This window comes from uncultured Capnocytophaga sp. (genome assembly GCF_937936315.1).
In the GTDB taxonomy this organism is placed as follows: domain Bacteria; phylum Bacteroidota; class Bacteroidia; order Flavobacteriales; family Flavobacteriaceae; genus Capnocytophaga.
In genome coordinates this window covers 1-57671 of record NZ_CALGWU010000060.1, presented here as the reverse complement: position 1 = coordinate 57671, position 57671 = coordinate 1, and the positions used below count along the sequence as shown (strand labels likewise).

The following is a 57671-nucleotide window of genomic DNA, read 5'->3' as shown; positions in this document are numbered from 1 at the left end:
TAACCACCCACCCATTTTTTATTACCTGTTGTGCCATCATATACTTCGAAAGCATCTTGTCGGTTGTTAGGGAGTCCGTTATTAGGTAGTTTAATTACTGTATTTTTGTTGTAAGCGGCATTAATGGCTAAATCCCATCTCAAATCTGGTTTTCTAATAATTTGGAAATTAGTTTCAATTTCTACCCCTCTATTTCTGAAAGATCCATTATTAGTATTAATAGCAGAAGCTCCAGATGAGTGAGGGAGGGTCATTGATTGAATTTTATCACTAGTTAAACGGTCATACACAGTAAAATTTGTATTGATACGGTTGTTGATAAAGCCTAGATCTAAGCCGACTTCAAAGGTACGAGTTTTTTCCCAACGGAGTCCTTTATTAGGGAAAGTACCGATAGCATAACCTATTGCTCCATTGTATTTATTGGTACCATAAGAGCCTTGTAAGGTATAATCACCAATAAAATCACTAGGTACATTACCATTCAAACCGAAACTGGTTCTTAGTTTTGCAAATGAAAGAATTTCTTTTACATTATCAGGAATAAAGTCTTCACGAGTGATAATCCATCCCAAAGAAGCTGCTGGGAAGTTACCCCAACGATTATTAATCAATCGAGAGTATCCATCACGGCGAATTGTAAAAGAGAATAGATATTTATCGGCATAGTCATAGTTCAATCTACCAAAGTATGATTTGATTCTATTATTATAGTGGTAAGAATCTATACTACGTTTACCTTCTTTGTTAGAAGTTAAGGACAAGTCTTGGAATTCATCAGTAGGAGCTTCGGAACCAGAAGCGCTAAGGCCACGAGTATAGCTATCGTAATACTCATAACCAGCCATAGCATCAAAGTGATGAGCGTTTATATCAAACTTATAGTTCAAGATACTGTTATAAGTTTGTCGGATGGTTCTATCAAAGCTAGCTGAAGTACTTCTACTTCTGCTCCAGTTATTAGCGGTTTTACCTGGTGAGAGTTGGTGGTCTTTATTAAAACCTTCATAAAATTCTTCATCAAACATTAACTGCCCGCTGACAGTTAGTGAGAGCCCTTTATATAAATCAGCTCTTAAGCTTTGACCAAAGTTAATTTTGTTAGTATTGTTATCGCGAAGATATACGCCTTCGTAGAAACGAGGGTTACCATCACCACCGCCGCGACCCATAACTATTTGTCCATTAACTTTTTCTTTTTGGGTAGGAGGGGCAGAGAGCATACGTCCGAAATAAGCCTCATCACCTATTGCATTAGCATTTTTATACCAAGTAGCATAAGCAATTGAGAAGTTACTAGTAGAGGTAAGCCAAGGTTTTAATTTATATTCGGCGTTCAAAGTACCAGTAAGGCGTTTATACCAGCTCATAATAGGTAGTCCTTCTTGGTGATAATATCCTAAACCTGCATAATATCTACCTTTATCGTTACCACCTGTCATTGATACAGAATAGTCTTTAGTAAGTGCGAATGGGCGGAAGGCAGCCTTTTGGAAATCAAAAGCGTAGAAAATAAGCTCTTTTCCAGTGATTGGGTCGGTCATTGTTTGCCATCCTTCTGAAAGAAGTTTTTGTTTTTGAGAAGGCGAAAGGCTTTCAGAGAACATAGTAGACCAATAAGCATTAGCATTTTCGTTAGGGTTTAGCACAGTATCATCGGTCATACTTACAAAATGTTTGTTACCAGTACCATAAGGTTGAGCTCCGTTTAGGGTAGCTTCACTAGTAAATCCTTTCCAAGCGCCAGAACTATTTTGCCATACTCTTGCGCTATTACGTATAGCATTACGTTGCCAATAAAGGTAATCGCGAGCGCTAAGAAAGTCAACTTGATTGTTCATATAGGCGAAGCTGTGTTTCAACTTTACATTAAGGGAAGAAGTTCCAGCTTTACCTTTTTTGGTAGTAACTAATACAACCCCATTACTTGCTCTTGCACCATAAATAGCTGTAGCACCAGCATCTTTCAAGATGTCCATTGATTCAATATCATCAGGGTTGATATCATTTAATCCTCCTCTGATTTGTCCATCGATAATGATGAGAGGTGATCCAGATCCATTAAGGTTAGTACCTCCACGAAGTACTAAGGTAGGTGCAGCTCCAGGACTACCAGAAGTTTGTGATACTCTAAGTCCAGCTACAGCTCCAGAAAGTGCTTGTGCTGGGTTAGCAAAAGAACCTGTAGAAAGAGCTTCAGCCTTTACGGTAGCTACCGAGTTAGTAACTTTAGCTTTCTTTTGAGTAGTACCATAAGCCATTACAACAACTTCATCTAACTGGTTAGCTTCTTCAGTTAAAGTCACATTGATAGGGCGTGCTCCTGAAACCTTACGCATTACAGTAGTATACCCCATAAAACTGAATTCAAGCGTTTCACCATCTTTAACATTGATGGAATAACTACCTTTTTCATCAGTTTGAGTGCCACGAGTAGTACCCTTTACTATTACCGATGCAAATGACAGCGGTGCGCCATCAGCAGTTACTGTACCGGTAATTTTTCTTTCTTGTTGTGCCCAACCTATAGAGGTGAACAAGATTAAGAAGAATGAACAAAATAAAAATTTTTGCCTCATAATTAAGTATATTTAATTTCCAATTAGTTACAATTTAAGTAGAATTATTTATTGCATTTATTAAAGAAGTCGATGCTTTCTAATTCTTTTTTTATGATTGCTTCTTCTTCATCGGTGATGTTTTGGAAAGGTGTACGGTTGATACCTAAGTCTAAGCCAAGCAGCTTCATTATGCGTTTGCCACATACTATATTACCGCGGTATTTGGCGATTACATTTATCACGTCTTGGGCATAATTTTGCAGTTCAGCAGCTTTAGCGATATTTCCTTTGTGGTATTCGTCTATAATACCGACTAAGACTTTGCCTATATAGCTACCAGTACCACTAATACCACCACGAGCGCCTCCCATTACAAGCGCATTGAGAATTGTCTCGTCTAAGCCGTAGAGCATATCGTATTTGCCGTTATTGTAGAGCATACATTGGTTGTACTCATAAAGCGGTTCGTAAGTATATTTGATACCCGCTAAGTTAGGAATACGACCATCGGCTGCTTTAAGGAAAGGTAACATGGGCAAATACACTCCGTTGAGTACCGGAATATGATAGAAATAGAAAGGCAAATTAGGCGCTCCGCAAGCTATCTCTTCGCAGTATTTCACTAATTCCTCTACCCTACCCGCTTTAGGGAAAGGTGAAGCCATAGCTCCAATACCAAAAGCTCCAATTTCTTGGGCGTGTTGTGCCATTTTATAGCTATCTTTGATGCAGGTAGCCCCGCAGTGTACAATCACTTTGAAGTCTTTAGGAGCTACTGATACCCATTTCTCGGCTATTTTCATACGTTCTTCAACTGTCATCATATAGCCTTCGCCTGATGAACCGTTGATAAATACTCCTATCAATCCATTTCTTTGCAAGAGTTTAGCATACTGATCGATAGGTTCTAAATTTACCTCACCTTTCTTGTCGAAAGGTGTAAAGGGCGCTACTATTAGCCCATTGATTTTTTCAAATGTCATATATTATAAATTTGTTAATTTGCTGATTTATTGATTTGGCGATTTACTAATTATTTGCCACACAATTCTCTTTTTGGTTTTAAGAAAGCTAACATTAGTACGATTGCTATAAGTACTATAATGGATAGTTTGCTAAAGTCAAGTCCTAAATTGCCTGTATCTTTAGAGCTTCCAAGCATTAGGGTAACAGCATAGCCTGCAAACACACCTACCATATTCATAATACCATAAGTAGTGGCACGCTGCCTTTGTGGAATAATCTGACAGAGGATAGGCATATTATTCGTGTCGAACATTCCGTAGCCTATACCAAAGAGCAAAGTAGCTCCTATCATAGCAAAGTACGAATGTCCAAAACCTAATAGTATTAATGATGGCACAGTAAGGAAAAGCCCAATGGTACTAGTATAAATACGCCCACGTATATTACGTTGTACCCATCTATCAGATAAAGGACCTCCAATCAATACCCCTATAAACGAAGCTATTGCAATAGAAATAGTAGCCATAGGCCCTGCAATAGCCATCTCTACCCCTAAGTTATCGGCAAAAAGAGTAGGTAACCAGTTTTTAGTAGCCCACCCTGGGAAACTTGGTGCCATAAAGTAAAAAAGCAATATCCAGAAAGAAAAAGTACCAAAAATAAGAGTAAGTGATTGCCATACCGAACTTTTGTTTTCTGTACCCGCTTCCTCCTCTTTTACTATATTGGTTACTAATGGTTTTCTTTCTATGTCGAATAACACAAAAACCAAGAATATTGCATATACAATACCAATAATACCAAACCAGTGAAAGACGGTATGCCAAGTGTAGTTAGCTGCTATAGTAGCACCAAAACCACCCAAAGCTTGCCCTGCATAAAGTCCTGACATGTGGATACCTACTGCCAACGAACGCGTTTTTGAGGTGTGATAGTCGGCTATCATAGAGAGGGCTGTAGCTAAGTAGAGCGCTTCGCTTACCCCCATTAGGGCACGTAGCCAATACACTTGATCAAAAGTAGTGGCGTATCCCATACCATAGGTTACCGCCGACCACACAAAGAGGCTGCCTACTATCATCCACTTGCGGTTGAGACGGTCGGCAAGGATACCTGCTACGGGGCTCATCAGTCCATAGATAAGAAGGAAGATTCCCATTAGGCGTCCGAAGTTTTCGCCGACTGCTAATTCTTTGATATCCATTTTCATCGACTCCTGCATCGTTGAGAGCATTTGTCGGTCTAAATAATTGAGTAGTGCCACTACCCATAATAGGGCAACTACTATCCAAGGGTATATTTTACTATTTTTCATAATATCTCCCCTACCCCTTCCCAAGGAAAGGAACTAGTGGGGCTTTTTAGTTAGACAATATTTTAAGTTTATAGGTTTTAGGACTGCGCACGCCAGGTTTAAGTTCTCCTTGAATGAGATAAAACTCATTGGGAGTACCTACTAAAGTAGCACCTGCACGAGCAAAATCAGGTTGTATATTGAGTACCGACCATTGTTTTGTGTGGGTGTCAAACAAATAGCATTCTTGGTTAAACTTGTAGTACGCTATAGGTTGGGTCATATAATGCGACATATAGTCGTAGTTTTTCTGCTTGCGTTGCTCATCTGTAAGGGAAGTATCTTTACCCAAGTGGTAAAGGTCTGTAATAGTATTGATGAATAGGCTGTGGTTCACACCTCCAAAACAAGCAATATAACGATTGTCAATAGCCAAAGCTGTAGCTCCTGTAAGTGAAAAGATTTCTTTATTAGGGTTTTCTTGTAGAGTTACTTCGTGCCACTGTTGTTGTTTGAGGCTAAAAGCTAGTACTTTTTCACCCATAGTAGGCGTTTTAGTAGCATCGCCTCCGAAAAATCCTCCTAAGACATACAAAAGGGTATCGTTATCTTTTTTGATGGCAGCTAATATGGGTTGAACCCTTGCATCACCAGGGAAATCGGGTAACTGTTTCCATTCTTTGCCAGTAGTGACATCTATATAAAATACTTTATTAGAGGCTTTTCCTGCAGCGCTTCCCCCAGCTATAAACACCTTGCTACCTACACTAGTTCCTGCAAAGTTGTCTAGAGGTTCGAGCAGAGCAGGAAAATCAGTAAGGGTAATAAGACCTTTTTCTTTTGAGTATTGCACTTTATAGCAATTAGCTAAAGAATTTGTAGCTGTTTGTCCTCCTATCCACAGATAGCCATCGGGAATGGCTACTGATACCCCATAAGCAGCAGCTTGGGGGAGTTTACCTATGGATTGCCATTGATTTTGTGTTTTATTAAAAAGAAGAATTTCGTCATAAAACACTTTTTTTCCACCTTCAAAACCTAGTTTATCAGGGAAGTTGCACCCTCCAGCTACTAATAGATTATCATCTATAAGAGCAGCATAAGCGGCAGAGACGCCTTTTTGAAGGTCGCCTTCTAAGCCTTGAGTAGTAAGTGCTGTAATATTCATTTTCATAGGTTGTTCTTTTTGGGTTTCTGTACAAGATATTAAGGCAAGGAGGAAAATTAATGACAACCTCCCCCTTACCCCCCCCAAGGGGGGAATGCAGTGAAGCAAAAGCGACTGAGTAGACTTTATCAAAGACCGTAGCACGGCAGGCATTAAAAACTTTGACAAAGTTTTGTATATTATATGTTCTTTATCATTATTCATTAACCATTGATCATTTCAATTGTTTTCCATACTTGATATAAGCCACGAGGTACGTGGAAACAGCCTTTCCATTTACCACCTTTCAGGTCGAGAAGTACTTCGCCTTGGCGGTTGAGGTAGCCCCACCATTCAGGATATTTAGGATCTTTGAAATGCTCCCAAGTGTAATTGTGTACTTTTTCAAACCACGCCAAACACTCTTTATTACCTGTAAGTTGGTATCCTTTTATGAGAGAGATGAGCGTTTCGATATGTACCCACCACAATTTTTGATCCCATTCTAATTGCTGAGGCGGGCAACCTTTTCTATCCATAAAGTAGTAAATACCCCCATATTGTTTATCCCAACCATAGTTGAGCATTGTTAGGGTAGTTTGTACTGCTTTTTCAATCAATTCGGGGCGGTTGAGGCGTTTGCCTAAATCCATTATAAACCACATTGCCTCAATAGCGTGCCCCGGGTTGAGGTGTCGCCCTTCAAAAGTATCAGAAAGTGTTCCATCGGTATTTACATTCTCTACTACTATACCGCCCAATTCAGGTCGCAAAAACACTTCCATCACTTCGTGGATACAAGCCTCCATTGCCTCCTCAATAAAGGAAGGTTCTAAAAGAGGTTCTATTTCTAGAGCTAAATTACATAAAATCATCGGGAGGGCAAAGTTCTTGAGGGAGCGCGTACCAGGGTGCGCTTTACTCCATTTGCCTTTGGGATTTTCTTGTTTGGAGAGGATGATATCAAAGGTTTTTTTGGCAATATCAGCGTATTCTTTATTGCTAGTAGCGATGCTTAGTTGCCCGAAAGCCATAGTGGCAAAGGTATAAGAGAAGATATTGTAGGGGTCTACCAAAGGGTTACCTTGTTGATCTAAAGAGAAGTACCAATTCAAGTTACCGTCATGGCCGTATTTTTTGAGGAATTCAGCACCTTGTATAGCGCAATCTAACCATTCTTGTCGTTTTTCAACACGGTTGTAGAGCATTGCAAATAACCATACTTCACGGGCTTGTAGCCAAATAAATTTATCGGTATCGAATATATTTCCTTCTCTATCGAGGCAAGTAAAGTAGCCGCCATATTTTTTATCTTGTGATTTTTCTAACCAAAACGGAATTACATTTTGTAAGAGTTCATCGCGGTATTGTTTTTCTAATTGTTTAAAATCCATAGTTTAATTTTGAATTATTCTTTTTAATTTAATAGCTTTATCCTCAATTTTAAATTTACATCTAAAATACCTCGCAAAAGTATAATAACTGTTTTAAAAAAACAAATTATTTATTAAATATTTTATTAAAAATTCAACCTTAACTCTAAAAACGAACACAAGAGACTAAAAATCAATCATATAAAAATTTATGTATTTTTTTATTTTCTTCGATTATTATTATATTTTTATTTTTATCTTGAAAAAAACTATATATTCATTGAAAATATTAAAATAAAAAAAGTTATCGTAAGCATCTAATAATACTATTCGTTTCTTATAAAAATGTGTCATGATTTTTTTTAATAAATAGAAGAGGATAGGGCTAGGAGTTAGGAGTCAGGGGATAGGGGTTGTCCCACTCACTTACTCGGTAATTGCCGTGCCCATACCCAGCTATGAGCACTCGCTGGCTTACCCAAAGGGGACAAGCCGCAAAAGTGAGTATTTATAGGAAAAATTGTTTTAATGTGATTTTTTTTAGGTTAAACTCATTGGCTAATTTGTCGATTACCCCCAACTCACTTACTCGGTAAATTTGCTAATTCTTACGGTTCATCAATACCTGAGGGGTTTAAACCTTTGCCACCACCAGCAGTATAGCCACGACTTTCACCTGTTTCCCAAGGAGATACCCAGAAAGCGTAGAGATCGCCATTGGTAAGGTAGAATTTAAAGCGTACGGGCTTGCCTTTGAGCGCTGTGAGGGTAGCGTTGTTTTTCCATTGTACTCGTGCTTTGGTACTATCACTTTTTTGCAATACTATACAATCCTTTTTAGTGAAACCTGCAATAGGAGAGCCGTTTTCGTCTAACACTTCTACTAATAGTTTGCCTTTCTTAACCGCAGCATTTACAAAGAGGTAATCACCATCAAAACTTACTTTCTCAGTAATAGCAAAAGCCTTTTTTTTATCAGCTTTGAGCGATACAAAACCATCACGACGCAAGGTAGCCAAACCAGTACTCATACCAGCATCCCACCAAATACCATTCTTAGAACGACCACTACTGTAGAAATAAAGAGAATCACCTACTATAATAGGCACTCCATTCACCGACTGCATATTGCCGTAATTCCAAGCCCCTTCGGTAGGATTCACTGGCATAAACGACTGGTGAGTAGGGCGTGCAAAGTGAAAACCATCACGACTGTAGCCTAATTGCACCTCATTTCGTTTAGGCATCATTGCTTTTTTGGCAACACCATTCTCAGGTCCTTGCCACTGACTGTAAAAGCCCAATATAATACTCTCATAGGCAATAGCATCAAAATTATAGATACCAGGGTCTACTTCGGGGTAATCAGGGTGACGTTTTTCTTTGTCATCGGGGGTGAACCAAAAGACATTATACTTATCATTTATTTGCCGACTCTTCATATGGGCAAGGCTTACAGCATCTTCTGGATTGGAATGCTCTAAGTAGGCGCGCGAACGGTTAGATACAGCCGGCACTGAATAGCGCATGCTGATAACCCAACGATGGGTAAAAGGATTATAAAACACAGAAGCTCTATCTGTTATACTGCCTGAGTGTGCTACGCCTTTATCCGTCCAATGAATACCATCAGATGAGTATTTTAGCACAAACTGATATTGCGCTTTATCGCTTTTATACTCATTATTATTCATTACTTTATATTCTACATTGAAGAATTTCCAGCGCTTAGCAGGGTCTTTTTCATTGCGGTCAAGCCATACAGTAGCAGCATCACGATTGTTCACATCCACGTAGTTAGTACCGGGCACTATATCTAACGAGGGTTTCGTCCAATGCTTACCGTCTACCGATTCGGCATAGCAGGTAGCCAAACCGTGTTTAGCTTCATTTGCTTGAGAAGCACCTGCTAAGTACCACATCTTAAACTTATTATCTTGTTCGTCATACCACACCCCATCGCTAAAAGGAGCTGCATAGGGATAACCTTCTTTGGTATTTTCCCAAGGTTTATCAGCTTTTAGCACAGGATTTTGCGCATAGAAATTGGGGGTATGATAAACTTTCTGCAAATGATTTTCGCTGAGCAAAAAGTCATCAACGAATAGTTGTCTACCGGTATTGATAGGTATCACTGCTGGCTTGTGTTGTAGGTAGGGTACCGGCATTTCTTTTCTCTCAGTAGGCTCTTCATAACGGGGTGGCCACTGTGCGGGTAGCGTTATACCGTTATGAAGTACCTGACCGAAAGCGGTATTTGCCAATACCATATTGAAAATTAAATATACTTTCTTCATTTAAATTGCTAATTTACCTTATTGGTTCATCAACCCCACTTGGGTTTAGCCCTTTACCACCGCCAGCAGTATAGCCTCGGCTTTCGCCTGTTTCCCAAGGCGATACCCAGAAAGCGTATAAGTCGCCATTAGTAAGGTAGAACCTAAAGCGCACCGGCTTGCCTTTAAGGGTGGCAAGGGTAGCGTTGCCTTTCCATTGTACGCGTACTTTAGTACTATCAGTTTTTTGTAGCCCAATACAGTCTTTTTTGCTAAAACCACTGATAGGGGTACCGTTTTCATCTAATACTTCTACTAACAATTTTCCTTTAGGAAGAGCCGCATTTACAAATAAATAGTCGCCGTCAAAACTTACTTTTTCGGTAGTGGCAAAAGCCTCTTTTTTGTCTGCTTTCAGCGATACAAACCCATCGCGGCGCAAGGTAGCCAAGCCTGTTGAAGTATGACTATCCCAAAACACATCACTAAGCCTACGTCCACTGGCGTAGAAGTAAAGCGAATCACCTACAATGATAGGCACCCCATTTACTGACTGCATATTACCCCAGTTCCACGCTCCTTTAGTTTCATTTACGTTCATAAAGGGTTGGTGAGTAGGGCGTGCAAAGTGAAAACCATCACGGCTATAGCCTAATGAGATCACATTGCGTTTTTGTATTTTATCTTGCTCACATACTTTGTTTTCAGGTCCAGCCCACGCACTATAGAATCCGAGTATGATGCTCTCGTAAGCAATCGCATCGAAGTTATAAATACCAGGTTCTACTTCAGGGTATTTTTCGTGGCGTAGCTCTTTGTCGTCAGGAGCAAACCAGTAGTGCATGTGCTTATCGCGGTCGTCTTTGCGTATGCGGTGGGTTACCGATACCAGCTCCTCAGGGTCAGAGTGCTCTACATAAGCACGTGAACGGCTTGACACGGGGGTGCCATAGCGCATACTAATGACCCATTTTTTAGTAAAAGGGTTGTAGAATGCCGATGAGCGGTCGTATATATCACCCGATTGTGCTACCCCTTTGCTCCAATGTACACCATCAGGAGAGTACTTGAGTACTATTTGCCAACGGCGATCGGACGGGCGACGTTCTACATTGAAAAGTTTCCAGCGTTTGGCAGGGTCTTTTTCATTGCGGTCGAGCCAAACTGTAGCCGCATCGCGGTTAGAGGTTTCTACAATATTAGTATTGCTATAAACTCCCATTGCGGGCTTTATCCAATGCTTACCGTCGGTTGATTCGGCATAACCAGTGTAGAAAGTTTGAGGGTCTTGCTTGTGGAGCGATCCAGCCCCAGTAAGGTACCACATTTTGTATTTGCCATCACGCTCGTCATACCACACCCCATCGCTGAAAGGAGAGGCATAGACGGCTCCTTGGGTAGTTTTCTCCCATTCTTTATCAGGTTCTAATACAGGATTGCCCGTATAATAAGTAGGGGTGTGATAAACCTTTTGCAAATGGTTCTCGCTAAGCAAAAAGTTATCTACAAATAGCTGTCTACCCGTATTGATAGGAATGACAGCAGGTTTTTGCTGCAAATAAGGCACGGGCATTTCTTTTCTCTCAGTAGGCTCTTCATAACGGGGAGGCCATTCAGCAGGTAGCTGAATACCGTTATGAAGTACCTGACCGAAAGACTTTACACATAAAGTAATTGAAAGTAAAAATATTATTCTTTTCATTATATTAATTTGCTAATTACCAGCCGGGGTTATTACGTTGGATATAAGGGTTGCCTTCTACTTCGTCTACAGGTAGTGGTAACCACTCATTTTTGTTTTCTTGAAAGCGGAGGTAAGGTGAGGTGTTATACTGTTTAAAATTAGGGTCACTGGCTTCTAATTCACGAAAGCGTTGTACTACCTTGCCCCAGCGCAAGAGGTCAAAAAAGCGATGTCCTTCTTGGGTAAGTTCTAAGATGCGTTCATTTTCTATCACATTCATATTTACAGCTGCTACGGCAGGCATACCTACGCGGGCACGTACTTGGTTTACAGCGTCTAACGCACTCAAAGAGCCTTGTGTACCCCCATTTACAACCGCTTCAGCATACATTAGTAATACATCGGCATAGCGAATTTCTATTTGGTTTAAGCCATTAGCCCTACCATTCCACATATAGAAGTTATTTCCAGGGTTACGAGTGCTAAGAGTCCAGTCAATACCCTTGCGGCAAGCCGCTTTATATTTTTTGGCTTGTGCTTTGGCTACCCCAAAACCTTTAGTTCCGTAGTATTCTCCAAAAGTCTTATTATCGAAAATACGCACTTCATCACCTGTACGGGCATTGATTTCAGGCTTGGTATCATCAAAAATCAAAGTGCCAAACATACGTGGGTCGGTATGTCCTGAAGCATCTTTAGAATTGATAAAGGTATTGTATACCCAATCGTGAATGACACTACTGCTGGCATTTTTATTGGTAGGAGGCAAATAGCCACGAGGGTCACGCCACACCCCACTGTTAGACAAACCAGGGTTGAAACCTGTATTGGTTACATCGCCCAAAAATTGGAGCTCAAAAATAGACTCATCGTTGTTTTCGGTAGCTACCTTAAAGTTGTCGTTATAATCGGCTACCAAGCGATATTTACCACTGAGGATAAGCTCGTTGAACTCGGCAGCTGCCTCGTTGTAATAGGTAGTGGTGCTATTGCCATAATAGCGTTCAATGCCCGAGCGGTACAAATAAGCTTTACCGAGTAGTGCGATAGCTGAGCCTTTGGTAACTCGCCCTATTGATTCACCTTTCCAAAAACCTTTTTCAGGCAAGAGTTCTTTAGCACGTTTGAGGTCGGAGATGATAAAATCCCAAGCTTCTTCAGGAGTTGCCTGAGGTTTGTAGTCTTTGGCAGACTTTGGCAATTCTTTCATCAATGGGATATTGCGAAAGTTGAGGAATAAAAACCAATGTGTATAGGCTCTTAGAAAATAAGCTTCTCCTAAATAAGCATTCTTCAGCTGTTGGTTACTAAAGTTTACGTTAGGAATTGCCTCTATCATCTGGCAGGCTTGAGAAGCTGCTGTATAGAAGAGTGCATAAGGCTGTACTATGGTATACCAAGACGAGGTAAGTTGAGCTGAATACTGACCAGGAGCCCCATAGTCGGAAGCATCACTACTTTCATCACCACGATTGATTTGCAAGCGTCCTGCAGTACCCATCGCACGAGGGGTAGTGATATAGGCATAGATTCCTATCACCCCTTTGTTGATATTTTGTGGGGTATTGTAAAACCCATTTACGTCCTGTTGGTTAGGGTTACTTGCCAATTCGTCAAAGGTTTTTTCGCAAGCCGTTGTAGTGGCTAACAGCAAGCTTACAGCTATAATTTTATATATATTCTTTTTCATTTTGCGTTCAGTTTAGAATGTTAATTTTAATCCCATATTATACACGCGAGCATTGATAGCTGGTGAAGTACCTAAACCGTCAATACCTTTGTTAAACAAGGCATTGCTACTTACCTCAGGGTCGTATAGCGAATAGTTAGTAATTGTAAAGAGGTTTTGAGCACTACCATAGATACGCAATGAGCGCAAGCCTCCTATTTTTTTGAGCAATGTTAGAGGAAAAGTATAGCCTATTTGTACGTTCTTAAGGCGTAAATATGAACCATCTTCTATGTAGAAGGTACTAGGCAATGCATTACCTCCATTGTAGTTATCAGTCTTGGCGATTGGTAACTTGGTATTAGGATTGGTAGGAGTCCAAGAATTTAAAGCTTCTACAGGTGCATTAGTGTCATAATTGAAATACAAATCATATTTAGCTGCAGAGAATATCTCATTGCCAGCAACTCCTTGGAAGAAAGCTGTGAAATCCCAATTTTTATAGTTTAGATTGAGGTTATAACCAAAAGTAAAATCAGGAGTAGGATTACCTATTACTTGTTTATCATCTTCTTTTAGCTGTTTAGCGAGCTTGGCACTACCATCTTTTGCTTCATAAAGGAAATCACCTTGATTGTCGATACCTACTACTTTATAACCTAAGAAAGAACCGATAGGTAAGCCTTCTTTGGTAATAGTAGGACGATCGTTAAACTTACCGCTCATAAGTTCTCCACGAATAGGTTGTACCCCTTCGCCCAATGACAATACCTTGTTTTGCATATAGGTTAAGTTGGTTTGGAAGTTAAGAGTGAAATCGTCCCATTTCTTTTTGAATTCCAAAGAAAACTCCAATCCCTTGTTTTCCACAGAAGCTGTATTGTAGTTAGGTACAGCTCCTTTATTAATCGTAATTGTTTGTCCTGAAGAAGGTAATGACTCGAGTGGTGCTAACAGATTGTTGTTGCGCTTGATAAAGTATTCGGCTGTGAAAGTGAGCATATTGTTGAGTACCCCTACTTCAATAGCTGCATTGGAAGTAATAGAAGTTTCCCAAGTAAGATCTTGTTGCGCAAAGCGGGTAACGTAACCATACTGACGGCTGCTACCGAAAATAGCAGGCACAGGACCATAAGCTAAATTTAAGAAAGTATAAGGGTCAATAAAGTTAGCACCTAATTCACCATAGCTCGCACGCAGTTTCAGTTTGCTAAGCAATTCTGTATCGAACCAAGGTTCTGAATGAATATTCCAACCTACTGAAGCTGAGGGGAAATAACCTATACGGTGTCCTTTAGCAAATTTAGAAGATTCATCTCGGCGCAAGCTAAAAGATAGCAAATACTTGTTGTTGTAGTCGTAATTCAATCTACCAAAGAAAGAAAGCAAAGCCGCATTTTCCTGATTAGAGCCTACGACACCTTCACCATTATAAGTTTTTACAGAAGGAGCACCTAAATCATTCACCCCTGAACTGATAGAGTTTTTACGGTAAAACTCACGCATCCAGCTGGTACCCAAGAGTACATCAAAATGATGTTTCTTTAGAAAAGTACGATTAAAAGTGAGTAGGTTATCAATTGTATAATTAAAATGCTCTGCTCTACTTTCTGATAGTGAGGTACGTCCAGTTTGATTCAACTTAGAATCTGCACTACCATCTGCATTGAAGAAAGTATTATAGGCAGGAGTATGTTTATAAATATTAGTATTTACATAAGTACCTGCTACATTTAACTTATACTGCAAACCTTTCATCAATTTAAAAGCACCTGCCAAACTACCTGTAGCACTAGTATTTCTAGTAAAAGCATCTTGTTTATAAATAGCAGCCAAAGGATTAGATATATTTGTATTGGTGATAGAATAACCTTTTGAAGCAGCAGTAGATACATAACGACCATTTTCGTCTGTTACAGGTATAGTAGGCATTTCAAGTGTTCTATTTCCTGGAGGTGACACTTTTTTAGTATTCGTAATAGAGAGTTTTTCACTCAAAGAGAATCTACCTTTTTTGAAAGTAGCGTTGATACGTGCCATATATTTATCGTATTCTGATTTGATGATAATTCCCTCTTGTCTTACATAACCCAAACTAGTGTTGAAAGTAGAGTTTTCACCTCCCCCCGATACACTCGCATTGAAACTACTCATTGGTGCATTGCGGTAGTATAAATCCTGCCAATCGGTACTGCGGTTAGGGTCGGTAGGGTTTACGTTTTGAGGAGCACGGTCGTAAGACGGACTATTGTCGGCTACTTGATTAGCAAAAGTACGCCATTGTTCAGCATTCATCATATTGAGCATTTTAGAAGGCGTTTGAAAAGAATAAGAAGCATCTACTTGCACTATTGTTTTACCACTCTTACCATCTTTAGTAGTAACCAACACAACCCCATTGGCAGCACGTGAACCATAAATAGCCGCTGCCGAACCATCTTTAAGTATTTCTATGGATTCGATATCCGAGGGGTTGAGTGCATCAAGACCATCAGCAATAGCCCCATCAATAATATATAAAGGTGCTGTAGCTCCAAATGAGCCTGCTCCACGTACGACAATATTCACCTCAGCACCTGCAATTCCGCCGCGTTGCAAGATTTCTACCCCAGGGGTACGCCCTTGTAGGGCTGAAGCCACATTGGCAGTTACCTGCTTTTGCACCTCTTTAGCAGAGACTGAAGACACTGCTGCTGTCATACTCGATTTCTTTTGAGTACCATAGCCTACAATTACCACCTCTTCAAGCTGTTGGTTTTCATCTTTCATTTGCACATTGATAAGCGAACGCCCATTAACAGCAATATTCTGGGTAACCATTCCTATATAGGAAATTTCCAAAGTAGCCCCCCGAGGCACATTGTTGAGGGAATAGTTCCCGTCCATATCAGTACTCACCCCGTGGGTAGTACCTTTCACTACTACACTTGCCCCCATTAAGGGTTCTTTGTTAGCATCGGTTACTTTTCCTTTAACATTGAGCGTTTGTGCCCATAAAGGAGAAGTAGTTAGACAGAGCAACAAAAGTGTTACCCAATGTCTGATCAAAGTTACTTTACTTTGCATAGTTTTTAAATTTGAAAATTTGGAAATCAGCAAATAAATCATTGACTAATTTTCTAATTGACTAATTGGCTAATTTGCTAATTATTTTTATTGACGATGCAAAGTAAAAACAAAAAAAAAAAAAAATGCAAGTTTTTTATTAAATATTTTTATTAAAATTTATATTTTAAGAGAGTGTTATTATATATAACACTCATAATCAAACAAGTAAATTAAAAGCATTTATTTTATTTACTTATGTTATTTTTACGATTTTTGGTTTTTATCTATAAAAACACTATTTTCAACCTCAAAACACCATTAAAACGAAAACAAAAAACAATACACAAGAGGTGATTTATTTTTTTATAGGAGGTGAATTATAAAATATTTTTAATAAATGAGAGGGGGGGGGTAACCCCCGACTCACTTACTCGGCAATTGCCGACAATCCCGAAGGGGGACAATTTGGAAAAGTGATTGTAAATCAGTTGGAGGGATATCCAAAAAGTTTTTGTGTGTAGGCGTTAGCAACACATACCCCAGCTATTGCTGGTTTGCCTACATAACATTTCTACTTTACTAACTTGCTCATTGGCAAATTAAACTCTCCCATATCAAGCATTGCATTGATAAAGCCTATTTGTTCAAAGTTGTGAATATCGGTGTAGTGTATAGGGGCTTCGGTAATTTTACCTTCGTTGAGGAGTCGCTGACGGCAGGTACCATTGAGAAGAAAGGTGGAAGGGGTAAACCATTGTATGCCATCAAAGAAGATAATATTAGCATAGCTGCTATCGGTTACTTTGCCGTTTTTGAAAAAAATTACCTCATCGGCGCCAGAAGTTTGTTTTAAAGTGTTGAGAAATTCTCGGTTTAAAAATTTATAAGAATAATCGTATTTATCGGCGTTTACACATTTGATAGTGTTGATAGGTTTGAGTTGGTAAGGTAGGACTTCTATTGTATAGTCTTTTTGATTGTATACAATACGAATTTTGTACTTTCCGATTGCTGGTAAGGCAATTTTGCTGATGCTCTCCTGTAGCGAAAGTATCTTTTCACTTGGGAAGAAATGTGAAAAGGTACGGCAAACACGCTCTTGATGATATGCTAAATGACAAATATCACCATTAAAGAGTTTTATTGATTCTATAAATTGTTGGTTTTCCATTAAATAGGGATATATATTTTTTCAATAATCTCATTGTATTCATTTTGCGGTTGGCTTTGTGCGGTAATGCCTGCACCACTTTTGTAGTAATACTTATCGCCAATATGTTCGATAAAGCGAATAAGCACACAACTATCTACCGCATTACCATCAAAAACGCCTGCAATGCCTGTGTAATAACCACGCTCATAATTTTCGGCTTCGGCGATCACCTCAACCGATTTTTCTTTAGGTGCACCCGCAATAGACCCCGCAGGTAGCAATGTCGCTAACAAATCCCCTAAATGTGCTTGCCAATGATTGGGAAGCTCTCCCACTATCTCAGAACTTGTTTGCAAAAGATCGCCCGTAGATTTTTTGATAGTATCTACATATCTGAAGCGGGTGGTGTGCACATTGGTAGCTACTTTTTGTAAATCGTCGGACAATAGGCGTACTACCTTGTGATGCTCATCGATTTCCTTTTCGTTGTTGAGCAGTGTAGCCTCGGCATCGGGGATTGTTGCGCTGATAGTCCCCTTCATAGGGTAAGTTTTGATGAGATTATCTTCTATTCTCACAAATATTTCGGGCGAAAAACACACCCATTCATCTTTGTACAGAATTTTGTACTTGGCTAAAGCATTCTGATAAATTTCTTTAAGAGGAACTGCTGAAATTTCAGTAGCAAAAGTAAGATTTATGAGCTCGGTATCTCCATTTTTTAAATGATTGTACACTGTATCAAACGCTTTCTCAAATTCAGTATAAGGGATAGGGTATTTTTCTATAGGGATAGGAGCAGCGTTGTTATTTTTTTCTTCTGAAAAAGAAAATTCAATCCCCTCAGGGAGTTCAGAAAGCGGAAATACCATTCCATTTTCTCCTTTATAGTCAATTATAAATAAACAAGGAATGCGTTGCTGTCCGAAGTTGTTTAGTTTAGTTTTCCAATGGATAGTGTTCATTAGTTTTTTGTGAAAAAATTGTTTTTAATTACCAAAGTGCAAAAATAGTAAAAAATAAACATCTAATACAACTATAAATTTGCTTATTTAGTAATTTTTACATATCTTTGTCGCATGATATTATATAATAAACTATGAACATTCCAGATTTTCAAAAAATGATGCATCCTTTATTGGAAATTCTTAAAGATGGTAGAGTATACTCTTGCGAACAAATTGTAGAACTACTAAGGGTTCGCTTTCTGCTTTCTATAGACGATTTGAAAGTGAAAGTACCTAATGGCAAACAATCATTATTTCGCAATCGTGTAGATTGGGCGCTGAACAATCTCTTACAAGCGGGACTCATCATAAGTTTGCTTAAAGGGTACTACCAAATTACTCAAGAAGGGAAAAATGTTCTCTATCAAATAGGAACTGTGTTAGACACGGCTTTTTTGCGAAAGTTTGAACAATTTAAGTCGTGGAAAACAATTTTTGATGAGAGCAATCACCAATATACAGAAGAGGCGAAAGTAGAAATAGAAATGGACAAAGAGACTCCTGAAGTAATTATAGGAAAAGCGATGATGATACTCCAGCAATCACTAAAATTTCAACTTTTACTCTATATCAAAAGTAAACCTATTTCGTTTTTTGAAAATTTCATCATAGAACTATTGCGAAAAATAGACTACAAAGGTATTGACTCTGCCAACTTTGAAGTGATTGGCAAACAAGAAAAGGAAGGGATTGAAGGATTATTATACCAAGATGAATTGTGTATAGAAAAAATTTATATGCAAGCTAAGAAATGGGATATGGAGGTAACCTCTAAAGATGTACGCAACTTCATAGGGGCTCTAAACCTAAAGAGTACTAATAAAGGAGTATTCATTACAACCTCCACCTTTTCTCCAGAAGCTAAAGCAGAAGCCAAACAAAATCCTTTACACAAAATCATCTTAATAGATTCTGATCGGTTGATGCAATTGGCGATTCGCCACAATGTAGGTATACAAACCAAACAAATTGTGGAAATCAAAGGAATTGATGAGAATTTTTAAATCTTGATTCTGCTAATCTTCTGTTTTATTCTTCTTCGTTTGCCACACTATACCCCCTACAAGCCATAACATTAATAATATAGCACCTACTAAACTGAGGTTGCTACCTGTTTTTACTATTTGAGGTTCAAATACAAAGCGTATTTCGTGTTTACCTGCAGGTACTGAAAGTGCTCTCAAAGTGTAATCTACACGATAAATAGGTGCTTCTTTGCCATCGATAGTAGCTTTCCAGCCGTGAGGGTAGTACATTTCGGAGAAAACTGCCAAACCATTGTGAGGATTGTTACTTTCGTATATCAGTTCATCAGGATGTACATTCTTTAGTGTAATTTTTGCAGTTGTATCGACGGTGTATTGTGTGGGGAGAGTTGTTTTCAAATCATTGGCTGTTGCCAAAGCTTCTTGAGCAGGATGAAATTTTTCTAAAGCCTGCATTACCTCATCATCGTTATTCTTCACACTGAGTTGTTTTACAAACCACGCATTGCCTAAAGCGTCATCATTATGTATGGGTTGCATTTGTCCTTCTTGGTTACGCAAAATTATATACTTCACGTTCAGCATATTGAGGATTTCCATATTGCCTTTGGATATTTGGTAATCAAAAAGTTCCTGCAAGCGTTTGGGTTTGGCAGCGTGATAGCCTCCAATAGAATGGTGGAAATACGAAGTGCGTGCCCCATTGATACCCACTTGAGGTTCATAAACACGATAATAACTCTTATCTTGCAGAATTGCTCTATCGGCAGCGGTTTCCTCGAAAGGATTTTCTATTTGGTATTTATCTACAAAACTATCTTTATTCACATAGCGTTTGGCTACCCCTCCCAAATCAAAGAAAAGCAAGACTAAAAGTGCAATTTGCATTCCCCTAAGTGGGATTTTTTTGTATTGATAGAGAAACAAAGCTAAAGCGGTGAGGAGAAAAAGCACGGTACTTCTCAACACATCGGCAGTATAGATGCTCTTGCGGTCTTCCACTATAGCTTGAAGTATTTGTTGGTTTGCATAGTAACTATCATTAGCACCTTGAAAATCTAAGAATCCTTTGGCTAACAAAAGTACCCCCATTAATCCTAAGCAGATATAAAGGGTATGGAGCAAGTATTTTTTGCGTTGTTCTTCGTCTGTTTTAAGAAATTGCTGCAGTCCGACGATTGCCAATACTGGCACGCAGAGTTCCAAGAGCACTTGTATAGACGATACGGCTCTGAACTTGTTGTAGAGTGGAAAATAGTCAATCATAAAATCGGTAAGGATACCGAAATTTTTACCCCACGAGAGCACGAGCGCCATCAGTGAACCTGCTAAGAGCCACCATTTGAGTCGGTTTTTCACCACAAAAAGAGCTAACACAAAGAGGAAGAACACTACTGCGCCTATATAGGCAGGAGCGGCTACTAAAGGTTGGTCACCCCAATAGGTAGGCAAATGTTGAGCTTGCGGTAAGGCTTGTTCAGGTGGTGCTCCTAATTGCAATAAAACTTCGTAAGTATGAGAATCTTTACCTAAATCTTCACCGTTAGAGCCTCCTAACAAGCGAGGTACAATGAGATTCAGCGATTCGGTGATACCATAACTATATTCGGTGATATAATCGTGAGAGAGTCCGCTACTTTGTTTTTTAGGAGTTCCTTCTGGAGTAAGAGTGAGTGTAGATTTACTGCGCGTACTCCAATCGGCATATTCACGGGTAGTGAGTAATAGGGTTGCATTGGCAAGTACACTCACCACTACTGCCCCTACAAGTACAGCAGTTGCTTTTGCAAAATCATTGAGTTGTTTTTCTTTAACAGCTTTATAGAGAAGACCTGCGCCTAAGAGTAACACTAAAAGGAGCAGGTAGTACGTCATTTGGAAGTGGTTGGCAGAGAGTTCTAAAGCCAAAGCCACTGCTGTGAGCAAGCCTCCCCAAAGGTATTTCCGCTGAAAAACCATCAAGATACCTGCCAATACGGGTGCAAAATAAGCAATAGCGTGTGCTTTGGAGTTATGTCCTGCTCCTAAAATGATAATCAGGTAAGTAGAAAGCCCAAAAGCAATAGCACCCAAGAAAGCATTTTTGTAATCTACTTTGAGCACCAAGAGCAAAATATAAAACCCTACGAAGTACAAAAAGAGGTAATCGGCAGGACGTGGCAAGAAGCGTAGTGTTCTATCCAATTGTTTTACAAGGTCGTTAGAGTACTGCGCCCCCAATTGATAGGTAGGCATACCACCAAAGGCACTATTCGTCCAATAGGTTTCTTTGTTTTCTGTTTGGCGGTAGTCGTTGCGTTCTTTCGCCATACCCGTGTACTGAGCGATATCGCTTTGGAATATGCCTTTCCCCTGCAATACGGGGTAGAAAAAAGCGAGCGCAATGACTGCAAATAGCGCAATTATAACAATGTGGGGGGTAATTTTCTTTGCCATTGTGAATTAAATTTCTTCGTAATCGATATATTCGCCTACTTGCTTGGTAGCTTGAGGGTTTTTAGAATGAGGATTATTATTGATAATTGTTTGTTCTCCAGCTTGTCGCTGAGAGCGATTTTGCTGGTAAGCATTTTGTTGGTATTGATTTTGAGCGCGTTCAAATTCCTTTTGCATTCTCTGGCTCATTCGGGTGAGGAAAAAGCGCATTATAGAAGGAGCAAAAGCGCGCAGGAGGATTTTCAGTCCTAAAAAGACTAATATTATAATAAGAACAGTTTGTACAAATCCTGTAAAAGAAGCTTCTGCCATTGTTTTATTTTTAGTTTTATTGCGGCAAAGGTAGGAATAAATTAGCAAATTAACAAATTTGTAAATGGCTGTATTTTTTTGCTTATTATTCATTGTTAGTTATTAATTATTTTCTATCTTTGCCAAATCAAATTATAAAACAAAGAAATACAATGAATATCCAACAACTTACCGACCTTACGACGCAAGTGCGCAGAGATATCCTCAGAATGGTTCACAAAGTAAATTCAGGACACCCAGGAGGTTCTTTGGGCTGCGCCGAATTTCTCGTTTGCCTCTACAACGAAGTAATGGACATAAAACTTCCTTTTACAATGGATGGCAAAGACGAGGATTTATTTTTCCTCTCTAACGGACATATATCTCCCGTGTTCTACAGCGTATTAGCCCGCCGTGGATTCTTCCCCCTAAGTGAACTGAATACTTTTCGCTTACTCAACTCTCGTTTGCAAGGTCACCCTACCCCTCACGAAGGTTTAGAGGGAATACGCGTGGCTTCAGGCTCCTTAGGACAAGGACTTTCGGTAGCCATTGGGGCAGCTCTTGCTAAAAAGCTCAACGGCGACAAGCACCTTGTATATACCCTTCACGGCGATGGCGAACTACAAGAAGGACAAATATGGGAAGCAGCAATGTACGCAGGCGGTAAAGGGGTAGACAACCTCATCGCTACAGTTGATTACAACCACAAACAGATTGACGGTCCTACTGATGCTGTAATGCCTTTAGGTAACCTTCGCGCTAAATGGGAAGCCTTTGGTTGGCAAGTAATCGATATTGAAAAAGGCAACGATATTACTTCTATCTTAAAAGGATTGGCAGATGCCAAATCCTTAACCGGCAAAGGTAAACCCGTGTGTATCTTGCTCCACAGCGAAATGGGTAATGGCGTAGATTTTATGATGGGCACTCACGCTTGGCACGGCAAAGCTCCTAATGACGAGCAATTGGCTAAAGGTTTAGCACAGAACCCTGAAACGTTGGGCGATTATTAATTAGCAGACTAGCAAATTAGAAAATTGATATTTATGGCTGAAATTACAGAAAGATTGGCTGATAGTGAAGAAAAGGAAGAGCTTTTAGCTTTGAAAAAAAAGCTATTGACTTGCTAAAAGAGAACAATTTTGCTTGTGATGAAAGCAATCCTAAAGAAGTTGCTACTTCTTTGAGGCATTTTATTGATGCTTATAAAGAGCAAAAAGTTACTGCCGATACCTTAGCATACGACAAGGTAGATTTAGCTTATGGTTTAGGAGAATTATTTGCTAATGCAGTAATGAATTTCTATCAATGGGAGTATTTCTATCTTGACAAAGGCAACGATGTCGCTGGTTTTGCAGTAGTAAATCCTAATAAAAAATGGTATATCTTTGTTCATCATTATCTCTACGATTTACTTTTTGATGAAGAAAAGGAAAACAACCTATTGTTAAACTTTAATACACTTAATCCAAGCGAGTTAAAGCCTTACGAAAAACCACATATTAATTATATGGGGTTAAATTAAGAATTATAAAAAGAGCAAATCAGCTTATCGCTACGAAAGTAGAGGAAAGTCTGGACACCACAGAGCATCATAGCGGGTAACACCCGTCCGCCGCGAGGCGAGGACAAGTGCAACAGAAAGAATGTATGGGTAATGCCATAGTGAAATCAGGTAAACTCTATGAGGTGCAACGCCGCGTAAACCAGCGTTTGAGGGTTGCTCGCCCGATGTTGGAGGGTAGGCGGTTAGAGCTAATGAGCAATCATTAACCGAGATAAATGATAAGCACTTATCAGCAATGATAAGTACAGAATCCGGCTTATGATTTGCTCTTTTTTTATGGTCTAAAAGAAAAGGGCTATCTCCCGTGTGGGAGACAGCCCTTTTTCATTTATCTATACTTCTTATTTCTTAATATACAACCAACCTACTTTAGATTCTTTGTAGTTATTGTGGTCGTAATATTCAATTACATAATAGTAAGTTCCTTGAGGTAATTTTTCAGGAGCATTTACAGTTACACGTCCGTTAGAAATACCTCTGAACACGCGGGTAACGTTGTCATAGCCTTCAGTCTCGAAGACTTTCACGCCCCAACGGTTGTAGATACGCACTACATTGTTAGGATAGCTTTCTATACCTCCGATGTGGAAATGATCGTTCTTACCATCACCATCTACCGACATACCATTGTATGGTATAATAGTATTAACTACTTCTATTGTAACAGTAGCGCTATCGCAATTGCCTTGTGGATTACACAATTCATATACAAAAGTATCTGTACCTGTAAAGCCAGTATTAGGGCGATATTCGATAGAACCATTGAGGTTCACTATCACAGTACCATTGGCTGGGTTTGCTACTACATTAGGTGTTGTGGCACCATTTAAAGTATCGTTAGCAAGCACATTCACTACTATTGGCGTATTGAGTGGAGTAGTAGCGCGATCGTCTACTGCTATAGGAGCTATAGTAGGCGTTGGCGTTGCTGCCGGTACGGTTACTTGTACAGTAGCTGTTGCACAAGCCGTTGGCGTTGCTACAGTACAGATTTGATAAGTTATTGTATAAATACCTGCTGGGGTATTATTTGGTACAATTACATCACCATTGGTTGTATCAATACGTGGTACTACAGCACCTGTTGGCGTACTTACTTGGCTAATCGTTACATTAGAAGTTGTAGCCGAAGTCGTTCCGCTAACAGTATCGTTTGTCAATACATTACCTACAGTTTGAGTTGCTGTTCCTGAATATGTAAAGGTATCAGGAGTTGCGTGAACGGTAGGCGTTGGCGTTACTGCCGGTACGGTTATTTGTACGGTAGTTGTTGCACAAGCCGTTGGCGTTGCTACAGTACAGATTTGATAAGTGATTGTATAAATACCTGCTGGGGTATTGTTTGGTACAATTACATCACCATTGGTTGTATCAATACGTGGTACTACAGCACCTGTTGGCGTACTTACTTGGCTAATCGTTACATTAGAAGTCGTAGCCGATGTGGTTCCGCTAACGGTATCGTTTGTCAATACATTTCCTACGGTTTGCGTTGCTGTTCCTGAATATGTAAAGGTATCAGGAGTTGCTTGAACGGTAGGTGTTGGCGTTGCTGCTGGTACTGTTACTTGTACAGTTGCTGTTGCACAAGCTGTTGGCGTTGCTACGGTACAGATTTGATAGGTAATTGTATAAATACCTGCTGGGGTATTGTTTGGTACAATTACATTACCATTAGTTGTATCAATACGTGGTACTACAGCACCTGTTGGCGTACTTACTTGACTAATCGTTACATTAGAAGTCGTAGCCGAAGTCGTTCCGCTAACAGTATCGTTTGTCAATACATTACCTACAGTTTGAGTTGCTGTTCCTGAATATGTAAAGGTATCAGGTTCTGCGTGAACAGTAGGTGTTGGTGTTACAATTGGTGATGTTACATTTACTGTAACGGTAGCTGTATCGCAGTTGGTTGTAGGAGTTCCTGTTTGGTCTTTTTCACAAATGCGATAAGTAATTGTGTAAGTACCCGTTGGAGTTCCTGTAGGTATCACTACATTACCGGTTGCAGGGGTAAGATAAGGAACTACAGTTCCTACCGCAGGAGTTACTACTGCAATCGCTACATTAGCAGTTGTTGCTTGGTTACCATTGAGAGTATCAGAACCTGATGGAGGGTTGTTCAACACATTACCTACCGTAATATTAGTTGTACTTACTACTCCTGAGAAAACATCATCATTAGCAATGATTTCAGGTTGTTTTACTATAGTAAGGGTTGCTGTATCACAAACTACAGGGGTAGTGAGTGTACAAATTCGGTATTCTACATTATTATAAGTACCTGCAGGAGTAGAAGCAGGAACATTAAGTGTTCCATCACTATTTACTGTCAATCCTGAAATACCACCGTTATAAGTAATGGTAAGACTTACATTGGCTGTAGTTACTGAAGTTACTCCAGTAGGTGCACCATAAATATCATTATTTAATACGGTAATATTACCACCTGTTTTAGGCAATACTTTGGTGCCATCATTCACAGCATCAAGTGTAATTACTTTTACAGTAGCTGTAGCTGTACTACAATTTGTAGGATTTGCTTTTTCGCAAATTGTATAGCTAACGGTATAAGTACCCGCAGGTGTGTTAGGTTCTACAGTAAGTGTACCATCGTTATTGGTTGTAATACCTGACGGAGGAGTCCCCCAAGTAAGGTTCACATCAGAAGGATTGATAGGTGTTGTACCTCTCAAATCATTATCGAATACTGATTTAGTAGTGGTACCTCCAACAAGACCTCCCAAAGTACCTAAATCGTCATTTTTAGCTTGGAGTTTAGGAGCTACAATCACAGTAACTGTAGCAGTAGCACAATCTACTGAACTACCTTTAGCGCACATTCTATATGTAATTTGATACTGACCTATAGGGGTATTGGCAGGTACTTCTACATCACCATTAGGTTTTACTATAGGCACTACACCACTTCCTGCTAATGAGATATTACTAATATCTACGTTAGCAGTAGTAGCAGTTACTCCTCCTACTTTATCATTGTTTAGTATATTACCTGTAATGGTTGCTGTAGTAACAGGATCAAACACTTTATAAAGATCATCTTTAGCTACTACATTACATACGGTAACACTTATAGTTACATCAGTTTTTTCGGTTTCACAACCTGAAGATTGTAATAAACTCACTTTATAAATTCCTGATTGCAAGAAGGCTGTATCTGATAGTAGAGTTCCTCTGTTGTAAACTCTCACTGAGTTAGCAGCTAATGGATTGATTCTCAATTTCAAGTCTAACACTGTAGCAGGGGCACAGAATTGTTGTGGAGTAACTACTGGTGCATTAGGAGCAGGTGTAACAATCACTGTTACAGTTTGGGTAGCTTCACAAGCATTGGTTCTCTTTACTTTCAATAAATAAGTAATAGTTTGGAGAGCAGTAATATCAGTTCTTGTATATTCAAACACAGGATTTTTGATATTAGTTGCTGATAAGTAAGCCAGAGCACCTGAGGTTATAGCTTCCCAAGTATAACTTTCGTATTCTGGAGCTTGTGAACTGTAAGTTATTTCTGTTTTACCTATTTCACAAGCTGTTACAGTAGTTACTAAACCAGAGATAGTATTAGGAGCGTTTGCTTTTACAACTCTATTATCACATAAACAAGGGTTGAATGTATTTCGGATAGACAAATACAAACGGCATAGCTGGTTTTGATTGAGTAACAAGGTTTCTGTTTGTGTAGAGGTAGCTCCTGGAGCTAAGGTCAAACCATTGATAGAAAAATCTTGTATTTTATTATCAGTTGTTTCCTCTATAATTCCGTTGTTATTAGTGTCATTATACAAACTTACTTTTAGGTTGCCAGAATAAGTCATCGTAGCAGTTGAGGCGTTTTCGATGGAGTATTGAATTGTAACTTTTTCTTTATTATTTTCGGCAACGGAAGTGAGTAGTACATTTTTAATATTCAAATCAGCTCTTTCTAAAGGTATTAGTACTTCACCTCTACGTGCTGTAGTTTCTACAGTAATAGAAGGGCAAGGGTTTGAAGGGCCATAGGGGCAAGCAATACCATCTACTTTGTCAGTAGTATAATATTGTAATTTTCTTATATCGCTACAATTTGTTAGAGGAGTATTAGCTTTTTGTTTTACTTGAATAGTATATTCGATGTAATCATTACCTTTCATACCAGAAGGTATTTTGATACTGAGTTCAGTTTCATCATTTCCTATTGGTTTTGTAGCAGGTACGACCAGTGAGGGATTTGCAAAATAGTTAGCACTTTTATGAAGTGGCGTAAAGGAACCTACGACATATTCAAATCCTTTAGGAATTCGAATGATTATCAACCCATTAGTTCCTGTTTCAAAGTTTCCGCTAGGGGAAATATCGATTATTTCGTGTTTACCTTTAAAAACGGCATAGGATGAAGCGCAAGCATTGGCATTACCACCTTGACTAACAATAGAGTTATTAACTTTATACTTATTAATACTCACTCCAGCAATACCAGCAATAATTACTTTATTTTTATCACCTTCTGAGGGGTCACCACATAAGTTATTACCTTCTACATCTATATCGAAAGAAGATCCTGCTGTAAATTCGCAATCGGGTTGTACATTAAAGCTCAATTTCAAGTTGCGTTTAGTTACATCAGAAGGTTGAGAAATAGATCCTGGGAGGGTACCATTGGGTAAGATGGCAGTAATATCATAAGTAACTTTATTACCTACTTGAGCTACACTGATAGCAGGTGTAGAAGTTTGGGAATATTTAACGCCACTACCTAGAGGGTATTCCACTTCCACGTCTGATATAGTAAGGCCAGGTTCTTGAATTACTACTAATTTAGTATCGAAGAGATCGCCTTCGTCACCACTATTGATAGTATATTCATATTTTGTTTTTTGGCACATTTGTAGGTTGCCTATTTTATCAGGATTATTTTCACCAGGGTTATTAATGCTAGGTTTGATTTGTTTTAATGTTTTAGCAATCTTCACATTGTATGTGATTTTTTGGTCGTGGCAAGTTTTGATATATCCTTGTGTAGGATTACCATTACAATTCCAACCAGCATATACATCAAAAGATAAATTGTTATTAGTACAATTGGTTATTTGGTATTCCAAACGATATTTTTTAATTGTATTTTTGACAATTATACCATTATTACTAGCATCACTTAAGAAAAACATTTTTTCTCCTGAAATATTTTGAGCGGTAAAAGTTCTTACGGCATTGCCAGAGTTATCAAGTTCTACAAGGCTCAAAACATTTACACCTGTTACATCAGGGATTGAAATCCATCCATATGGAGCATCTGATACGCTAGTGTTAGTAATATTGAAATCTACAGTTTGTATTTTTTTGTTTGCTGTAATGTTTTGAGGAGTTTCTGTAAGAAGGTTAATAGCAGGTTTTTCAGAGTATCTTATAGGTTCGTTATGAGATTCAGCTGCTATTTTATTTCCTGTATTTGCTGCATAATGGTAATAAAAATCTTCAAATTCTATATCAGTAAATACTAATTGGTTTTCTACTCCTGCTTGTGTTTTGGTGACGAATATTTTTGAGTCACAAGTAGCTTGTACAAATGTTCTCAAGGTTGCTTCATAAGCATTTTCTACGGAGAGTTCACCTGGGTACAGGTACCCTGGAGATCCTTTAGGAGGGTTTACATAGGTATAGGTTTTATAAGTTCCATCATCAGTAATAGTAAAGTTTGCCAAAGGTATTTTTACTTGATCGGCATCAGAAGCCCAAGAAGTATATTTTCTTCGGTATTCATATTCTACATCTTTTACTATATTATAAGATGATGGAATTTTAAATTTGACTGTTTTTATAAGTCGAGCAGGGCGGAATTCGTCCATAAAATAGTTACCTGAAGTATTAAAACGTCTTGCAAGATAAGCTTGGTTATGCCCTATATTAGCGATGTCGCATGCTTTTACATTATAGGGATTAGTACCTATAAGGGTATAGGTTTCTGCTATATAGAAGATAGGAGTTTGTTTAGCTCCACAATGGATTTCGTTTGTATGATATCCCTCAGTATTAACATTAGTATCATTAGCATTAGCAAGCGTATAGAAGAAAGATTCATCTGCAGATTGAATATCATACACACGATTTCTATTATTATTGCTATTGCTATTATTCACCTGATAAGTAGCTATTACTGTAAACTTTTCATTAGGATTTATACTTCCAGAAGGTAATGCTGAAGATAGATTCCAACGGAAAAAGTTTCCACTAGGATCAGAACCTTGGGTAAGTACCCCTGGAGTACTGGCTTGTAGTGTTATTTCAGGATTAGTACCTACTTTTAGTACTATTTTTTTAGGCAGCAAATTTGCTTCTTTAATTACTCTTGCGTAATAGAAAAGGTTATTAGCAGAGGCATTTCCTTGTTGTCCTTCAGCAGATACTTCTATATCATCGAGGTATAGAGCTCGTTGGCGTTCTGTTTCTGAAACCTGAGAACGGGTCACGCGAGTGTTCATTGTATAGTCTGTCCAACCATACGAATTATCAGCACGTTCTGTTTTTGTACTAAGCATTCTAGGTCCATTGGTAGCACATGAATCTGGACAAATGGCTTTAACTTTGTATTTGTTGCATAACAAAGGTAATTCGCAGTAAGATCCATTCCCATTTTTATCTAAATGAGCAATAGTATATTCTATTTCTATATCTCCTGATACACAAGGTGTTGAGAGCACTAATTCAAAAGTAACATAGCCTTTATCTGCACTTGGAGTAGTATAAGAGAATATACCCCCTGGAGTTACATTAGGTAGGTTTTCAGGGACAGTAGTAGCGGCCCCATAATCATTTCCTTTATAAAACTTCACATTTTGCATAGCTACTCCTGCAGGAAGTTTTATTTCATATTTAAAACGTTTATCATTATCTGTACCTGCTTGACCTTTTAATCTTTCCATAGCTATATAAGTATGGTTACCAAAGATAAGATATCCAAATCTTGGGGTATTCTGAGGTAATTCTACAGGGAATTTAGCAGCATCAACAACAGATAAGATCAAACGAGTGAAAGTATAATTTGTAATTCCATGAACTTCAGATTCTTTTTCAGTTCCACAAGCATCCTTATATATAAAGCTACTATGAGGAGATACGCTAAAAGCTTTGTCGTCTTGTTGTAAACAAGTAATAGGTTGATTTCTCACCATATCAAAGCGTATTTTAAATTTAGCATTGATAGGGAAGTCATCACTGAATCCATCACCATCTATATCTTTAAGTCCTATATCTTTAGTACCTAAAGTAGTATTAGCCAATTCAGTTAAATCTTTAAAAGGTATTTTTCTTGTTTCTAGCTCATTACCATTAGGAGTCATTGAATTGATAGGGATTTCAGTACCATCAGCAGCTACAATACGAAAATTAGTTGGTTTATGAGGTTTAAATCCTTTCCAAGTTACATAAGGAATGATATTCATCTGCAAGTCATAAGCAGTTGCATTACCTCCTCCTTTATTTATGTATTGAACAGTGAATGTTCCTAAAGTATTACCACAGATACCATCTTGCCATTCAAAGTAAGTATTATTACTATCAGTATCTAATACAATATTAGGAGTTCCTGTTTGTATATTGATAGTTCTAGCGGCATCGCGTACTTGATAGAGTTGTGTAGTACTCTCGCCCCAATAAGCTTCATACTCTATTTGACGGTTGACTTGACAACCTGTAACGGTATATTTTTCGGTGATAGTAATTTCGTCGTTTAGTTTAAATCCATTTGTATTACTCACTTTATACAATGAAGTTCCTACGTTATTACCTATTCCTGTAACTGTACCTATAGGAGTAAGGGTTGTACCGTTATAAGTAAATTCACTACCAGTAACTCCTATTGGATATTTCACTGAAAAGTAAATATCTTTTACTGTACCATTCCCCGTATTTCTAAGATTGAAAGTTTTTATACTTGTTCCTGAAGCGTTATTATGAGTAGGTTCAGAAAGCTGTACAACTATATTAGGTATTGGCAAAGCATAAGTATTAGATTCTTTTTGATCAGTAAGTGAAGCTGAAGTTACTAGCACTTTATCTTTAAAAATAGTGCCTGTGGTTTGTAGGCTATTCAATGCACTTTTAGTTACTTTTCTTTTAATAGTAAAAGTAATAGGGGCAGCCCCTGAAACATTGAATACAGGAGCATTGGCTCGAGAAGAAGCTACGTGAGATATAGTAGCAGCTCCACTTGATTTCTGAAGAGAATTATCTATATACTCTATACCTGTAGGGAGAGTGATTTTCACATTTGCAGACGAAGCAGGTAAAGAGGAGATTGTTACGGTAAGAGTACCTGCCTCAAAGTTTCTATTTGCAAAGCTCACAGGGTCTTCAGCTATCACGTGTGAAAGCATAGTTGTTTGAGCTGTAACTTTACTTAAAGAACTAAAGAGTAAAGTACAGAGCAAAAATTTAAAAAATACATTTTGCATATTCTTAATCATATAATACTTTTTTTATCTATATAGGCATTATTAAAAAAGGGGCGCAAAGGTAGTGTATAAAATATTCCATTACCTTTTATTTTGATTATTTTTCTGATTATAAAATCAAAAAAAATTATAATTTAAAAACATTTATTGAAGTAAATTCACATTCTCATATTTCAAATTGGGCGCAAAATTAGATATTCTTCATGAGTTTCCAAAAGTATTCTACCAATTAACATATTTTTAACAAAGCACTGTATTTATAAGTAATAATAATAAAAAAAAGAACTATTCTATTTAGGATAGTTCTTTTTATTAAATTATTTATTATAAACTACTTATAGTTTATAAGTTGTTTAATTGCGCTTATTTCTTTGTATTTTTCGCGAGCTTCTCCTGCGGGAGATCCGAAGTAGGATTGTCCTCCTTCTAGGGACTTAGAAATACCGCTTTGGGCTAAAATCACTGATTTTTCACCTATTGTAATACCACTAATTATACCTACTTGTCCCCAAATGGTTACTTCGTTTTCTATCACTACACAACCTGCAATGCCTGTTTGTGAAGCAATGAGGCACTTCTCTCCTACTACTGTATCATGACCTATATGTACTTGGTTGTCGATTTTTGTTCCTTTTTTGATTGTTGTATCGGCAGTTACGCCCCTATCGATAGTGCAAAGGGCGCCTAGATCGACATTATCTTCTATTACTACACGTCCTGCTGATTTGAGTTTATCAAATCCATTAGGGCGTTTTTTATAGTAGAAAGCATCAGCTCCAAGTACTGTACCTGCGTGAATAGTTACATTATCACCTATGATACAGTCATCATATATAGTGACATTAGAATGGATGCAACAATTATTACCTATTACCACATTATTACCTACAAAAGCACCTGGTTGTATTATTGTATTTTCGCCAATGCGAGCTGAAGGAGCGATGAGATTTGTTGCTTTTTGGAAAGGTTTAAAAAAGTCGGTGAGTTTATTGAAATCACGAAAAGGGTCATCTGAGATTAAAAGAGCTTTCCCTTCAGGACATTCTACTTCTTTATTAATCAGTACAATGGTAGCCTTAGAGTGCAAAGCTTTTTCGTAATACTTAGGATGATCTACAAATACTATATCACCAGCTTGTACGACGTGAATTTCATTCATCCCAAGTACTGGAAAATCACTCGCTCCGACGTATTTCGCATTGATAATAGTCGCTATTTGTTCAAGAGTATAAGGTTGTGGAAAACGCATAATTAGTCTTTCATTCTTTCGACGTAAGTACCTTTTTCAGTTTCTACTTTAATGCGGTCACCTTCGTTGATGAAAAGAGGTACATTCACAGTAGCTCCTGTTTCTACAGTAGCAGGTTTGGTAGCATTGGTAGCTGTATTACCTTTAACACCAGGTTCTACATGTGTAACAGTAAGAATAACATTGGCAGGCATTTCTACAGAAAGAGGAGTCTCGTCTTCGGCATTGAAGATAACCATCACTGTTTCGCCTTCTTTAAGCAAATCAGGATAATCGAGCATATCTTTACGGATGTGTACTTGGTTGAAGTCGTCGTTATTCATAAAAACGAACTCATCACCTTCAGCATATAGATATTGGAAAGAGCGAGTTTCTACGCGTACATCTTCAATTTTGTGACCAGCAGAGAAAGTGTTGTCGAGGATTTTACCTGTGGTAACACTTTTCAATTTGGTACGCACAAAAGCAGGGCCTTTACCTGGTTTTACGTGTAGAAATTCAATAATTTTGTAGATATCATGATTGAAGCGAATGCACAATCCTTTTTTAATGTCTGCGGTTGTTGCCATTTATTGTATTTTAAGTTATTTGTTTTTAGTTTTAAGTTCTTAATCTTTTATTAATTCACCGTGATAGCCTTTCATAATACCATGTTGTGAACGACGGACAAATTGCAAAATTTCATCACGTTCCACAGTAGCTTCCATTTCGGCTTCTATATATTCCAAAGCGTGAGATGTACTGAGTTTTTTCTGGAAAAGTATGCGGTAGATATCTTGTATCTCACGTATTTTCTCGGTAGAAAATCCGCGACGATGTAAGCCTATAGAGTTTACCCCTACATAAGAGAGAGGGTTTCGAGCAGCCTTCACATAAGGAGGAACATCTTTGCCTACAAGAGAACCGCCAGTTACAAAGGCATAACTCCCGATAGAACAGAACTGATAGACAGCTGTCATACCAGCCATCACAGCACAATTACCAACAGTTACGTGCCCTGCAAGAGTAGTCCCGTTAGAGAAAATACAATTATCCCCAACAATGCAATCGTGAGCGATATGAGAGTAAGCCATTATTAGGCAGTTATTACCAACTACCGTTCTCATACGATCTACAGTACCTTTGTTGATAGTTACACACTCTCTAATAGTAGTATTATCGCCTATGTGAGTAGTGGTTTCTTCACCTTTATACTTGAGGTCTTGTGGAATGGCTGAAATTACAGCTCCAGGGAAAATTTTACAATTTTTCCCGATGCGTGCGCCCTCCATAATGGTTACGTTAGGTCCTATCCAAGTGCCTTCACCTATTTCTACATTTTTACTGATAGTAGTAAAAGGTTCAATCACTACATTCTTAGCAATTTTGGCGTCGGGATGGACATAAGCCAAAGGTTGAATCATATACTTTTATTTTACTTTAACAATTTGAGCCATTAGCTCAGCTTCGGTAGCTAACTTGCCATTTACATAAGCATAGGCTTGCATGTGGCAGATACCACGGCGAATAGGGGTTAGCAATTCTAATTTAAATATAAGGGTATCCCCTGGTACCACTTGTACTTTGAACTTCGCATTGTCGATTTTCATAAAGTAAGTGAGGTAGTTTTCGGGGTCGGGTACGGTACTGAGTATCAAGACGCCTCCCGTTTGAGCCATTGCTTCAATTTGGAGCACTCCAGGCATTACAGGAGCTCCGGGGAAATGCCCAACGAAGAAAGGTTCGTTCATTGTTACGTTCTTCAAACCTACAACGTGTTTATCGGAGAGTTCGAAGATTTTGTCGACCAACAAGAATGGTGGACGGTGAGGTAACAATTTCATTATATCAACAGTGTTGAGCAAGGGAGGTTGATTGATATCTATAGAAGGAACGTTGTTACGGCGTTCATTTTTTATAATCTTAGAAAGTTTTTTAGCAAATTGGGTATTAGTGAAATGCCCCGGCTTAGTAGCGATGACTTTACCACGAATGCGAGTTCCTACTAATGCCAAGTCGCCTATGACATCTAAAAGTTTATGGCGAGCAGCTTCGTTAGGGTAATGCAAAGTAAGATTATCAAGCACTCCATTAGGTTTTACTGAAATATTATCTTTGTTGAAAACCTTTTTGAGTTTTTGCATTGTACTATCGGAGATTTCTTTATCTACATAAACAATAGCGTTGTTCAAATCTCCACCTTTAATCAAACCGTGGTCGAGCAAGGCTTCAAGTTCGTGCAAGAAGCTAAAGGTACGAGCATCGGCTATTTCGGTTTTAAATTCAGAAAGTTTATTGAGGTAAGCGTTTTGAGTACCCAATATTTTAGTACCAAAATCTACCATTGTAGTTACTTGGTATTCTTCGGAGGGGATTAGGGTGATTTCGCTACCAGTTTCTTCATTCACATAGGTAACGACTTGTTTTACTACATATTCGTAACGATCAGCATCTTGAGGGGTTATGCCTCCTTTTTCTATAGCTTCTACGAAGTATTTAGAAGAGCCGTCCATAATAGGGGGTTCTGAAGAGTTGAGTTCAATAATGACATTATCCAAATCCATTCCTACGAGTGCAGCTAAGATGTGTTCACAAGTTTGGATTTTCACTCCTTTTTTTTCTAAAACAGTGCCACGTTCAGTACTTGATACATAGGTAGCATCAGCTTCTACTACGGGGCATCCTTCCAAGTCAGTACGCACAAAGGTAAAACCATTGTCTACTGGCGCTGGTTTAAGTACCATTTTCACTTGTTTACCGGTATGTAATCCAATACCTTCTAAGGTAATTTCTTTGGATAAAGTATTCTGCTTCACCATAGTATATTTAATTTATTTTATTTTCTAATTCTTCTAAGCGTTTTAGCAAGTTTGGCAACTTTCTAAAAATGACGTAAGCTTTGTTATATTCGGCGTGTCCTAGAGCAGGGGATCCTTGTATAGCTTCGTCGTCTTTCAAATTTCGACCTACGCCAGTTTGGGCTTGTATTTTGACGCGATTTCCGATGATTAAATGGCCTACAATTCCGACTTGACCACCAATCATACAATTTTCTCCTACTTTGGTAGATCCTGCGATACCTGTTTGTGCTGCAATCACTGTATTTTTACCTATTTCTACATTATGAGCAATATGTATTTGGTTGTCTAATTTCACTCCTTTTCGAATAATTGTAGATCCTAATGTAGCGCGGTCGATAGCTGTTTCAGCACCTATATCTACGGAGTCTTCAATGACTACATTGCCTATTTGTGGGACTCTGCTGAACTCTCCTTTTTCATTAGGTTGGAAGCCGAATCCATCGGCGCCTAATACGACTCCGCTATGTAGCATACAATCTTTACCTATTAGAGTTTCGGAATATATTTTACATCCTGCAAATATAATAGTATTATTTCCTATTGATGAGTTATCGCCTATGTAAGTGTTAGGATAGATTTTTACATTATCGCCTATTACTACGTTTTCACCTATGTAGACAAAAGCGCCTATATATACGTTTTGTCCTATTTTAGCAGATGAAGCTATAAATGAAGGTTGCTCTATTCCTACTTTATTCATTTTCACTTGATTGTAGAACTCTAAGAGTTTGGTAAAAGCTGCATAAGCATCATCCACTCTCACTAAGGTTGCTGATATTTTATCTTCAGCCTCAAAGTCCTTATTTACAATCACTATGGATGCTTGAGTAGTATAGATAAAATGTTTGTATTTAGGATTTGCCAAAAAAGATATACTCCCTTCACTTCCCTCTTCAATTTTTGAAAGTTTATAGACTTCAATTTGGGGATTTCCTTCTACTTCACCACCGAGTACATTGGCTATTTGTAATGCTGTAAATTTCATTTAATTAGTTTATAATCAAAACGATATAGGGCTATATTTATATATTTTTACCTTGCAAAAAGGTTATTTTTCGCAACAAAAGTATAAAAATTATTTTATATAACACTCATTTTACTATTTTTTTTCTCTATTAGGTAATTTTACCTCCTCGCTTTTCACCCTATTTTGGATAGCAAATATAGTATCGTTCGGTTACTTGTGAAAGAGGTTCTAAGTTGATAGCTTCAGAGGTTTTACTAAGCTCTACTACTCTACCGTTTTTAGTGAGTATTTTTATAATTTCTTTTTCGGGGTTGTAGGCTCTATTAGTCATCACACCTGTAAAGACAAAGTATTTCATATCTTTTTCATCTATTCCTTTAGCAAGTGACAATTTCTGCAGCCTCTTTATCTTCTGTTCTTCAAAATCGTTTAAGCGGACTTTTATTTTCGGCAAATCGCGGTTGAGTAACATTTTGCTAAGTTTAGAAAGAACTATATCGGGGTGGAACTGCCATTCTTTCATTGCTGAAATGATATCGGTATCGTCTAAACGTGCAAACATTTCAAGCACTTCTTGTGAGAAGTTCTCTTTGGATATTTTGTTTTTCACAAAGAAAGCTAAAGCTGTAGACATTGTAAGTTTTTGACCTTGTTGCTCCAGCTCTTTAGCACGTTTGAGCAACCTGATAAGTATCTGCTCGGCTGCAACGCTAGTTTTGTGCAGATATACTTGCCAATACATCAAGCGGCGAGCTATCAAAAATTTCTCTACTGAGTACAAACCTTTTTCTTCGACTACTAATTCGTCGTTACGGACATTGAGCATTGAGATAAGGCGTTCAGAATTGATATTTCCTTCGGCAACTCCTGTATAGAAACTGTCACGTTTGAGATAATCGGCTCTATCCATATCCAACTGTCCCGAGATAAGTTGATGCATAAACTTACGTGGGTAAGTACCTTGAAATATCGCTATAGCCGTCTCTAACTTGCCATTAAACACCTTGTTAAGTTCTTGCATAAAGAGAAGTGAGATTTCTTCGTGCGAAATGCCCTCGACTATACTATGCTCCATAGCGTGAGAGAAAGGCCCGTGACCTATATCGTGTAACAATATGGCAATATAGAGCCCCTCGGCTTCTTTATCAGAGATTTGGACACCTTTAAAGCGCAACATTTCGACTGTTTTCTGCATCAAGAACACACAGCCAAGTACGTGTTCAAAGCGGGTGTGTTTAGCTCCTGGAAATACCAAATAGGACAGCGCCATTTGATTGATACGCCTGAGTCGTTGAAAATAAGGATGTTCAATGATATCGAACACTAAAGTGCTAGGAATATGAATAAACCCATAAATAGGGTCGTTGATAATTTTTAGCTTATTTCTTGACCGCATTGTACTGTTTGTTTTTTAACCACTCGGCAGTAGCTTGATAAGTACCAATACAAGCATCGGCTTGTTCTTTGTTCAAGTTATTTTCTTTTACTTGTTCATAAAACAAAGGATACTCTTGTGAAGGTTGTTCAGCTTCTTTGTGCAAACTGTATTGAGTAGTTTTTCTCAAAGGTGATATAATCGTGAGTTTATCGGGGGTTAAGTAACCTAAATCTTGATAAGTAGCGATATAGGCACGCGGTTGATAGCCTTCTTTTAGTACATCTTGTCCTATAAACTTAGAGGTATAATTGAAGTTTAACAAACCGAAAACAGTAGGCATCACATCTATTTGCGACATCATCACATCTATTTTTTTAGGAGTGATAAAATCGGCGACAATGAAACAAGGGATGCGATAGCCATCTAAAGGCAGTTCGGTACTACCTGCACTTGATGCACAATGGTCGGCTACAATCACAAAAATAGTATTTTTATACCATTTTTGTTGTTTTGCCATCTCAAAAAATTGTTTGAGCGCATAATCTGTATATTTTACCCCCCCTGCTCTACTCTTTTCGGTAGGAGGAATATCAATTTTACCTTCAGGATAAGTAAATGGACGGTGATTGCTAACAGTCATCCAATGATTGAAGAATGGTTTGCCAGCTTTAGCTTGTTCATTCATCACCTTTATAGCTTTGTTTGCCATATCTTCATCGCAAACACCCCATATATTAGAAAATGTTACTTCTTCAGGAGTAAAGTTTTTGTTATCTATAATATCGTAACCATTACCGCCAAAGAAATCCTTCATATTATCAAAATAACTATCGCCTCCATAAAGATATTTCACATCATAGCCTTTACTTTTGAACACGCTTCCTGTGGTAAACTTATCTTTATTGTCTTTACGCTTCACTACACTTTCACCTGGAGTAGGTGGTATACAAAGGGTTAAGGCTTCTAAACCTCTCACTGTACGGTTACCTGTAGCATATAAATTAGTGAAAAACAAGCTATTATTAGCTAAACTATCTAAAAAGGGTGTACGGTTATCGGTATTACCATACATTGTAAGGTATTCTGCCGAAAGACTCTCTATTGAAATAAGGAGCACATTGCGGTGTACCTCAGTAGTATCGCCTACAATCTGGCGTTCGAGCGCAGGAGCATTGAGTTGTTTGAGCACAATGCTTTCAGCCTCTTTTTCTGGCAAGGTAGGATAAAACTGAAAGAAATCTAACTCACTATGGGTAAAGGCATAATAAAACTTATATACGCCATTACTTTGTATTTCCTGAGCAAAAGTATTCTCGGCACTGATGGTATCAAGTCGTGGCAAACTCCACATTCCTACAAGAGCAAGCAATAAATAGACTATTAATAATGCTGCTTTTTCTAACAGTGTAGGGATCGTTTTTAAAATACTCTTAGTTTTTATAAACAAGAAAGTTGTAAGTGCCAATACTACTACAAAAACAGCAGAAAACAAGGGCACTACAGGGTAGCTTTCCATTATATTCCCTATCACCTCATTGGTATAGATGAGATAATCTACCGCTATAAAGTTGTAGCGGATACCAAATTCATTCCAAAAGAAATACTCGCTTACTGCATTCATCACTATGGCAAATACATAGATTGCTAACGTTATGAAATACAGAATATTGCGCAACTGTATTCTATATTTAGGGAAGAAGAGCAGAAGAGCAAAACAAAAAGCTTTAAATCCAAAGAAAGCTAAGGCAATCTCGGGAAGAACTCCTCCATATTGTGCAAAAATATTATTAGGATAAAATTGTATGTAGAGTAGTATGAGAATAAAAATACCTAAAATGATTCCTCCATAAGGTTTTTTATACTTTACATTGGCAATAAAAATGAGGTAGATAGCCAGAATACTACTTGCCAACAATATAGTAAAGACATCGGATATCAAGCCTATAGTAATCATTTTCACCACACTTCCTGCGGAGAATGTAGAGGTTGTAATAGGGTGTAACATAAAAATGATTCGCATGACGAATGATACGAGAAGATATAGCACTGTTATATAGGCAAAAGGCTTTATTTTTTCTAAAAAGGATTTCATAAATTGTTTTTTAGTTATTAGCGTTGTATTTGGTATTTCCTTTTAAAAAAAGAAACGCCTTAAAAAGACTTCATAAGGCGTTTCATCTTTAATATAGAAAAGATTTTTATTTTATTGATTCGTATTGAGCATAATAGGCATAGCCAGCATTAACACTTTCTCTCCCTCATCAAGACCATCTACAGGAGTGATGAGTCCGGCACGATTTGGCAAGGACATTTCTATTAAGATTTCATCAGAGTCTAGGTTATTGATCATTTCTTTCAAGAACTTAGAGTTGAAGCCTATTTCTAGATCATCTCCCTGATAGTTACAAGTGAAGCGCTCTTCACCTTTATTGCTATAATCCACATCTTCAGCTGAAATTACCAAGCTAGAACCTGCTACTTTCAAGCGTACTTGGTGAGTGGTTTTGTTAGAAAACAATGACAAACGGTTGATAGAACTATAGAATTGTGAACGATTTAAGATTAGTTTATTAGGATTTTCTTTAGGGATTACCGCGTCATAGTTAGGATATTTACCATCTATAAGGCGGCAGATAAACTCCATATCGTCAAAAGAGAATTTTGCATTGCTTTCATTGTATTCGACAGTTACTTCAGTTTCACTTCCTGCTAAAATACCTTTGAGAATGTTCAATGGTTTTTTAGGCATAATGAAATCGGCAGCATCATTTGCTTTGATGTCTAAGCGTTCGTATTTCACTAATTTATGAGCGTCAGTGCCGACGAAAGTAAGTCCATTTTCGCTAAATTGGAACAAAATACCACTCATTGTAGGACGCAAATCGTCATTTCCTGCTGCGAAAATAGTTTTCTGTACAGCTGTAGCCAAGACATCGCCTAACATTGTTACTTTGCTAGCTTCGGGTAAAGTTACAGGGCGAGGGAATTCCTCTCCATCTAAGTAAGCTAAAGTATAATTACCTGTAGTAGAACTAATTTCTATTACATTATTTTCTTTTACCAAAAAGGTAAGAGGCTGCTCTGAAAAGGTTTTAAGAATATCTATTAATAATTTAGCTGATACGGCTATACTTCCTTGAGAGTCTGACTCCACTTCCAAAGTACCTCTTACAGTGGTTTCCAAATCGGAAGCCGAGATAGTTAAAGAATTGGTAGATAGTTCAAACAAAAAGTTATCGAGTATAGGCATGGTGTTGTTGTTATTAATAACACCACCAAATACTTGTAACTTTTTCAATAGGTAAGAACTCGATACTATAAACTTCATATTTTTTATTTATTTTAAATGACAAATCACACCCCTTTACGGAGTAATAATGGCAAAAGTAGTAATAATATTTATTACGACCAAATATTTTGGGATATTTTTTATCTGGCGAATTATCAATGATTTTTTGAGTTCTCGGAGAATCTTGGAGAAACGCAAGGAAAATTGATTATTAGATTTTGAATAACTAAGGCACAGATAAAAGTTATAATGTACACAGGTTGTAATTGAAATACAATTAATTTTATTGATTACTCAATGGTTTGCATTTCTACTAATCGTTTGTACATTCCATTTTTTTGTATTAGCTCGGTATGAGTACCTTGTTCTATAATACGTCCTTTTTGCATCACCACAATCAAGTCGGCATTTTGTATGGTTGAGAGACGGTGTGCTATCACTATAGAGGTACGGTGTTTCATCATATTTTCTAAAGCATTCTGCACCAAACGTTCGCTTTCGGTATCGAGTGCGGATGTTGCTTCGTCGAGCACCATTATAGGTGGATTTTTCAGTACGGCACGGGCAATGCTCAAACGTTGTTTTTGACCTCCACTGAGCTTGCTGCCTGCATCACCTATGTTAGTGTCAAAACCTTCGGGCAAGTCGTTTATAAACTCATAGGCATTAGCTATTTTGGCTGCTGTTATGAGCTCCTCATCGGTAGCATCGGGTTTGCCTATTAGTAGGTTGTTCTTTATAGTATCATTGAAGAGTATAGAGTCCTGCGATACTACCCCTATGAGCTTGCGCAATGAAGCCGTTTGCATATCTTTCACATCCACTCCATCGATAAGAATTGCCCCTTCGTTTACATCGTAAAAACGAGTGATTAGGTTGGCAATAGTACTCTTACCACTACCTGACTGACCTACCAAAGCTACTGTTTTTCCTTTGGGTACTTCTAATGAAAAATTGGTAAGCACGGGCTGTTCGGCATAAGCAAATGTAATATCTTTCAGACTGATAGCAGTAGTAAAATCTTTCATTACCACAGCGTCTTTTCGTTCTTTGATAGGATTCTCGTAATCGAGTATTTCTAAGATACGTTCAGCGGCAGCATTTCCTCGGCGCATATCGTACGAAGCCTTGCTGATAGCCTTAGCAGGGGTGAGAATATTGTAAGCCAATCCCATAAAGGCAATGAACTGCGTTCCTTCCAAAGTCTTGTCTACCAACACTAAAGAACCTCCAAACCACAACAAAATAGCTATCATTAAAATACCGAGGAACTCACTCATAGGAGATCCTAAGTTTTGCCTATTCATTACCTTGTTACTCAGCCTATTAAACGTTTGACTCGATTCTCCAAAACGTTTTGAGAATATCTGTTCGGCATTGAAAGCTTTGATTATACGCAATCCTCCTACAGTTTCTTCTATCAACGATAAGAATCTACCTTGTTCTTGCTGTACTGCTTTAGAGTTTTTTTTCAGTGATTTTCCTATTTTAGAAATCACAGCGCCAGCTATGGGGATAAACACAAAGGTAAAAAGAGTGAGTTTCATACTGATCCCTAACATCACTAAGATAGAAAATATGATCGTAAGAGGTTCACGTATAAAAGCTTCTATTGCTGATAGCATTGAGTTTTGGACCTCGTTTACATCGCCTACCATACGCGACATGATATCGCCCTTGCGTTGTTCTGAGAAAAACGCTATTGGTTGGGTTATAATTTTTTTATAGAGGTTATCTCGCAAATCTCTCAGTACTCCGTTTCTCAAATGCGTAATAAAAAACGAGGCTAAATAGCTAAACAAATTTTTGAGTAAGAAAAGAGAGATTACTAAAGCAATAACAATCCCTAATGCCCAAATTGTATTTTCTCCTGCAATGCTTCCTACTTTGTAGTTTAGATAAGCTTTTCCATAGCTTCCTAATTCCAACAAATTTCCTGAATACGTAGGAGCTTTGGTTATTGATTGTGTTTTTCCAAAAAGCACATCTAACATTGGAATCAATGCAACAAACGACAAGGCACTGAAAAGCGAATAGAGTATATTGAAAAATACATTCAAAAATGCCTGTCGTTTATAGGGCAATACGTAAGGGATAAATCTCTTTAGTTTCATTCTTATTTTTTGTATTTTTTAACGGTTTCGTCCCTTCTTAACTTTTGATTATCAGTATATACAAATTCAGGAACAAAATAGATTTGGCGAGGTACTTCATACTTCAGCATATCCTTATCCATATAGATATCGTGAGCTAAAGTAGGATAATCTTTTTCATCGCCTTGGACATATAACACAGCGCGTTGTCCTAATTCATCATCAGGTTCTTTGGTTATAAAATAATCTCCTTTGATATATTTTTTGATTTTTCGCTCCACACTTTCTGGGAATACTTTAAATCCACCTGAGTTGATGATGTTATCAAAACGTCCTAACCATTCGAATTCGCTATGAGAGATGAGTTTTACCATATCATTAGTAATGACGGGGTGATCGGCAATCAAAGGAGCATTGATTACCAAGCAATTACGATCATCTTGTGTGAATATGACATTAGGCATCGCTTTGTAAGTAGTTTCGTGTTCCTCGGTATGATTTACCTTTCGCATTGCTATATGTGAAATAGTTTCAGTCATCCCATAAGAAGAATATACTTGAGTAGAAATGTTCTGTAGCTTAGCTTCTAAGTCACCATCTATAGAGGCACCTCCTAAGATTACCTTTTTGACACGAGGCAAATCGGTAAGTGATTTTGCAGCTTGTAAAGGGATCATTGCACAGAAGTCATAATCTTTACTAGTAAGAGATAGAGGCATAGAGGAAGGTCTAATGATATCTATGTGTAAGCCTAAAACAATAGCACGAATAAGCATCATTTTACCTGCAATAAAATCGGTAGGCAAACACAACAAAGCGCGATCTTTAGGAGATAGATTGAGATATTCGCCTGTTGCTAAAGCGGAGTTTACCATACCTTGTTTTTTGAGGTGAATTTGTTTAGGAACACCTGTAGAGCCTGAAGTTGTAGCTTCTATATAATCTCTGTCGTCAAGCCAATCTAATAGGAATCTTCCTACCGATTTACGATAAGGCAATCCGTCCTTTACGTAGGCTACAGCCAAAATAATCAAACGTTCTCTATCAATAGGAAAACCATTGATTCTAAAATCTTTATGTACAAATTTATAGTCTATTTCTTCCATATAAAAATAAAATTATAGTTTAGATAGCAATTGCAAAATTACGATATTTAAACGAAATGCACAAAATTAAATAGAAATATTAGAAAATTTTTCCATTTAGATTTATAAAAGGGATACTTTAAGCTAAAGCCTCAGGTTGTCTTATTCTGTAAAATGTTTTTTGTTTAGAAAAAAGTACTGATTCTCGAGTAAAAAACAGAAAAAAACGTATCAACTTTTATTTTGTACTTTTCAGCTGTTTTTGAGTGTTTTACGGAAATGGAAGTAAAATATTTTGTTTATTTTTTGTATTTATATCAAAAAATATTTTTAATTTTACCGCATCAAATTCATATATTATGTACCAATTAGACCGCATAGATTTAAAAATTTTAGATGAACTGCAAAAAGACAGCAAGCAATCTGTTAAGAGTTTAGCTGAAAAAGTAGGATTATCTATTACACCTGTTCACGAGCGCATTAAACGGATGGAAAACACAGGTGTTATTCAAAAATACGTTGCAGTTGCCGACCCTAAAGCTCTTGGAAAAAGGTTAGTAGCTTACTGCCAAGTAAAGCTTTTGAGACACAGCGGTGAATTATTTGAAGAATTTGAAAAATACATAAGCGGACTTGATGAAGTACTTGAAGCTTCTTATATGGCAGGGGGCTATGATTTTCTTCTAAAAGTTATACTTAACGACATGGAAGATTATCAGAAATTTGTGGTACAAAAACTCTCTAAAATGGAAATTATTTCTAACATTCAAAGTTCTTTTGTAATTCAACAAATCAAAAATACCTCTCTGATTAAAAGTATAAACGAAGAAATTGAAAAAAAATAATCTAGAAAATGCACATAGCTATCGCAGGAAATATAGGTGCAGGCAAAACGACCCTTACCTCCCTATTAGCTAAACACTATCAATGGGAAGCACATTTTGAAGATGTGGTAGACAATCCCTATTTAGATGATTTTTATCATCAAATGGAGCGCTGGAGTTTCAATCTTCAAATCTACTTTCTCAATAGTAGATTTCGTCAAATTCTTGACTTCAGAGAAAAGGGCAATGACATTATTCAAGATCGTACCATCTATGAAGATGCGCATATTTTTGCGCCTAATTTACATGAAATGGGTTTGATGACTTCACGTGATTTTGATAACTACAAATCACTATTTGCACTGATGGAACGCCTTGTTCTTCCGCCTGATTTACTTATTTACCTAAGGAGTTCAGTACCTAACTTAGTAAGTCAAATACAAAAAAGAGGTAGGGAATATGAGAATTCTATCTCTATAGATTATCTCAATCGTCTTAACCAGCGATATGAACAGTGGGTAAAAGGCTACACTAAGGGCAAATTACTGATTATAGAGGTAGACGACATTGATTTTGTAAACAATCCTGAAGACTTAGGTTATATTATCAATAAAATAGATGGAGTTCTCTACGGATTGTTCTAAAAGCAAAAAAGACACTCATTGGAAAAGAGTGTCTTTTTTATCTTTTTATATTGTACTAAAAGAATTTATTAACATGGAAAGCAACTAAGCCATCAATAGGTTTTCTAAGTACAGTTCCTAACTTAAGATTGTTCTCAGCCAATACTTCTTCCAAAATATCTTGGAGGAAGAAAGCGATACTACCTACAAAGTTGATAGGCACTTCGTAGCGATCTTCATATTGAGAAATCCAGTGGTCTACAAATAGTTGCATACCTTTTCTCACCATATCGCGGCAATATTCGTGATTTTTGTTTTCAACCACAAATTTTGCAAAAGTAGCCAAATAACTATTAGGGTTAGGCATTTTGTACAAGTGGTTTTTAATCACATCTGAACCTAATTCATATTGGTTTTCAAATTTTTGTACAAGATCTGATGGCATTTTCTTGAAGTAATAGTCGATAATCAAACGTTTGCCATAGAAGTTTCCACTTGATTCGTCCATCAAAATATAGCCTAATGAATCTACTGCTTGGTATAATTCTTTACCATTCCAATAAGAGCAGTTAGCTCCTGTACCTAAGATACATACAATAGCTTTATCAGTAGGGGCTGTAGTAGCGAATACAGCAGCATAAGTATCTTCTTTTACTTCTATTTTAGCATTTTTGAAGATAGTTGCTAAGCTACGTTCTACAAAGTAACGGATGCGCTCAGTACCACAACCAGCACCATAGAAATAAATTTCGGATACTGAATTTCTATTTTCAAACAATTGATAATTGGTGGTAATACGCTCTACGAGAATTTCTTCTGTAAGTACTTCGGGGTTCAACCCTAAAGTTTGCGTAAAAAATATTTTTTCACCTTTGCTATTTAAGGCAGTCCAATCTGCCTTAGTAGCACCACTGTCTACAATTAAAATCATATCGTTTCGGTTTTTAAATTATTATTATTTTATTAAAAAAAGGTGAGTTTACCCCTAAGTTGGGCAACTCACCTTTTTTAAGAATTACAATTTAGCAACGTGTTGTGCTAAATCTACTAATTTGTTTGAATAACCAGTTTCGTTATCGTACCAAGAAACTACTTTGAAGAAGTTAGCACTCAATCCGATACCAGCTTTAGCATCGAAAATAGAGGTATTTTTGCAACCTACGAAGTCTTGAGAAACTACAAGGTCTTCAGTGTATCCAAGGATACCTTTCAATTCACCTTCAGATGCTTTTTTCATAGCAGCGTTGATTTCTTCAAGTGTAGTTGATTTTTTAGTACGGAAAGTCAAATCAACCACTGAAACGTCGGCAGTAGGAACGCGGAAAGCCATACCGGTAAGTTTACCATTGAGTTCAGGGATTACTTTACCTACAGCTTTAGCAGCACCAGTGCTTGAAGGAATGATGTTGCAAAGAGCAGAACGTCCACCTCTCCAATCTTTTTTAGAAGGACCATCTACTGTTAATTGAGTAGCGGTTGTAGCGTGAACTGTAGTCATTAAGGCTTCTTCGATACCGAAGTTATCGTTCAATACTTTAGCGATAGGCGCCAAGCAGTTGGTTGTACAAGAAGCGTTAGACACGATAGTATCAGTAGGTTTTACTGATTTGTGGTTTACACCCATTACAAACATAGGAGCATCAGCTGATGGAGCAGAAATTACTACTTTTTTAGCACCAGCATTGATGTGAGCTTGAGCTTTTTCTAAAGTGGTGAAGATACCAGTACATTCAGCAACTACATCGGCGTGTACTTCATTCCATTTAAGGTTGTTAGGGTCTTTTTCAGCAGTGATACGTACTACTTTACCATCTACTACTAAGTGACCATTTTCTACTTTCACGTCACCTTTAAAAGTTCCGTGAACTGAGTCGTATTTCAAAAGGTAAGCGATGTAATCTACATCTAAAAGGTCGTTAATACCAACGATTTCTACGTCGGCTCTTTCATAAGCAGCACGGAATACTAAACGTCCAATACGTCCGAAACCGTTAATTCCAATTTTTACTGACATAATTCTGTTAAATTTAATTTATTCGTTATTTAATTTCAAATTTTTTACGTTACTAAGTTGCCATTATTTCGGCTACACGGAGGAGTTCCATATCGATTTTAGAACTACCTTTGATAGCTTTTTCAAGCGGAGTGAGTTCCATTTTATTGTTACGGATACCCACCATATAGTTAGATTTACCTTCAAGGAGTGATTCTACGGCTTTAACGCCCATACGGCTTGCTAAAACGCGGTCGAAACAAGAAGGAGCACCTCCACGTTGCATGTGACCTAATACAGATACACGTACATCGTAATCGGGGTGATGTTGTTCTACGTATTCTTTAAGTTCAAATACATTTTTACCAATTTTATCACCTTCGGCTACTACCACTAAGCTAGAAGTTTTACCTGTGCTACGGCTTTTTTCCAAAGATTCGAGTAGTTTTTTGAGCCCTATATTTTCTTCAGGAATCAAGATTTCTTCAGCTCCTGCTCCTACTCCAGAGTTGAGAGCGATATGCCCTGCATCACGACCCATTACTTCTATGAAAAACAAGCGGTTGTGAGAGCTTGCGGTATCTCTAATCTTATCGATAGCTTCGATTACAGTGTTGAGGGCAGTATCATAGCCTAAAGTAAAGTCGGTACCATAAATATCATTATCGATAGTACCTGGGATTCCCATTACAGGGAAACCAAATTCTTTGTTGAACAAGAGCGCTCCAGTGAAAGAACCATCGCCTCCTATTACTACCAAAGAATCTACTCCTGCAGCTTTTAGTTTTTCGTAGGCTACTTTGCGCCCTTCAGGAGTTCTAAAGTCTTTAGAGCGGGCAGATTTCAAGATAGTACCCCCTCTGTTGATAATATCGCGAACGCTACGAGCGTTCATTGGTTCGAAATCGCCTTCTATCATTCCCTGATAGCCGCGATATACACCTACCACTTCAATATTGTGGTATGCACAAGTACGTACCACTGAACGAATGGCGGCGTTCATACCAGGAGCATCTCCTCCTGATGTTAATACTGCTATTTTCTTTACTGACATTGTCTGTTTTTAATTTTTCGCCTCAAAAGTACAAAATATTTTTGATATGGCAATAATTTTATGTTTTTTTTTAACACTAAAAAATATAACTATTTATCTTTTTAGAAGTTAGGAAATAGGAAATAGAAATTAGGGATTAGGAGTTATTATATTTTTTTAGTGCATCAGCTAATATGTGAATGGCTTTTACTATTTTCTCTTTTTCAAGCACATAAGCTATACGCACTTGATTGCGCCCTAACCCTTCGGTAGCATAAAAACCTTCGGCTGGGGCTAACATTACAGTTTCGTTATTCACTGAGAAATTATCTAAAAGCCATATACAGAAGTCTTCTGCATTCTCTACGGGCAATTCGGCAATGCAATAGAAAGCCCCTTTGGGCATTGATACACGAACACCTTGTACTTTTTGGAGTTCCTCGATGAGCACGTTCCTACGCTGAGTATATTCCTTTAACACCTCTTCAAAATAGGTTTCGGGTACATCAAAAGCACGTTCTGCACCTATTTGAGAATAGGTGGGGGGAGACAAGCGAGCTTGTGCGAACTTCAAGATAGATTTCATCACCTCTTTATTCTTAGACACTACCCACCCGATACGCGCTCCGCACATACTGAAACGCTTAGATACAGAGTCTATCATTATAGCATTTTGTTCAATACCTTCAACTTGCATAATAGAATAATGGGTAGCTCCATCGTACACGAACTCGCGATATACCTCATCAAAAATAAGGAAAATATCGTGTTTTTTGGCTATTGCTGCCAATTGCAAAATTTCCTCTTTAGAATATAAATATCCTGTAGGATTTCCTGGGTTACAGATGAGAAAGGCTTTAGTTTTAGGGGTTATCTTTTTCTCAAATTCTTCTATAGGAGGCAAAGCAAAATTATTATCAAAAGAAGATGTAATAGGTACACATATAGCATCAAAGGCTTCTGAAAAGCTAATGTAATTCGCGTAGTAAGGTTCGGGAATGATAATCTCATCATCGGCATTGGCAACAGTAGCAATTACATAGGTAAGCGCTTCAGATCCACCATTGGTGATGATGATATCATTACTATTAACCTTAATATCGTGTTTTTTGTAGTACTCCACCACTTTTTCTCTGAGAGAGTTGATACCCTCACTTTTGGTATATTCCAATACCTTAGGGGTAAAATCTTTTACTGCCTGAATAGCTATTTCAGGGGTTTTAATATCGGGCTGACCGATATTAAGGTGGTAAATAGTTTTCCCTTCCTTAGCCGCTTTTTCAGCATAAGGAGTCAATTTCCTAATCGGCGATTGAGGCAATATTTGTGCTCTATGTGATATTGTAGGCATAAGTTGATTTATCAATTAGTTAATTAACAAATTAGCCAATTTATCAATTAATAGACAAATCGGCTAATTATATTATTTTTTTGCCACTAATTCAGCTATGCGAATAATCACTTCGGTAGCTTTTTCGAGGTTTTCAACGGGAACAAATTCGTATTTGCCGTGGAAGTTATGTCCACCTGCAAAGATATTAGGACAAGGCAAGCCCATAAAGCTAAGTTGAGAACCATCGGTACCACCGCGGATAGGTTTAGTTATAGGGGTAATACCTAATTCTTTCATTGCACGTTCAGCTACTTCTACAATATGCATTACGGGTTTGATTTTTTCACCCATATTGTAATATTGGTCTTTTATTTCGGCTACTGCCACATTAGGGATTTGTTTGTTCAAATCGTCTACAATTTGCTGTACTACAGCTTTGCGTTTGTTGAAAAGGTCGCGGTCGTGGTCGCGGATGATAAGCTGTACTACTGTATTTTCTACATCTCCAGAGATATCGGTAATGTGATAGAATCCTTCGCGACCTTCGGTGCGAGCAGGAATTTCATCGGCTGGTAGCGCATTGATAAATTGAGTAGCGACGAGCATTGAGTTCACCATTTTGTTTTTAGCAGTACCTGGGTGTACGCTTTTTCCTTTGAAATGAATTTTGGCTCCTGCTGCGTTAAAGCTCTCATATTCAAGTTCGCCAATTTGTCCGCCGTCCATTGTATAAGCCCAATCAGCAGCGAATTTTTTCACATCGAATTTATGAGCTCCACGACCTATTTCCTCATCAGGGGTAAAGCCTACACGTATTTTTCCGTGTTTGATTTCGGGGTGTTGCACGAGGTATTCCATAGCGGTTACGATTTCGGCAATACCTGCCTTATCGTCAGCTCCCAAAAGGGTAGTTCCATCAGTTGTGATAATGGTATTGCCTTTGTAGAGCAACAAATCCTCAAAATAAGAAGGTGATAATACGATATTTTGTTCTTTGTTGAGGACGATATCACCTCCATCGTAATTTTCTACAAATTGTGGATTTACGTTTTCACCAGAGAAGTCAGGAGAGGTATCGAAGTGAGAGATAAAGCCAATGGTAGGTACTGGATAATCTACATTTGATGGCAAAGTAGCCATTACATAGGCGTTTTCATCTACTGTTACATCTTGCAAACCAATGGCTTTCAATTCTTCTACCAATAAGTTTGCCATATTCCATTGTTTTTCGGTACTAGGGGTTGTTTCACTCTCAGGATTAGATTGAGAGTCTATTTTTATGTACTTAATAAAGCGGTCTACTAAATTTTTCATTATATTATAGTTTTTAGTTATTTTAGATATTAATAAGTTTCTAAGGATAAAGGTTCGAAAGTTTTTAATAAAGGGTGTTCTGCAAATTTCAAAATAGTTTTTACTTTTGTTTCATTAGTGAGGTTGAGGATAAACTCTTTGAAGGTATTTCCTGCCAAATATATTCCTGTAGAAAAATCTACCAAATAAATAGGGCATTCTCCCTTATCATCCCGATTTCTACTATCCCAAAACACAACCTCTCCATTTTCACTAAACAAAAAAGGTTCGGCATTAGCTAAGCGCTCTTTATTATCTGCTTCTTGTTCGATAAATAACATATCTGGATATTCCTTTAGATACATCTGAAAGATACTTTTCCAATATGCATTTCTGGATTCCAAAGCATCGCAATAAGAGGAATTTTCACCCAATGGGATATAGGTAAGAAATAAACCTAACAATCTACCAAAGCCTATTTCTTGAACAAACTGCAAATAAGAAGGGGGAATTTCAAAACTTCCTATTTGGGTGATATTGCGGGCTGTTGTTAAGTTAGCAGCTGATATGTTTAAAAGTTCTTTATACATTTATTTTTACCCTTCATAAACATCTCTTTGCCATTTTCCTCCTATAAACTCCCTATTGGCACACTCCCCATAATCAAGGTCAAAAACATCATTGAGAGTAGGGTCAGCTTTTACTAGTTCTTCCAAAGGCACCATCTTCCAATCGAGTTCTCCTAAGGGAAGGAAAAACCAATAGCCTTCTTTATCGTGTATTACATCTACAATTGGATCTTGACTTTCTAACCAAGCCGAAGTTGTAAATACGGGACGGAGTTTGTCTTCTCTAAATTTAAAATCGGCATTTCTATCTAAGAGCGGTTGCAAGTAGATCAAATCTTCTCTAAAACCTGTTTCATAAGGAAATACACCTTTGTCGTCAGGCCATATCAATTGTAATGCAGGGAAGTCGGCTGTTTGGTAATAGTTGATTGCTTGTCCAAAATAATCAGGTATATTACGCTTGTCTACTGTTAAGAATTGTACAGGGTGTTTTTCTAATACGCCGCGATAATTCTTACCTATTTCTATAGATTTTCCTTTTTTTACGCCTTCAAACGCTACCGTATTGAGTAGGGTATGGAGTATATCTATGGGCATTCCTAAAGTAATAAGTTCAGGGCGTTTGTAGTTTTTCCACAAACCTACTGTATAAGCAAAAGATGGCAAATAATCAGTTTGAGGTACCATTATCACCCCAAAGCCATACTTTTGAATATCATCTACCAATTTGTCTATGTGTTGATTTGCCAACGTGTTAATTTATTGATTTACTAATCTTCTAATATTTTCTTGCGTCTCAACTCGAAGTTTCTTCCAAGGTATACTTTTCTTACCATCTCATCGGCAGCTAAATCTTCAGGCACACCTGATTTGAGGATTCCTCCTTCAAACATCAAGTAAGTACGATCGGTAATGGCAAGAGTTTCTTGCACATTATGGTCGGTGATAAGAATACCTATATTTTTATTTTTGAGTTGTGCTACAATGCGTTGGATATCTTCTACTGCAATAGGGTCTACCCCAGCAAAAGGTTCGTCGAGCAATATAAAATTTGGACTAGTAGCCAAAGCACGGGCAATTTCGGTACGGCGGCGTTCTCCCCCTGAGAGCAGGTCGCCACGGTTTTTGCGGATATGCCCCAAGCTAAATTCATCAATCAACTCATCGGTTTTGCGTTGTTGTTCCGCCTTAGAGAGTTTGGTGAGCTGCAACACACTTTTGATATTGTCCTCAATGCTCAACTTTCTAAATACCGAAGCCTCTTGTGCCAAATAGCCAATACCGCTTTGGGCACGTTTATACATAGGGTAATTGGTAATATCGGTATTATCTAAGAAGATAGTACCGCCGTTGGGTTTGATGAGTCCCACTATCATATAAAAGGAAGTAGTTTTTCCTGCGCCATTAGGCCCTAGGAGTCCGACGATTTCTCCTTGGTTTACTTCTAAAGAGACGCCTTTAACGACCTTTCTTCCTTTGTATATTTTGATGATGTTGTTTACTACTAATTTCATATAGTTAAAACGAAAAGCGATAAGGCATTTCGTTGAGTTCTGTTTCTAAATCTACCCAGTCGTGCACTTCGGTTACGATGCTATATACCATTTCCTCGGTGAGCACTTTCCCTTCATAAAGATCTGTAATAGTTTGTTCGTTCATCACTTCTTGTAAGAAGCCTTCATCACTGATATAATCTATAGCCCATTCTTTATATTTGCTCGGGTTGGTAGTGATTTGTTCAAATTTATCAATATGTTCTTCCACAGGAAAGTTTTCTACGCATTGCCACGTTTCACCATCCAAAGAGTATATCACGAAAGGGATATCACTTTGAGAGAAATTTTTGCGATAGTAGGGCAAAAATACTTTGGGGATGCGTTTTTCGAAATCGCGGTTATCGCCTCCTTTGCTGTCTTCGGCACTAGAAGAGGGAACTATCAAGCAGGCTTTATCAATAAAATAGAACGACAACGAAGTGCCATCTTCATCTTCAAAGCCGTGCCCCCACTGGGCTTCATAGCCATCGTATTCTTCTTCATTGGCTTTGTAGTAGGTGTGATAAACTTCAAACTCGTGACCACAAATAATCCAGTCTAACACGGCTCTGCCTTTGCAAAGCTGTTTCAACGTTTTCACGTTGGGTAAGTGCTGTAAGTAGGTATTACAATCCATTAAAAAATATTAAATTACCTTGTTTTGTTCTTTTTTTAAAACATAAGCTGAAATAAAAATACTTATTTCGTATAGGAGCATAATCGGTATTGAGACGATTATTTGGCTAGCTACATCGGGTGGGGTGATGATAGCAGCTATTATGAGTACTACTATCAAAGCGTGACGCCTATACTTGCGCATAAAATCAGGGGTTACAACTCCTAATTTGGTAAGAAAATAGATGATAATAGGCAGTTCAAAAACAATGCCACACGAAATGACAGATGATCGTACTACTGAAATATACGAATCTATATCTATTTGGTTTTTCACCTCAGGACTTACCGAGTAAGATCCTAAAAAGTTCACTGAAAGTGGTGTTATAAGGTAATAGCCAAACAATACACCTATAAAAAACAGCAAAGAAGCAATGAGGATAAAACCTCTAGCCAACTTACGTTCATTTTCATACAGTGCTGGACTGATGAATTTCCAGACTTCATAAAGCACATAAGGAAATGCGATAATCACTCCTGCCCAGATAGACGTCCAGATATGAGCTGAGAACTGTCCTGCCATTGTACGGCTTTGGATGGTAAAGGGAAGTTGTTCAGTACAAAAATCACTCTCAAAACCCAAAAAGTGTCCTATTTTACAGAACATTCTATAAGTGAAAAAATCGCCATTTTTAGGAGCAAAGATTATTTGAAAGATAAAATCCTTACAGATAAAAGCTACAACTCCCACTATTAAAACGGCTATAGTAGAGCGTATTAGATGCCAGCGCAAGGCTTCCAAATGGTCTAAAAAGGACATTTCATCTTGTGATGCTCCCATTGTGAGTGTATTAATTTCTTTTATATAACAAATTTAATGGCGCAAAGATAAAAAATAATTCATAATTAGCAATTATTGGTCATAAAAAAACTGCTTGGTTTCCCAAACAGTTTTTTTACTTATTCAAACATTGTTATTCCATACTCACTACTATGAACTCGCTACGGCGGTTAGCTTGATGTTCTTCTTCGGTACAAGGGACGCCATTAGAGCAACCATTTACCAAACGAGTTTCGCCATAGCCTTTAGCTGTTAAGCGTTTGCGTTCAATACCTTGTTTTACTATCCATTCAAGGGTTGATTTTGCGCGTCTATTGGACAAGGCTAAGTTGTAAGCATCTGAAGCGCGGCTATCGGTATGTGAACGGATATCGATTTTCATCTTAGGATATAGTTTCATTACTTCTACTATCTTAGCTAGTTCTATTTCGGCATCAGGGCGTATATTTGATTTATCTAAATCAAAGTAGATTTCTTTGATATCAAAGACTTGGGCTAAGTCAGTATTTTTAGAGATAACAACTTCTCTTGGTTTAAGGTATATTTCGCAGAATATTTCATCTTCTTTATTGTTATTTACTTTAATCTCAGCAGTTTCATATTTTTCTTTTTCACCACGTAGGTAGTAATATAATTCTTTACAATCAATTTGGTTAAATGCGAAACTTCCGTCTTTTTCAGAGTTTTGTTTAGAAACTTCTTTCATTGTTCTATCGGAGAGAACTATAAGACCTTCTGGGATTATTTCCTTAGTTTTGGCATCTTTAAGGACACCTTTAAGAGTTTTTTTGCAATCAAATGGTAAAGGTTTTTCTTCTAAGAAGCTATAGATGTCATCTTTTCCTTTTCCTCCAGGGCGATTAGAAGTCAAGAACCCTATTTTAGAGTCGGTATCTATAATAAAGCAAAAGTCGTCATCGGCACTATTACCAGGGCGCCCTATATTTATAGGTTTAGTAATAGGATTACCTTCTTCATCTAATTTCACTGCGAAGATATCTAAACCACCTAAGCCAGGGAAGCCATCAGAAGAATAGTACATTACATTATTTTTAGAGATAAAAGGGAAAGATTCACGACCTGCAGAATTAATAACATTTCCTAAATTTTCAGGTTTTCCATATTTATTACCATCTAGTATTTGAACACGGAAGATATCAGAACTTCCTAAAGATCCTCCCATATTTGAGGCGAAGTACAAATACTTTTCATCAGGGCTAAGGGCAGGGTGAGCGACGCTATATTGATCGCTATTGAAAGGCATCTCTATTACATTATCCCACTCACCATCTTCATTTTTAGTAGCGCGAAGAATTTTTAAAAGGATGGTATTATTTTTATCAGTTCCTAACTTTTCATTCACATAGTTATTACGTGTAAAATAAATTGTTTTTCCATCTTTAGTAAAAACGGCAGTTGATTCGTTGAATTTTGTATTAATTGTAGCTGATAAGGATTTTTTATTAGATAATTTTTGTTTATCACGATCGGCTATATAAAGGTCATAGAATCCTTCGCCTGTCCATTGAGAAACTCCTCCTTTAGAGATTTTTCCGCTAGTAGCAGCAGCAAATACAAGTTTATCGCCATAGAAAGCGGGGCCATATTCAGAGTATTCTGTATTTAGGGCTATAGGGTTCAATTTAAATCTTCCTGAATTAGCTTGAATTACTTCTTGGTAATTTTTATTTTCTTCAAAAAGAATAGCACGAGTATCTTTATCACCTGTAAGTTCTACAAATTTTGCCATGATTTTATCGGCATCATCATACTTACCGACTGATTTTAAAACTTGTGCATAACGGTAATAATACTCAGGTTTAATGCTGTATTTTGGGTTTTCAAAGAGTTGTTTATACCAAGGGAGGGCTTTTTTGTATTCGGCATTGTAGTAATAGGAATTTCCTAAACTTTCAAGCATTTCTTGGTTTACAAATCCTTTCTTGGCAATACTTTCGTATATTTTAATAGCATCTACATAAGCAAAGTTTTTATACATTTGATTTGCTTTTTCTAATTCCTTTTCAGGTTGTGCTAATAGCACTTGTGCACCACATAACAATGCGAAAATAAAACTTAATAATCTCATTTTTTATACTTAAATAATTAAAAAATAGGGTTTAAAACTTAAAAAAGTGATTAGGTCACACTAAAAGAATCGAGGAGATACGATTTTTTTATAGGTTTTTAGCAATTCGTAACG

Annotated in this window: 40 protein-coding genes and 1 other RNA gene (1 of these 41 running past the window's edge); 6 read left to right on the top strand and 35 right to left on the bottom strand. The window is 37.7% G+C overall.

Annotated elements, in window-relative coordinates; translation table 11 throughout:
• The 11 genes from Q0162_RS12395 to Q0162_RS12345 form a co-directional block, all read right to left on the bottom strand.
• Nucleotides 1-2579, bottom strand: the 5' portion of a protein-coding gene (locus Q0162_RS12395; RefSeq protein ID WP_297892259.1) for a TonB-dependent receptor. The gene continues 760 nt to the left of window position 1, outside the view; only the first 2579 of its 3339 coding nucleotides appear in the window; the start codon lies at nucleotides 2577-2579; its stop codon lies beyond the left edge, outside the window.
• Between the two features lie 44 nt (nucleotides 2580-2623).
• Nucleotides 2624-3544 carry a dihydrodipicolinate synthase family protein gene (locus Q0162_RS12390; RefSeq protein ID WP_095897866.1) on the bottom strand — a complete coding sequence of 307 codons (921 nt, stop codon included), beginning with the start codon at nucleotides 3542-3544 and terminating at the stop codon, nucleotides 2624-2626.
• Between the two features lie 50 nt (nucleotides 3545-3594).
• The gene (locus tag Q0162_RS12385) at nucleotides 3595-4842 is read right to left on the bottom strand and encodes an MFS transporter (protein WP_297892255.1); all 1248 of its coding nucleotides are present in this window, start codon (nucleotides 4840-4842) and stop codon (nucleotides 3595-3597) included.
• 46 nt (nucleotides 4843-4888) lie between these two features.
• Nucleotides 4889-6193 (bottom strand): cyclically-permuted mutarotase family protein, encoded by a 1305-nt coding sequence (locus Q0162_RS12380; protein WP_297892252.1) that lies wholly within the window; start codon nucleotides 6191-6193, stop codon nucleotides 4889-4891.
• A complete protein-coding gene (locus Q0162_RS12375) occupies nucleotides 6193-7362 on the bottom strand; it encodes an AGE family epimerase/isomerase (protein ID WP_297892249.1) in 1170 nt (389 codons plus the stop codon). The genes Q0162_RS12380 and Q0162_RS12375 overlap by 1 nt, the downstream gene beginning before the upstream one ends.
• A gap of 587 nt (nucleotides 7363-7949) precedes the next feature.
• Nucleotides 7950-9638, bottom strand: a complete 1689-nt coding sequence (locus Q0162_RS12370; protein ID WP_297892247.1) for a hypothetical protein — start codon at nucleotides 9636-9638, stop codon at nucleotides 7950-7952.
• 13 nt (nucleotides 9639-9651) lie between these two features.
• Nucleotides 9652-11319, bottom strand: a complete 1668-nt coding sequence (locus Q0162_RS12365; protein WP_297892245.1) for a hypothetical protein — start codon at nucleotides 11317-11319, stop codon at nucleotides 9652-9654.
• 16 nt (nucleotides 11320-11335) lie between these two features.
• Nucleotides 11336-12991 (bottom strand): RagB/SusD family nutrient uptake outer membrane protein, encoded by a 1656-nt coding sequence (locus tag Q0162_RS12360; RefSeq protein WP_297892243.1) that lies wholly within the window; start codon nucleotides 12989-12991, stop codon nucleotides 11336-11338.
• A gap of 12 nt (nucleotides 12992-13003) precedes the next feature.
• Nucleotides 13004-16036, bottom strand: coding sequence for a TonB-dependent receptor (locus Q0162_RS12355; RefSeq protein WP_297892241.1), 3033 nt, complete (start codon nucleotides 16034-16036; stop codon nucleotides 13004-13006).
• Between the two features lie 553 nt (nucleotides 16037-16589).
• A complete protein-coding gene (locus tag Q0162_RS12350) occupies nucleotides 16590-17189 on the bottom strand; it encodes an aminotransferase class IV (protein ID WP_297892237.1) in 600 nt (199 codons plus the stop codon).
• Nucleotides 17189-18136, bottom strand: a complete 948-nt coding sequence (locus Q0162_RS12345; RefSeq protein ID WP_297892234.1) for an aminodeoxychorismate synthase component I — start codon at nucleotides 18134-18136, stop codon at nucleotides 17189-17191. Before Q0162_RS12345 ends, Q0162_RS12350 begins: the two co-directional genes overlap by 1 nt.
• A gap of 158 nt (nucleotides 18137-18294) precedes the next feature.
• On the opposite strand from Q0162_RS12345, the gene Q0162_RS12340 reads away from it, so the two are divergent.
• Nucleotides 18295-19182 (top strand): restriction endonuclease, encoded by an 888-nt coding sequence (locus tag Q0162_RS12340; protein ID WP_297892231.1) that lies wholly within the window; start codon nucleotides 18295-18297, stop codon nucleotides 19180-19182.
• 12 nt (nucleotides 19183-19194) lie between these two features.
• Here Q0162_RS12340 and Q0162_RS12335 read toward each other — a convergent pair whose 3' ends face one another.
• Nucleotides 19195-21600, bottom strand: coding sequence for a YfhO family protein (locus Q0162_RS12335; protein WP_297892228.1), 2406 nt, complete (start codon nucleotides 21598-21600; stop codon nucleotides 19195-19197).
• A gap of 6 nt (nucleotides 21601-21606) precedes the next feature.
• Nucleotides 21607-21912: a DUF4834 family protein gene (locus Q0162_RS12330; RefSeq protein WP_297892225.1), complete on the bottom strand. Its 306-nt coding sequence runs from the start codon at nucleotides 21910-21912 to the stop codon at nucleotides 21607-21609.
• Between the two features lie 152 nt (nucleotides 21913-22064).
• Here Q0162_RS12330 and Q0162_RS12325 point away from each other — a divergent pair, with 152 nt between their 5' ends.
• The 3 genes from Q0162_RS12325 to rnpB all read left to right on the top strand — a co-directional run bounded on the left by Q0162_RS12325 (nucleotide 22065) and on the right by rnpB (nucleotide 23735).
• Complete coding sequence (locus Q0162_RS12325; protein ID WP_297892222.1) at nucleotides 22065-22907, top strand: transketolase; 843 nt, start codon at nucleotides 22065-22067, stop codon at nucleotides 22905-22907.
• A gap of 110 nt (nucleotides 22908-23017) precedes the next feature.
• Complete coding sequence (locus tag Q0162_RS12320) at nucleotides 23018-23419, top strand: hypothetical protein (RefSeq protein WP_297892219.1); 402 nt, start codon at nucleotides 23018-23020, stop codon at nucleotides 23417-23419.
• A gap of 11 nt (nucleotides 23420-23430) precedes the next feature.
• Nucleotides 23431-23735, top strand: an RNA gene (rnpB, locus tag Q0162_RS12315) — RNase P RNA component class A.
• 67 nt (nucleotides 23736-23802) lie between these two features.
• Here rnpB and Q0162_RS12310 read toward each other — a convergent pair.
• The 11 genes from Q0162_RS12310 to Q0162_RS12260 all read right to left on the bottom strand — a co-directional run bounded on the left by Q0162_RS12310 (nucleotide 23803) and on the right by Q0162_RS12260 (nucleotide 44830).
• Nucleotides 23803-31920: a gliding motility-associated C-terminal domain-containing protein gene (locus tag Q0162_RS12310; protein ID WP_297892215.1), complete on the bottom strand. Its 8118-nt coding sequence runs from the start codon at nucleotides 31918-31920 to the stop codon at nucleotides 23803-23805.
• A gap of 319 nt (nucleotides 31921-32239) precedes the next feature.
• Nucleotides 32240-33157: a UDP-3-O-(3-hydroxymyristoyl)glucosamine N-acyltransferase gene (locus Q0162_RS12305; RefSeq protein ID WP_297892212.1), complete on the bottom strand. Its 918-nt coding sequence runs from the start codon at nucleotides 33155-33157 to the stop codon at nucleotides 32240-32242.
• 2 nt (nucleotides 33158-33159) lie between these two features.
• Nucleotides 33160-33726, bottom strand: coding sequence for an elongation factor P (efp, locus tag Q0162_RS12300; RefSeq protein ID WP_015782806.1), 567 nt, complete (start codon nucleotides 33724-33726; stop codon nucleotides 33160-33162).
• Between the two features lie 39 nt (nucleotides 33727-33765).
• Nucleotides 33766-34560 (bottom strand): acyl-ACP--UDP-N-acetylglucosamine O-acyltransferase, encoded by a 795-nt coding sequence (lpxA, locus tag Q0162_RS12295; RefSeq protein WP_096089171.1) that lies wholly within the window; start codon nucleotides 34558-34560, stop codon nucleotides 33766-33768.
• 6 nt (nucleotides 34561-34566) lie between these two features.
• Nucleotides 34567-35955, bottom strand: a complete 1389-nt coding sequence (locus Q0162_RS12290) for a bifunctional UDP-3-O-[3-hydroxymyristoyl] N-acetylglucosamine deacetylase/3-hydroxyacyl-ACP dehydratase (RefSeq protein ID WP_297892205.1) — start codon at nucleotides 35953-35955, stop codon at nucleotides 34567-34569.
• 7 nt (nucleotides 35956-35962) lie between these two features.
• Nucleotides 35963-36982: a UDP-3-O-(3-hydroxymyristoyl)glucosamine N-acyltransferase gene (gene lpxD / locus Q0162_RS12285; protein WP_297892202.1), complete on the bottom strand. Its 1020-nt coding sequence runs from the start codon at nucleotides 36980-36982 to the stop codon at nucleotides 35963-35965.
• Between the two features lie 160 nt (nucleotides 36983-37142).
• Nucleotides 37143-38360: an HD domain-containing protein gene (locus Q0162_RS12280; RefSeq protein WP_297892200.1), complete on the bottom strand. Its 1218-nt coding sequence runs from the start codon at nucleotides 38358-38360 to the stop codon at nucleotides 37143-37145.
• Complete coding sequence (locus Q0162_RS12275) at nucleotides 38344-40434, bottom strand: LTA synthase family protein (protein ID WP_297892198.1); 2091 nt, start codon at nucleotides 40432-40434, stop codon at nucleotides 38344-38346. The genes Q0162_RS12280 and Q0162_RS12275 overlap by 17 nt, the downstream gene beginning before the upstream one ends.
• Nucleotides 40435-40545: 111 nt before the next feature.
• Nucleotides 40546-41670: a DNA polymerase III subunit beta gene (gene dnaN / locus Q0162_RS12270; RefSeq protein ID WP_297892192.1), complete on the bottom strand. Its 1125-nt coding sequence runs from the start codon at nucleotides 41668-41670 to the stop codon at nucleotides 40546-40548.
• Nucleotides 41671-41921: 251 nt separating this feature from the next.
• Complete coding sequence (locus Q0162_RS12265; RefSeq protein ID WP_297892190.1) at nucleotides 41922-43745, bottom strand: ABC transporter ATP-binding protein; 1824 nt, start codon at nucleotides 43743-43745, stop codon at nucleotides 41922-41924.
• Nucleotides 43746-43747: 2 nt separating this feature from the next.
• Nucleotides 43748-44830, bottom strand: a complete 1083-nt coding sequence (locus Q0162_RS12260) for an AMP-binding protein (protein ID WP_297892188.1) — start codon at nucleotides 44828-44830, stop codon at nucleotides 43748-43750.
• Nucleotides 44831-45168: 338 nt separating this feature from the next.
• On the opposite strand from Q0162_RS12260, the gene Q0162_RS12255 reads away from it, so the two are divergent.
• On the top strand, nucleotides 45169-45654 hold the full coding sequence (locus Q0162_RS12255) for an Lrp/AsnC family transcriptional regulator (protein WP_297892187.1): 486 nt from the start codon (nucleotides 45169-45171) through the stop codon (nucleotides 45652-45654).
• Between the two features lie 8 nt (nucleotides 45655-45662).
• Nucleotides 45663-46277 carry a deoxynucleoside kinase gene (locus Q0162_RS12250; RefSeq protein WP_297892184.1) on the top strand — a complete coding sequence of 205 codons (615 nt, stop codon included), beginning with the start codon at nucleotides 45663-45665 and terminating at the stop codon, nucleotides 46275-46277.
• Nucleotides 46278-46332: 55 nt separating this feature from the next.
• Here Q0162_RS12250 and Q0162_RS12245 read toward each other — a convergent pair whose 3' ends face one another.
• The 11 genes from Q0162_RS12245 to Q0162_RS12195 all read right to left on the bottom strand — a co-directional run bounded on the left by Q0162_RS12245 (nucleotide 46333) and on the right by Q0162_RS12195 (nucleotide 57557).
• Nucleotides 46333-47187 (bottom strand): hypothetical protein, encoded by an 855-nt coding sequence (locus tag Q0162_RS12245; protein ID WP_002681680.1) that lies wholly within the window; start codon nucleotides 47185-47187, stop codon nucleotides 46333-46335.
• Nucleotides 47188-47271: 84 nt separating this feature from the next.
• Nucleotides 47272-48270: a type I glyceraldehyde-3-phosphate dehydrogenase gene (gene gap / locus Q0162_RS12240; RefSeq protein WP_002681668.1), complete on the bottom strand. Its 999-nt coding sequence runs from the start codon at nucleotides 48268-48270 to the stop codon at nucleotides 47272-47274.
• 52 nt (nucleotides 48271-48322) lie between these two features.
• Nucleotides 48323-49303, bottom strand: a complete 981-nt coding sequence (pfkA, locus tag Q0162_RS12235; protein ID WP_002681653.1) for a 6-phosphofructokinase — start codon at nucleotides 49301-49303, stop codon at nucleotides 48323-48325.
• A 136-nt stretch (nucleotides 49304-49439) separates the two neighbouring features.
• On the bottom strand, nucleotides 49440-50633 hold the full coding sequence (locus Q0162_RS12230) for a pyridoxal phosphate-dependent aminotransferase (protein ID WP_002681679.1): 1194 nt from the start codon (nucleotides 50631-50633) through the stop codon (nucleotides 49440-49442).
• Between the two features lie 72 nt (nucleotides 50634-50705).
• Complete coding sequence (pepT, locus tag Q0162_RS12225) at nucleotides 50706-51929, bottom strand: peptidase T (RefSeq protein WP_297892179.1); 1224 nt, start codon at nucleotides 51927-51929, stop codon at nucleotides 50706-50708.
• 29 nt (nucleotides 51930-51958) lie between these two features.
• The gene (locus tag Q0162_RS12220) at nucleotides 51959-52498 is read right to left on the bottom strand and encodes a hypothetical protein (RefSeq protein ID WP_297892177.1); all 540 of its coding nucleotides are present in this window, start codon (nucleotides 52496-52498) and stop codon (nucleotides 51959-51961) included.
• Between the two features lie 6 nt (nucleotides 52499-52504).
• Entirely contained in the window at nucleotides 52505-53227 is a 723-nt protein-coding gene (locus Q0162_RS12215; RefSeq protein WP_297892174.1) for a DUF4262 domain-containing protein, read from the bottom strand.
• Between the two features lie 20 nt (nucleotides 53228-53247).
• Entirely contained in the window at nucleotides 53248-53991 is a 744-nt protein-coding gene (gene lptB / locus Q0162_RS12210) for an LPS export ABC transporter ATP-binding protein (protein WP_297892171.1), read from the bottom strand.
• Between the two features lie 4 nt (nucleotides 53992-53995).
• Nucleotides 53996-54649: a hypothetical protein gene (locus Q0162_RS12205; protein ID WP_297892169.1), complete on the bottom strand. Its 654-nt coding sequence runs from the start codon at nucleotides 54647-54649 to the stop codon at nucleotides 53996-53998.
• A gap of 9 nt (nucleotides 54650-54658) precedes the next feature.
• On the bottom strand, nucleotides 54659-55468 hold the full coding sequence (tatC, locus tag Q0162_RS12200) for a twin-arginine translocase subunit TatC (protein WP_297892167.1): 810 nt from the start codon (nucleotides 55466-55468) through the stop codon (nucleotides 54659-54661).
• Nucleotides 55469-55601: 133 nt separating this feature from the next.
• On the bottom strand, nucleotides 55602-57557 hold the full coding sequence (locus Q0162_RS12195; RefSeq protein WP_297892164.1) for an OmpA family protein: 1956 nt from the start codon (nucleotides 57555-57557) through the stop codon (nucleotides 55602-55604).
• Nucleotides 57558-57671: the final 114 nt, after the last annotated feature.

Excerpts from the sequence above, each read along its gene's own strand:
- Q0162_RS12390 (WP_095897866.1), bottom strand. The coding sequence starts at position 3,544 with ATGACATTTGAAAAAATCAATGGGCTAATAGTAGCGCCCTTTACACCT.
- Q0162_RS12385 (WP_297892255.1), bottom strand. The coding sequence starts at position 4,842 with ATGAAAAATAGTAAAATATACCCTTGGATAGTAGTTGCCCTATTATGG.
- Q0162_RS12380 (WP_297892252.1), bottom strand. The coding sequence starts at position 6,193 with ATGAATAATGATAAAGAACATATAATATACAAAACTTTGTCAAAGTTT.
- Q0162_RS12375 (WP_297892249.1), bottom strand. The coding sequence starts at position 7,362 with ATGGATTTTAAACAATTAGAAAAACAATACCGCGATGAACTCTTACAA.
- Q0162_RS12370 (WP_297892247.1), bottom strand. The coding sequence starts at position 9,638 with ATGAAGAAAGTATATTTAATTTTCAATATGGTATTGGCAAATACCGCT.
- Q0162_RS12365 (WP_297892245.1), bottom strand. The coding sequence starts at position 11,319 with ATGAAAAGAATAATATTTTTACTTTCAATTACTTTATGTGTAAAGTCT.
- Q0162_RS12360 (WP_297892243.1), bottom strand. The coding sequence starts at position 12,991 with ATGAAAAAGAATATATATAAAATTATAGCTGTAAGCTTGCTGTTAGCC.
- Q0162_RS12355 (WP_297892241.1), bottom strand. The coding sequence starts at position 16,036 with ATGCAAAGTAAAGTAACTTTGATCAGACATTGGGTAACACTTTTGTTG.
- Q0162_RS12350 (WP_297892237.1), bottom strand. The coding sequence starts at position 17,189 with ATGGAAAACCAACAATTTATAGAATCAATAAAACTCTTTAATGGTGAT.
- Q0162_RS12345 (WP_297892234.1), bottom strand. The coding sequence starts at position 18,136 with ATGAACACTATCCATTGGAAAACTAAACTAAACAACTTCGGACAGCAA.
- Q0162_RS12340 (WP_297892231.1), top strand. The coding sequence starts at position 18,295 with ATGATGCATCCTTTATTGGAAATTCTTAAAGATGGTAGAGTATACTCT.
- Q0162_RS12335 (WP_297892228.1), bottom strand. The coding sequence starts at position 21,600 with ATGGCAAAGAAAATTACCCCCCACATTGTTATAATTGCGCTATTTGCA.
- Q0162_RS12330 (WP_297892225.1), bottom strand. The coding sequence starts at position 21,912 with ATGGCAGAAGCTTCTTTTACAGGATTTGTACAAACTGTTCTTATTATA.
- Q0162_RS12325 (WP_297892222.1), top strand. The coding sequence starts at position 22,065 with ATGAATATCCAACAACTTACCGACCTTACGACGCAAGTGCGCAGAGAT.
- Q0162_RS12310 (WP_297892215.1), bottom strand. The coding sequence starts at position 31,920 with ATGATTAAGAATATGCAAAATGTATTTTTTAAATTTTTGCTCTGTACT.
- Q0162_RS12305 (WP_297892212.1), bottom strand. The coding sequence starts at position 33,157 with ATGCGTTTTCCACAACCTTATACTCTTGAACAAATAGCGACTATTATC.
- efp (WP_015782806.1), bottom strand. The coding sequence starts at position 33,726 with ATGGCAACAACCGCAGACATTAAAAAAGGATTGTGCATTCGCTTCAAT.
- lpxA (WP_096089171.1), bottom strand. The coding sequence starts at position 34,560 with ATGATTCAACCTTTGGCTTATGTCCATCCCGACGCCAAAATTGCTAAG.
- Q0162_RS12290 (WP_297892205.1), bottom strand. The coding sequence starts at position 35,955 with ATGGTGAAGCAGAATACTTTATCCAAAGAAATTACCTTAGAAGGTATT.
- lpxD (WP_297892202.1), bottom strand. The coding sequence starts at position 36,982 with ATGAAATTTACAGCATTACAAATAGCCAATGTACTCGGTGGTGAAGTA.
- Q0162_RS12280 (WP_297892200.1), bottom strand. The coding sequence starts at position 38,360 with ATGCGGTCAAGAAATAAGCTAAAAATTATCAACGACCCTATTTATGGG.
- Q0162_RS12275 (WP_297892198.1), bottom strand. The coding sequence starts at position 40,434 with ATGAAATCCTTTTTAGAAAAAATAAAGCCTTTTGCCTATATAACAGTG.
- dnaN (WP_297892192.1), bottom strand. The coding sequence starts at position 41,670 with ATGAAGTTTATAGTATCGAGTTCTTACCTATTGAAAAAGTTACAAGTA.
- Q0162_RS12265 (WP_297892190.1), bottom strand. The coding sequence starts at position 43,745 with ATGAAACTAAAGAGATTTATCCCTTACGTATTGCCCTATAAACGACAG.
- Q0162_RS12260 (WP_297892188.1), bottom strand. The coding sequence starts at position 44,830 with ATGGAAGAAATAGACTATAAATTTGTACATAAAGATTTTAGAATCAAT.
- Q0162_RS12255 (WP_297892187.1), top strand. The coding sequence starts at position 45,169 with ATGTACCAATTAGACCGCATAGATTTAAAAATTTTAGATGAACTGCAA.
- Q0162_RS12250 (WP_297892184.1), top strand. The coding sequence starts at position 45,663 with ATGCACATAGCTATCGCAGGAAATATAGGTGCAGGCAAAACGACCCTT.
- Q0162_RS12245 (WP_002681680.1), bottom strand. The coding sequence starts at position 47,187 with ATGATTTTAATTGTAGACAGTGGTGCTACTAAGGCAGATTGGACTGCC.
- gap (WP_002681668.1), bottom strand. The coding sequence starts at position 48,270 with ATGTCAGTAAAAATTGGAATTAACGGTTTCGGACGTATTGGACGTTTA.
- pfkA (WP_002681653.1), bottom strand. The coding sequence starts at position 49,303 with ATGTCAGTAAAGAAAATAGCAGTATTAACATCAGGAGGAGATGCTCCT.
- Q0162_RS12230 (WP_002681679.1), bottom strand. The coding sequence starts at position 50,633 with ATGCCTACAATATCACATAGAGCACAAATATTGCCTCAATCGCCGATT.
- pepT (WP_297892179.1), bottom strand. The coding sequence starts at position 51,929 with ATGAAAAATTTAGTAGACCGCTTTATTAAGTACATAAAAATAGACTCT.
- Q0162_RS12220 (WP_297892177.1), bottom strand. The coding sequence starts at position 52,498 with ATGTATAAAGAACTTTTAAACATATCAGCTGCTAACTTAACAACAGCC.
- lptB (WP_297892171.1), bottom strand. The coding sequence starts at position 53,991 with ATGAAATTAGTAGTAAACAACATCATCAAAATATACAAAGGAAGAAAG.
- Q0162_RS12205 (WP_297892169.1), bottom strand. The coding sequence starts at position 54,649 with ATGGATTGTAATACCTACTTACAGCACTTACCCAACGTGAAAACGTTG.
- tatC (WP_297892167.1), bottom strand. The coding sequence starts at position 55,468 with ATGGGAGCATCACAAGATGAAATGTCCTTTTTAGACCATTTGGAAGCC.
- Q0162_RS12195 (WP_297892164.1), bottom strand. The coding sequence starts at position 57,557 with ATGAGATTATTAAGTTTTATTTTCGCATTGTTATGTGGTGCACAAGTG.